The following is a 56,594-nucleotide window of genomic DNA, read 5'->3' on the forward strand; positions in this document are numbered from 1 at the left end:
TAAAATCAATGGTGATAATCCCTGAATTGGCAAATAGTTATGAGTAGTCTACATAATTCTTTTGCCAAAACAACACGAAAATAAGAGATAAGAATCTAAGAAAGCTTTTGAAAAATGGAAATTTCGGCATTTAAAAAATAGTAAATATTCGGCTCATCAATGTAACGGTTTGGCCGGTGCGCCATATTCGCTTAATTGGGACTGCGTGGCATATTATGTGAGCAAGCCAAAATAAATGATGATGGGGTGCCAGCGGAATATTTACAAAAAATGTGAGAAAAGAGAATAAATCAGCCATTGTTTCATGTCAAAGGATTTGACGCAAAATTGTCTTTTTATGGGCAATTAAGGTGCTCATATTGCTTGAGCAATGGGCAAATGATGTGTAAATCATGATGAAATCACATTGATGAAACAGTCATCTTTTTGATTCCAACACATATGAGCCCATAATTAGAATTGCTGTGAAATGTTGTTAAAAAAATTCAGAAAAAGGAAGTGTCTTGTCTGAACCCCACGGATTGTATGTCCATGTGCCCTTTTGTGTTAAAAAATGCGCCTATTGTGATTTCTATTCCACAAGTGATCTAACCCTGACAAACAGCTTTGTTGCTGCATTGTTGAAGGAGATGAAGCTGCGCTCTTTTAAGGATCGTTGCATTGACACCATCTATTTTGGTGGGGGAACTCCCTCGGTGCTCACCGCCCGGCAGATGGAGCGCATTTTATCCGGTATCCATGATTTTGCCCCTGTTTCTCCGTTGCTGGAGGTGACAATGGAGGTGAACCCCGGCACTGTGGGGGGCACATATCTTGCGGATGTGTATTCCCTGGGTGTCAATCGGCTTAACATCGGGGTGCAGTCCTTTGGGGATGAAAAACTTAAATTCCTCGGTCGAATTCATAATTCTGAAGACGCAGTCAAGGCCCTGGAAGATGCCCGCCGGGCAGGCTTTGAAAACATCGGCCTTGATCTTATGTTTGGGGTTCCCCATGAAATGCCGGAGCAATGGCGCAAAGACATGGATACGGCCTTTTCCTTTTTGCCGGAGCATCTCTCTTGCTATATGCTCACATATGAGCCTGATACCCCCCTTGATAATACCCGCAGGGCCGGTGGGGTGATACCCCTGGAAGATGAAAAAGTGGCCGATCTTTTTACGTTTACCTCCCGTTATGCAGGGCAACTTGGGTATGATCATTATGAAGTGTCCAATTTTGCAAAAAAAAAGAGCTGCCAATCCCGTCATAATAAGAAATATTGGTCTGGTGTGCCCTACACAGGGTTTGGGCCGGCAGCCCACTCCTTTGATGGGACAACACGTTTCTGGAATCACCGGGATGTCATCAAATATATCCATCACCTTGAAAAGGCCGAGCTGCCTGTCCTGGAACAGGAATTTCTCACCCGGGAACAGGTTCTCATGGAAAGGGTGATGCTGGGACTGAGAACCTTTGAAGGACTTGATATTTCGGCATTTGAACAAATTGCAGGACAACCCTTTGAGCAACAGTTCCAGGCTGTGCCTGGCCGGGTGGAAGAACTGGGATGGGGCGGGATTTCCCAGGGAAGATTTTCCCTTAATCTTGGGGGGATGGTCTATCTGGATACGGTGGTGGAGTGGTTTGTGGAAAAAATTGTATGAAACATCGGTGTGGTTAAATGGGGTCAGGCCTGCTTTATTGTCTTTTGATACAGACCTGACCCCATGAGTTAATCATACACCAGGGGGGCATTGTTTGTGAAAATGTTGCTTTGGTGTTGGACGATTAAGTTATTCAATGACGGCTTTATCTGGGTTTTCTTCCACTTTTTTCAGGATTTCCATGGATTTTTCCTGGGGCAGCCATTTAATGGTGCCTTCCCCCACATCATAGACAGCACCCACCACCGTGACCTTGCCTGCGGCAACCAGGTTCCGGGTGGCCGGGCTTTCCATGAACAACTCTTCAATGCCGGTCCAGATATTTTCTTCAATGGCCATGGGAATAATATCTTCCCCTTGGATCTCAGGATGATCAGCCATGGCTTTTTTAACCGCCGGGATAATATTGTCCACCAGGGCCGGGATATTGCGTTCCAGGGCATGACCATGACCCAGAACCGCCTGGGTAACAGCCGTCACCGCACCACATTGGGTGTGACCCAGCACCACCAGCACCGGGGTGTTCACATGGGCAAGACCATATTCAATGGAGCCCCTTTCATCCACATCACACACATTGCCTGCCACGCGGATAACAAAAATATCCATGATGCCAGCGTCAAAGATTGCCTCCACAGGCACCCGTGAGTCAGAGCAGGTAATCACCGTGGCATAGGCGTGGTCCCCCTGGTTTTCCGAGCCTGCCTGGAGGAGCCTTGCAAGGTTCATGTGGGGGTGGGCTGATTCACCATGGACAAATCGCTGATTGCCTTTTTTCAGGAGAGAGATGGCTTCATCCGGTGACGGTTTGCCTTCAAAGGGATCTTTCCCTTCATGGGCCGTATCTGCCACGGCATGTGCCTCTTGTGTTTCTATTGCTGCTGTGTCCCCGGTGGTGGCCGCATGGGAAGCATCCTTTGCAACATCTTCCTGCTCCTGGGCCGGGAGCACTTCTGTTTCATTTGCCTGGACACCTGCTTTTGCATGGTGTTTCTCTTCTGCGGCAGCCTCCACAGTGCCTTTCGAAGCTGCATGGGTTTCCATGGCAACTTCATTGTGTGTATCTGTTGCAGCAGGGGAATGTGGGGCATCATCACCGACAAAGGTGACCACAAGGATGAAGACAAACATCACGCCCAGGTAGGCCCATAGAATGATTTTGTTTTTTTTCTCGTCCATTTTTTCTCCTTAAATAGATTTGAGCTGTTTTTACCTTGTGTTACAAAAGAGTCGCCCAGCCTTGTTGCGGCAACTTCTTTTAGTTAACTTTTTTTCCGAAGTTGTCGGGTATCCCCCACGCGGATGGTGAGATTGATGGTGTCAAAGTATTCAATCAGGGGGATGATGTACTTGCGGGAAACACCTGCCATATCCTTGAACTGGGGGGTGGTGATTTCACCGGATTTTTGCAGAAATGTCACAAGTTTTGTTTCAATATCTTTGATGGCCTTTGCATCAAAGTAAAGATCATCCTTGGTTTTAACAATGCTTTTTTCATCAATGAGCATCTGAAGCACATCCCTTGCAACTTTTTGGTCCACCTCCAGATCCTGGCAGATGGTGCGGAAAAAGGGCGGGGTAAGTCCTGATTTTTGATAAATTTTCAGAATTTTTTCCCTGACCTCTTTTTCATCCACCTGCAAAGCCACCTCATGTTGAGAAAGGCGGATGGTCCCCTTGTCCTGGATCACTTTGTTTTCCTTGGTAAGCCGTGCAATGACCAGGGGAAACAGTTTGGAATCTTTGTCATTGAAGGCCCGGAATTTGGATTTCAGTTCCTGGCTGGGCATTCCCTCCTTTAAAGGGTTGTCTTTATGATATGCACCAAGGCGGTCGATGACCTCCTGGGCAATGGTGTCAAACAGGGCACCATGGACGTAGATTCGCTGCTCTTTATCGGTCTGGATAAGGCGGCGGTTGGCCAGCATTTTTTGCAGAATATTTCCCAGTTTTTTATCCGGTATACTGGTCATGATCCTTAAATCTGCAAAGGAGACACCGGAAAATTTACCCTGTTCTGCAAAGTAGGAGAGGATGGCCTCATGATCTTCTTCCATGAGGCAGGCAAGGCCTTCTATGGCCTGGGTGTCGGAAAGTTTATGCTTTCTGGCAACGGGGTTGAGGATTTGGCCGCCGCCAATGGTTTTAATGGGGGAGTAACTTCTGATGACGAATCGGTCTCCTTTCATGAGACACACCGGGGTTTCCAGGCGAATCTGCACACAGGCAGTGTCACCGGGGGTGAGCTCTGCTCGATCCAGGAGCACCATGTACCCGAACACTTCGCTGGTACCGGAATGGAACCGCACCCGGGTCCGGGGTTTGGCCGGTTTGGCATTGCTGGAAAGAAAAAGGATTTCAGCATCCACCATGTAGCTGGGGTGCAGAGTGTCCGGGGTGGAGAGAATGTCTCCCCGGTCAATGGTTTCCCTGTCCAGTCCCTGGAAGTTTATGGCGGTGCGGGAGCCTGCCGTCACTGTATCCACGCTGTTGCCATGGACCTGGATGCCCCGAACCTTGGAGGTGATGCGGGAGGGAAAAATCATTATATTGTCCCCCACATTGGTTTTTCCCGATGCCAGGGTGCCGGTGATCACTGTGCCAAAGCCCTTCATGGAAAAAACCCGGTCCACGGGAAGTCGAAAAATGGGGGACGGGGTCCGGGGGGGGATTTTGTGGCACAGCTCATTGAGGGTCTTCTTAAAATCCTCAAGTCCTTCCCCTGTGGTGGAAGACACCTGAATGATGGGGGCATCCTCCAGAAAGGTGCCCTGGGTGAACTCCAAAATATCCTCCATGGCAAGTTCCATCAAGTCTTCATCCACCAGGTCAATTTTGGTCATGGCAATGAAGCCGTGCTTGATCCCCATGAGGGTGCATATTTCCATGTGCTCCCGGGTCTGGGGCATCACTCCTTCATCGGCGGCAATGGCCATGGATACAATGTCAATGCCACTGGCCCCGGCCACCATATTTTTTACAAATTTTTCATGGCCGGGAACATCCACAATGCCCACCACTTCACCACTTTCCAGGGGAATGGAGGCAAATCCAAGCTCAATGGTGATGCCCCGTTTTTTTTCTTCCTTGAGTCGGTCGGTTTCAATGCCGGTTAACGCTCTGATGAGGCTGGTCTTGCCATGGTCAATGTGGCCTGCGGTTCCCAATATGATCTGGTCCACTGTATCATCCCCTCTATTTTTTTGAGTTTCGTTGTCGCATCAGCTGCATAAGGTATGCACCTGCCACAAGGCCCCCACCCAGGGCAATTCCCTGGAAGATGCTCCATTCCGGGCGGAAAATTCGTGTGAGTAAAATACCAAAGGCCATGCCAAGGATCAATCGTACTATAAAGATTGGGAAACCGCTCATGTCTGTTTTTTTATCCTTTATCAAGGTGAGCCGATGTTAAAAAAACATCGGAGTAGATAATATCCGAAAAATAATAAACAAACTTGAAACAAGGGTCAATATGAATTTTGGGGAGTAATTTTGGTTTTGAGCAATTGCTGTCCCCTGGGGATGACGGGGACATTTTCTGAGCTTTTCTCTGGTCCTGGTAAAATTTCAGCCGATTTTGATGAGAATGGCCCCGGCCACGATGAGTATGGAGCTCAGGATTCGGTTCAGCCCCACCTGTTCTTTAAAAAATAAAAAGCCAATGCAGATACCAAACAGGGTGCTCACCTGGCGAAGGGCAGATGCGTAGCTTGCCTGGGCCTCCTGCAGACCCATACGAAAGCTGATGAAAGACAGGAGCATGATGATGCCGCCCAGAAGAATGCTTTTGGGATTGTATTTCATCTCGGCAATCACCCGGGGTGTCTGGTGTTGCCATATCACCCGCACCACATGGAATATCAACATATAAAAAGAGAGATGAAAGGTGTAAACGAAAATATCTCCGGTCATGACCCCCAATTTGTCCGCCACTGCCCCAAAGGAGTAGAAAAATGAGGCTGCAAGCGCAGTTAAAACTGGGGCGTTGTTTTTTTGGGGGGGACGTTTAAATCGGGGTCGGATGATAAGAGTGCCCCTTTGTATGCTTATGGCACCGTAAATTATCAGGGCAATGCCTGTGGCTCCGGCCAGGGAGATGGATTCGTTGAGGAGAAGGTAACTCCAGAAGATAATGTACACCGGCCCGGTCACTGTGAGGGGATAGACCAGGGTGAGATCCCCTTTTTCCAGGGAGAGCGCCACAAAGTATTGGTAAAGAAAAAAGAAAAATCCTGCGGCAAAGGCGGTGTACATGGTGGATGAAATGAATAAAGATGCGGTGTCATGAAATTGGAAAATATAAATGCCCATTCCAGTAACTGTGACGCACATCATTAAAAAAACGGCACTGGTTTTATCTCTGCATGTTTTTAATACGCTGTTCCACAATACATGGAACAGGGCGCTGATGATGATGAATCCAAAACCTTTTAATGTCATTGGGTGCCGTTTTGCTTAGAGGGGTTATGGGTGAATGAACTTGCCTGTTTCTTTTTTCGGTTGGCCCTGGAGGCTGTTGTTTTTACCTATTCCTTTTGGCGGCGTTTGGCAATGGAAAAAAATGGGGTGGATGTTAAAAAAAAGATTGCAATTTGTGTGATGGGCTGATATAAAGTCCTGGTTTGATTGTGGTGGGTGTAGCTCAGTTGGCAGAGCGCTAGGTTGTGGTCCTGGATGTCGAGGGTTCGAGCCCCTTCACTCACCCCATTAAAAAAATATGCAATTTTGAATTGCTATTATGCGCCTGTAGCTCAGCTGGATAGAGCGTCGGACTTCGAATCCGCAGGTCGGGAGTTCGAATCTCTCCAGGCGTGCCATAAAAATCAAGGGGTTACAGCAAATCAGCTGTGACCCCTTTTTTGATTTGGGGCAAAAATTCCCATTTTATTCCCAGTTTTAAAAATGATGGTGAGTGAATTATTGTGAACAAAAACACCCATTATCCCCCACCTGACCGATTATATTTTTTTAGCATGGCCCTTGGTTGCCTCTCCTCCACCCCCCACGATTCCGAATCACAACCTTTCAGTCATTGGCCAACAATCCATACCCGTTTCCATAGACATCATTCTATCAAAGGATTCTTTGCACCTGGCGGTGATGGTTTACCAGGGAAGATAAAAGGGGTGGAAAACTATTCCGGACCTTGGATGATCCACCATCAGTGTCCAAAGTTTAACCAGGCTATGGATAAATATTTATCTGACAACAGACCGGTTAAAGGAATCATGCCCGTGTTTGAGAATGTGGGGTTTTCGTAGGTTTTTTACAGGAAGGGTTTACCGGCTCCAGGGTGGCAATGATCCAAGGTCCGTTGGCGGGCAGCTGTCCAGGGTAGGCACCCGGCAGGAGAAAGAAGACTTTAACTTGGCTGCTATCTATCCCATGGCTTACTGGGTCCGGTGTCCGGTGATGAGAGATCCATGTTCCAGGTAAAGGGGTGTCCATTTCAGATCCCCCTTGATGTGCTCCTTTGTCTGGGGGATAAGACGAACAAGTCTTTTCAGCCTGCCCGGTGCCCCACCCAATTCAAGGGGTGCGCTTTTAATGCGTACCCCTTAGTGATACCTTTGTAGGACTCAGCCATTTTGGCTGACTGCCCCGTGCCCCGTTTTGGGGCAGTCCTACATAGGTAACTGTATCCAAAGGGAATGGAGTCTTGCTCCGAACCCTTAGCCTGGCACTGGGAAAACCCGTATCAGGTATTGCTCGATGCCTGGGAAAATACGGCTATCTTTGAGTATGTGCTTTTTTTGCACAATGCTGGTAATAGCCGTTACTGGATGGAAGGTCGGCTTTAATATCGGCAAGTTAAAAAGGGGGTGCTGCCATAGCATACCCTTTGCCCAGGATTCCTTTTTTGGCCAACGGCTTTTAACCGTCCTCTCCACTGCACAAATGTAGATAGTGCTTTTGACTGCTCAACTTTGAGCGGTGGCCACGACCTAAGATTTACTGAGGTCATCACGGGGAAACCTGACACCCCGTTTTGGTGCATCAGACCTTTAGGGCCCAAAGGTCAACCAAGGTTTAAGACTCCCCGGCATTCAAATAAGATCTGCTCAAATTTGAGCAGGTGTCTACCACATCTCCCCAAATTTGGGGAGTGATTCCGGGATAAGATGCCCCGATTTTTCGTGTTATCTTTTTGACGGCTCAAAACTGAGCCACCAGTTGACCGGCTGAATTTTCAGCCCGTTGATTCAAGGGAGTAGCCACAGACGACTCCCTTTCCTTTCTTTTTTGGATTTAAAATCTGAATATTCCAGAGGTAGCCATAAGCGACACCCTTTCCCCTGGCAGGTACAAAACATCTTCGTAGGGAAAACCCCCAGGGGTTTGACTTATTGCAACGGGGATGCAAAAAATCCCCCCCAGGGAATGAAGGAATCCAGGGCGGTTAAAATATTCTTAACCCGGCTGGTGTGTGAGCCCACGGGTAATGCCCCGGGCAAGATCCCCCAGTGGTAACCGGGAAGGAAAACACCCCTCCACGGTCCCGGCAACCTGTGCCTTATAAGCCCGGACAAAGTCCCGGGTCCACCATTTCAATTCCGATTCCTGCACCCGTGATGCCCAGGCGTACCACTTCCACCTGGTACTCATCAAATGTCTGGTGACAGGATCATTAAAAGATGGATTGACCCGGGCTCCATACCGGTGAAGATGCTCCAGGACTTTCCCGGCCTCGATCTCTGCCTTATCCCCCTGGCCACCACCCATGGCGTTGATAATATCAGCAGTGGTGGGCATGGTGTTGAATCTGTGAGTCTGGATAAGCTTGACCGCTGCTCCTTCCACCTGGTCAATGGAATATTCTTTCAATGCAGTAAACCGGAGTTTCAAACCGTTGCTGGTGAAGGACGTACCGGGGTAATTATCTGCAATGGCCATCATAATTTCCGTGAATTGTTTGAGATCTTGTTTTTTCATGCCTCCACCCCCATCTCGGTCAAGAATTGTGCTGCGGCCATGTAATTTGAATCCATCCGTTTACAGCCCGTGACAGTCCCATTGGGATATCTCCCGGCAGGAATAGCACCTGCAAAGCCCCCAGGTGATAACATGGCAGTGGTGGTGGGTTGACTTTTCATGGTTTCCAGGTACCCGGCGGCCCACTGGTTTTTCAAAGTCTTATCCAGGTATGCCTTGTACTGCATCCACCCGCCTTTCACGTTGGCGGTGGCATAAGCAATGGCCTCCCGCACCTCCAGGGGGCTGTATTCCTTTGCGGATTTGTTGACAAGGGCCTTCACCATGGGTTGCTGGTGCTGTTCAGGGATGAGGTCCCAAAGAGAATTTATATCTTCTGTGGCTGGATACGACGACGGCGGCTCCACAACTTCCACCTTTGGCTCTGGATCCGGGGCAGTAGTCGTTTCTCCCTTTGGATTGTTAATACCCTTATTAGTTATTACGTCCTCGGATTCCCGTATGTGGGTTTTCCGCATGCGGTCATCATTATTGGCGTGGGTATCCCTGGTCTGGGTTTTAGCCTGGCTGCTTTTCTCCATCGGTGCCCCCAGTTTTGGGGTGGCATCCCCTTCCTGTATAATAAGTTGCCTTGAATTTGAGGCAACCTTTGATACTTCCCCGCTGCTCACATCTGAGCAGCCCCCGGAGAGGATGTCTTTGGATTTGAGATCACAGATTGTGACACCAGAATTTTTCGTGCCTTTTGTGACATCGCATTTTGCGATATCTAAAACACTCTCAGTGGCGGCAGGGTCCACCCGATGATCAAAGACAACATACCGGGTCCCGGTGATCCTGCCACATTCCCCCCTGGTCACCTCTTTGTGAAGATACCCGGCCTCCACCAGCTCGGTTAAAGAGGATCTTAAAGCGGTGTGGCCATCCTTGCCGGTCTTTACCAGATGATTGACATTGACGTTCCAGGTGTCCGGCCTCGATAACAGCCGGGCAAGTGTCCCCCGGGCTTTATCTGAGATGGTTTCATCTTGCAAAAATTCATTTGGAATCCGGGTATAATTGCCTTTCAATTCTTTTCTGATAATCATTTTAAAGCCCCCTCAATATTTTGGGCATGACTTCCTGTGGATCAAGAGCCACAAGGCCCGGCCATACTTGTTGGCGTTTTTTTGCCAGAAACATCAAATGTTCATAATCATCCTTGGCCTTGGTCAACATTTCAACCATACCCTGGTAAACCTCTGGTGACATCGCCAATTCTTTATTCAAGTCGGTTTCCTGTTTCTTCATGAAGTTGATGAGGATCTGTAATCGTAGTTGTGAGCGTTCAGGGGTTTTTATTGACATGCTTCCCCCTTATTCACGACAAGCTTGGCGTTCACCACTGCACCAGCTTTATATGGGAACTGGTGGCGTTCAATGACAGATACCTGAATTTCACCAACGCTTTTCTCAATGCAATGAATGGCTTCATCTATGGTGGAGCTGCTGTCCCGAATCATGGCCATAAATGGAGCCCCAAACTTTTCGTATTCATCATCTGACAAGATATCCAGCATAACCTTGAACCTCTCAATGGATGCCTTCATCATGAATGACAGGGATTGAGTTTTAACATTGACCTTGTGGTGTGCCCAGGGGTGACGGTATTCTGTGGTCCCATCGGGTAATATGTGTTTTTCCAGGTCAAAGCACTGTGGGGTTTTGTTCGGTACGGATAATGTGGTGGGATTTGTGGCGTGATTTTTCATGATAAGGCTCCTTTGGTAGAATTAAGCCCTTTCGGTCCTTCCAAAAACAAAAAGGGCAACATGAAGGTTGGAAGACCGGCCCAAAGAAACCGGCAGGCCCTAAGGCCTCCCCCATGCTGCCCTATAAGGACGCATGAAATAAAAAAAGCGTTCACATAAAAATGTAGACGCTTTCCGCGTCTTTGGGTTTCCGGCTTCCAAACCGTCCCCCCTGATTTTGCAGAGGGTGAATTATTCATAGCTTGGTGGTGGGTTTGTGTCAAGGGGAATTTGAATCAACTTGCCCCAATTTACAAAAATGTATGTTGAAATTTGAGGTTGTTTTTTAAGTACTTTCTAAGTACAGATACCAACTATTTAGAATTTAAATATAGGACGGGGGATATCAAGTTCATTAAAAAGCTTTTCAGCTGAATGTAAATCACCACCCATTCGATAAAAATCCATCTTTAGAGTCTCAATACCAATTTCATGAATAATTCTAACCCCTTTTGGAGTCGCTTGATACTCGGTTTGATAATTTTGCCCACATTCTTCTGCAAATTCGAATTCACATAGAGAACCTAAACAAGCGGACACTTTGTCGATCTCAATATTTATGCTTTTCGATATTCCTTCAACTTTAGACAATCCGTGACAACATAAAGAAGCAAGTACCCGCACAGCATTTATAGGTGTATGTTTATCATCTAAATTGTCTATATCATTGTAACCTTCTTTAGGAGCAACACATATTATAGCATCAATGAGGCAACCCTTCATACTCCAGTATCCATCTCTTGTCATAACTTTGCGGGCTAATTTTTTTTCTGGTGTCTCCATAATCAATCAATCCTTTTTTTGTAAAAAATTAATAACATTTTTAATAATCTCATACGCCCACCCCAAAAACATGTCAACGAATTTATCAAAATGTAACACCCCATGGAATTTACTGGGAACAGTGCCAACATGAAGCTATGTGAAGTTAAGTGAAAAAAGAAATTATTGACAATTTGGTGGGCCTCGGTCATATAATAGCTTGAATGTGCCATTGCCAAAAGTTGGCTTTGGCATTATTATTATGAACAATACAAACTTATCAAAGGAGGTTGACCATGGCACGACCAATTGCACCAACCCCTCGTTTGGATGCAAGATCATCTGATAGGTTTTTAGAAAGCGTTACCAAAAATCTTGGGAAAAAATCACGGCCTATAAGCACACCGAACATTGACGCTACAATAAAATCTATCATGGCACATGCAATCAAAAAAAAGAAACGAGCTTCATAACGACAAATTTTCGCTGATACCAGCAATGACTAAAGACGATTTCAGAAGTTGGGAAATCGTTTGTTTTGATTGTGGGAATGATGACCTTAACGAATTTTTTCAAATAGATGCATACCCGCATCATGAACAGCTATTAGCGACCACATATTATTTTCAACCCAAAGAAGCCACAGATAGTGATATTTTCTATCCTGTGGCTTTGGTGTCTTTGCTAAATGACCGAGTTGAAATAACAAGAGAAGAGCGCAAAGGCAGTAAAAAGGATTTTGGCAAATCTTTGAAAAAAGGGATTCCATACCCCAAAAGAAATTATTCTTCATTCCCTGCGGTTAAAATAGGGCGGTTAGGGGTTTCCACCAAGTTCCAAGGGCAGGAAATAGGCACATCTCTTTTAAACATGATCAAAGCCTTGTTTTTAACCAGTAATAGGACCGGTTGCAGATACATTACTGTGGATGCATATCAAGAGGCCTTGCCATTTTACTATAAAAATGAATTTGCACCTTTGTGGGATGAAGACGAAAACGAGCCCCAGAGAATTCTTTACTACGACCTGAAAAGATTTATTCCTCTCCTTTGACCCCACCCAAAGACCTTAACATTTCTTAGCACTTCATGGGGTCCGTATCTTTTTGAATCCATTCAATGCAGACTTGGCCTTTCCTTCCGGCGTTATCGGCCCGGTACTCCACCCACCATGTAGACGGCACCGGCCATTTTGATAAAGATCTTTTCTCTTGCAGGACGTCCCGGCCCTGGTCTTTGCCCCTCAGTAATCTTTTTGTTGGATCTCTTCACGGGTCTGCTTCATTTATCTGGCTCCTTTTCAAATATGGGTTTTTCTAAGGCTCTCAAGGGGTTTGTGTCCGGCAGCACCAACAATGCCCTTTTCTTCGTTTCGTTCCTTCTCTGCAATAATGCTTTCCGTCTCGGGGTCTACCTGCTCTATGGTTTTAAAGACCCGACCACAGTTACAGCAAACCCTCACCCTAAAAACTTCATTCTCCAACCATGACGCGGTGTGTACTACTTTGGATTTTGAGTTATTGCAATATGGGCAGTTCATTTGTTCCTTGATATATTAATTCGTTCAAAACAAAATCCGAGTCCGAACCCGTGACAAGAAAACCCGTGCCTCCTTTGGGTTTTTCTTAATGGCAAGGCCTAAGAAATCCCCGCAAAGGTCCCCGTGCCCCTGCCCAGATAGAGTTATATGAATAAAATGGTGACACGTTTTAAAGGAAACCCTTGACGGCCTGGAACCACTCAGCCAAGCATGGCAACCCACTGGGTCATTTCTTTTGATCAAGTCAACACAACACTGATCCAGTATCCCGATCGCTAATAAGCAAAAGGGGAGAATATGAGCCATACGGCCATGATTGTTTGCGCTCGGCATATCAGACATTAAATGAATCCCTCAAAAAGAAGCGCCCAGGATAACCCAGGCGCTCATAACCCCTATTCGGTGTCAACAACTGCCAGCTTCCCGCCTTGATTCTCCAGGACGATACCATCTACAAGTTCAAGGAGGTCCACGTCAAATCCTGATAGCGCCCCTAACGCCTTCTCCGCGAGTCTTTTCTTACGGGCTGTTTCTTCTGCTTCAATCCGGCGTTTTTCTTCTTCAATCTGCCAATCGGTTTTGAGACTTCCAGCGCAATTGGTGATTTTAATGCCGTTGATTATAACACTCTTAAAATTTTGACCAAGGCGAAAAAATATTGTTTTTGCCTGGCTTTTTGCTGCATTCTCTTCCGGTGTGTGTTTTCGATTACTCATTTTGCTTTCCTTATTTATTATGAATTTTACGGGGATACATCCCCCGCGACTGTTTGCTGTTACCCATCCAAATCGGTCCTTGCCTTTGGTAGCCCCCTAGTGGCTCCATCCACCTCATTCAGCAACCACTCAACAAACTGTTTCTGACTGCGAAAGCCCTCCCTCCTTAATTGCCGTTCCAACCCTTCCCATTGCTCTTCGGGAACGCCAAAGGTTTTAAAAATCTCGTCAAACGGCTCCTGTTCCTCGGCAGCTCCGGCCCTTGCTTCTAATTTCTTTACTCTCGTTTCCGCCTTCATCGCCCATCCTCCCCGATAATTTTTTCAAGTTGCCCAATCCTAAGTTCCAAATCTTCAATCTCAATAGCCTTTAAGCTGGATGACAAGATTTCCTTTGCGGCCGCAACCCGGGCAGAGGGTGGGGCATCCTTGTCTCGGCAAATCTCCGCCAATGCCCTTGCTGCATCACCCGTAACTTGTTGAAGCCTAAGCATGGCCCGGCCCACCATCCGTCGCTTTGCTTTGCGTAATTCATCCTCAAATACCGGCTCATTGAGGTAACGGTTCATGGTAGTTCGTCCGATACCTGCTTGTTCACAAGCATTTCCCAAAGTGTCACAAGAGATAAGTGCCTCCAGGGCTTTCAGTTTTTTACCCCTCAAAGACGTTGATTTTTCACTGTTTTTACTCATTTTTCCATTCCCTTGCCGCTACTATGCGGCTTTGATTCCCTCGTTCCGGTAAACCCCAGCCCTAATCCTGGCGGAGTTCCCCAGGACACCAACGGCAGGATCAATAAAATCATAAATCAGGGCGGTATCCTTTCCAGGTGCCGGCCTTAATATCCGGCCTATCATCTGGATGACTGAACCCTTCCATTTCACTGGATAAGCAAGATAAAGGTTCTGTAATACCGGCAGATCAAACCCTTCCTTTAAAAGGGCGGTGGTGCTTATGATGTGGGTGATATTTCCCCTGGCAATCCGATCGAATATTTGTTTACGCTCCTTTTTCGGAGTCTTGCCGGTGAGTACAACCGCTTCAATGCCGTGGTCTTCAAGCATATCCTTTAATGCCTGGCAGTGATCTACCCGTCCGCTCAATATTAAGGAAAGGCCATCAATGGCGGTGTCTGCTATGGTCTGGCAGATAAGGCGGTTTCGGGGGGTATCCGCTACCAGCTGCCCCATGACCTTGGTGTATTGCGCACTGGCATCCATCATGGTAAAAAAGTCTGTGGAAATCTGCTGATACTTCGCTTCACACAAATATCCATGATCCAACAATTCATCCTTTCCAATGGAGTACCGCACCTGGCCCAGATAAAAGGATATTGCAGCGGTCAACCCGTCATCCCGGAAAGGTGTTGCAGTGCACCCGGCAATGTATCGGGCAGGAAGCTTGCCGATGGTCTCCCGGAATGACTGAGCCCCAGCCTTGTGACATTCATCCACAACAATGAATCCGAAGAGCTCTTTGATATCATCAAGCCGTTTGGTAATCGTCTGGATGGTTCCGATGGTTAACCGGTTTTTTATTTGAAAGATCCCCCCACCAATGATTCCTATTTCTTCCGGATCCATGCCCAGGAATTGAACGGCCCGGTCCCGCCATTGGTAAACCAGCTCTTTTTTATCCACAATCACAAGGGTGGGTTGCCTGCGTCTGGTAATGAGTGACAACATGGCAACGGTCTTACCGCCCCCGGTGGGGAAGACCATAATTCCATCACTTCGGGTCAACATGGTTTGAATACCTGTCTCCTGAAATGGTCTCAATTTTCCGGTGAAATCAAATTCCACAGGTTCCAGCTCAAGGCGGTTATCAGTGATTTGGATATCCTCCCCATGTTCCTGGCAGACCCGGTAAGCTGGTTCCGCAAATCCCCGGGGGATCATCAGGCCCCCACCTGGCATTTTGGTAAAAAATCTAATTATCCGGTCAAGGTTTCCCGTCCACTTGCCCAGCTTCTCGGCTTGGTGATATGTTGGGTTCGGCAGGGTAAGCAGAGATATCAGCTTTCGTTCAGTTTCAACCTTTGCGCCCTTCAAAAATAAATTGCTTTTGAGTTTGAATTCCATTATTTTCCCCTCTGAACTTCCATGTCTTGGCCCCGGTCGAGAGTTCGCAGTTCCTGACCGGGAATATGGGTTTAATCCTCTGGATAATAATCCTTACTATTCAAAATGACTTTGGCATTTTTGGATACAAGGTCGGTGACAAAATCAATTTTCCTTTTATTCCATCCCAAGGCAAGTTTCATCCAGGGGGCAAGACCCTTTTTCCCGGTGATCTGCTTTACTTTCAAAACGTCCTTCCCAATGTCAAGTAGTGCCAACATTCCAAGACACCTAATGCCGCCGCCGGTAAAATTTAACCTCATAACCTCCCTGTCACTCAATCCTATCTTTGAATAATTGCATGGTTCAGGGCTTTCTATATCGCCAAGGGGAAAATCAAACTCAGGAAAAGATTTGATATATTTACTGTGAAGTTGATCAATACTCATACCCTTTAAATCCTCATCCCCCGCATCTTTGAATGTGGAGTAAGCATTCATGCTGCTAGTTGCGGTGGGTCCATCCAAACATGCAGCAATCGCCGCCCATTCAATAAAAACAGATTCATCATAGCTTTCATAAATATCAATAACGTCTCTGCCTGCTTCAACGATGAGTTTGCAAACCCTAAGCTCAATGGATTCTTTCAAGCAGTTGAGGTCTTTTTCATTCTGGGCCTTCACCATTTCCTTAATGGTGGTGGAAGTCACAACTTCCCCGGCCTGAATTTTTTCAATAGCTTCCTGCACAACGTCATCAGGGGTCAAATCTTTGGAAAGAGCAAAAAGGGTTTTTTGTGGGACATCCCCCAGGGCTTCTAAGTGTCCTACCGGTGGGACACTTGAAAGCTGATCATTCGATTTCTCATAGAACTTGATCAATTTATAGGCCTTGGATTTTGAACCATTAAGCTCAATCCTCAGCCATTCCCTGAACCCTCCACCCTGATGCCGGTAAATATCCCGTGCCCTGGCCATTATTTGCCCGGCTCGATATGTGATCTCGGCAGTTTTGCGGCTCAGATATCTAATTTCATCAGCGATCTGTTCAAGTTCGGTAATAGTTGAAGGTTGAAGACCTTCATAGATTGCCATTTCTTTTGTTGCGGTTGCCATTTTTCAAATTCCTTGTTACTTTAAATAAAATTGTTTTCTTGATCTACCCGGGCAGGCCCCACACCTGACCGGGTTTTCTTTATCCCAAATGCCGGATAAGCCAGTCTCCTATCCACCAAATCAAGCTTGTTCCCACCAATGCTGCTAAAAAAACAATTGTTCCCATCTTCTTTATCCTCTTTATCCTCTATATCCATCAATGCGCCATGGCCAATAAATCCCCGGGAATCCTCATATTGAGTCAGTGCGATATCTGCCAATTGGTCAACGGTGGCCTTCACCTTCAATTCATCAATGCAGGGTGGCAATGACCGAAATGTGTAAAATGCGCAATCACATCCAGAGTCATAAAAGATTGAATCCAGGAATTGACTTAAATCAAAAAGATCCAGGAGCGCGATAAAGTTTTTGAGCTCCACCTGCTCCTTGTGGACATCTTTCCGGCTGCTAACATTAAGATCCGGATTTTTGATTGATTCGATATCCATTATTCTTTTTTCGGCCATTTTATATATTCCTTTGATTGATTGATTTTCTATCCATACTCAATGAGTGAAGGCACCACCTAAAGGGTGGGTCACTCACTCTATATATAGTAATGACCCACTGACCCACCCCGTAAACACTGGCTCTAAAGGTGGGTCATTGCATACTGTGGATGACCCACCTCGCGGTTTTTATAAGCCATTGTTTTAATGTTTCTTTTTGGTGGGTCATCATAGCAGTGACCCACCCATGACCCACTTGACCCACTAAAAGGCCGTGACTCACCCTATTTAATACAATATAGTTAATTGCATATTGCGTATTCATAAGCCTGTTTCCCGTTTTTAATGGTGGATGTCATGGATATAAATGTGCTATCTGTGGCGGTCTTGATATGTCTCCTGGCGGTAGCCTTTGACACTCCTGACAGATTTATATAGGTATTGATCAAATCAATTCTGGATACAACATCATCACCCAGGTCGGTAATGGCTTGCTGGATCAATCGGCCCTGTTCCATCTGCTCCGGTGAAATAGCCTCTTCTACTGTTTGAAAATTAAGAGCCTGATCCATACGAAGGAGAAAAGGGTTGAACTTTTTCATGTTATTGGCTTTTTCATGGGTAACTCTAATACATGGGACTGATGCGGTGCGGTGGGTGACTTCACTCCCTTGGATATCGGTAATGCGATCTGAGCCTATGAACTCAGCTTTAAGGCCAATCATTGACCGGCACCAATCGAATATGGCACTTGACCCTCGGTAATCTCCATTTCTATTGTCATGATGGATAACTACAGGAGTAACACCACACTTCCGGCAAATATCATTTAAACAGTCAAGTTCATGCCGCATTTTTGCGGAGTCGTTCTCATCACCTGCTGCAAAGGATATTAAGGGATCAATCCAGACGATATCAATGGGTTGCCCCATGGCCTTGCCAGCATGTTTAATTACTGCCATAAGCCATTGTTGAAAATCTCCATCTGAAAATGGGCATCCAATAGAGAGTATGTCTTTGTGAAGGACGGGCATGGAAATATATTTCAGAGCTTCAATCATATCTGAATCATTGCCCACCATCTTTCTAATCCTGGCGTTAATGGTGGCCCCGCTGTTCTCCGTCTGGATAAACATAGACGTGATACGCCTCTTCGGTGGGAATGATCCGAACAACGGTTCGGGGCTGGCCATGGCTGCGCAAATTGCAATCCATAAGGCAAGCATGGATTTACCCAGGCCACCTTTGGCATGGAGTAGAAGCCCCTCACTCTTATTGATTAATCCATAAATCAAGGAGATAACTTGCGGGTTAAGAGCCATCAACTCATGGAGTGTCATGCTTTCCACTTTGATCTTCTCTTTTTCACCCACAACACATTGTAAAATATTCCTGACGGCTTTTGGCCCATGTAGGCAGGACAAGTCATTGAAATCAGAGTTAACGGTACAATGAGCAACACCGATACCCAATTTTTCAGAGACGGCTTGTGCTGCTAATCTGCCCGGGTTTTTCCCGGTTTTTTGTTCTGTTTCAATGTCATTATCTGCGGCGATGACAAACTTTTTATCAGGGAATTGTTCTTGAAAGTATGCAGCCACATCCATAAGGTTACTGGCGGTAAAACACACCACAACTGCTTTGTCAGTACACTCATGCACGGTGGCACCAGTGGCAAAGCCTTCCACCAGATAAGTGATATCAGAGTTCTGGACATTGCCCAGGACGTTAAAAACCTCTTTGGCCTTCCCGTCGGTGTAATATCTCTTTTGCATTACGCCATCTGCATCAAGGAATATTTTTTGAAGGGTTGCGAAATTGCCGTTGATATCCCATGCAGGGATTAAGAGGACGGTTCCGTCATCGCTAATATTGGCGTTATGGGATTGGATTTGTTTTTTATCCAGATATGGATGTGTTGTTGCAGGTAGGGTTTTGTCATACCACTCTTTGGCATCCATGGCGGCTTGGCGTTGTGCCTCTGCCCGTTCAAGGTCGGCTTGCTGGCGTACCTGCTCAAGGTGTAGCTGAATTTTTGCCTGATCTTCTGGGGACATCCCAGAGCCATTGGAGCCACCACCACTAAACCATGTTGATTTAAATCCGGTGCTCCAATCCCCGAATGATGCCCCGGCGGTGCCATTTTGATTTTGATGAAATACACACCAGTGTTTTTTCTTTGGGCCAAACCTTGTTATTTTGCCAGGGATAAGATCGCCAGGAATGTTAATACCATGGCGTTGCCCTTCTGCTTGCAAATCGCGTATAATGTCTTGAATATTTAAACAAAAGTTGCTGTTTTGATCGTACATCAGTTTCAGCCCACTCCTTGCCCGTTTGCCATACCTCGGCTTTCGGGCACCTCTTTTTATGCCACAGTCAATATTGTTCTCAGGTACTCCACCGTCCCGTCAACGGGGTAGGCAATCTGGCGACCAATTTTGAATCGCCCAGGAATCCCACGCCCTTCACAGTCTCTATTTGCCATTGTTCGACCATTAAGAAATCCATCAGTGGCATAACGGAGCTTGTTTCTAGGGATTCCGAGCTTGAATTCCTTTTCCATTTTTTCTCTAAAGTTTTCAAGAATTTCGTCAGTGGTTTTTGCTTTAAAGTTTTCAGGAATTTCGTCAGTGGTTTTTGCTTTTTCAAAGGGCTTTTTCATCGAAAGAACCTCCTGCTATATGTGTGTTTTTGCGTGAAACCTCTTAGTGCTTCCAAACATATCACTTGGGTTCATCCGTGCAATTCAATGATGGGTAAATAGCGGTATATATAAAAAAGAGATTGAGAAAGCATAAAAAAAGGCTTGACAAAAGATTTTGCCAAGCCCCGTTAAGATTGTAACCAATTGTATTTATAAAGTATTTACACCATCACTACTGCAATGTTCGTTTTATGCTTTTTTCTTAAATGGAATTACATTCTTTTCTCGGTGTTCAGTAACGGCCCGGTCAATGGCATTGGCGGCAAGTTGCAACTGGTCAGGTGCAAGGTGTGAATATCTTTCTGTGACTTGGATAGTGGAGTGTCCCAGTACCTTTTGAACCAGATACAGAGAAACACCCTGCATGACCATCCAACTTGCACACGTATGTCGGCAGGTGTGGAACACAACCCTTTGCCGTGGGTCTGTCACACCATCGTTAAAGAGTTCATTGGCAACCCGTTTAAATGTGGATGAAGTGGATGTGGACACGACTCCCCCTCTCCCCGGGTAAATAAGATCATTCGGTCTATCTTGTTTTTTTGAGTTTATAATTTCCTTAACCTTGCTGGTCATTATCACCGCCCGGCCCTTGCCGCTTTTGGTATTTTTGAGATTAAATACCCCGTGCGCCTGGTCCACCTGATCCCAGGTCAACCCTAATATCTCCCCAGACCGTAACCCACAATGAATAGAAATCAGAGTTTGCTCATATAAGGTGATACTTTTTTGTTTTAAGGCGTCAAGAAGTTGTTCAGCCTCATCATGTGAAAGATATCTGACCCTGGCATTATCGTTTTTGCTGATCCTTTTTTTCATGGTCCTGGCAACTGTCGGCATGGGGGGTGCACATCCATCCTCCTTTGCATCACGCCATATCTGTTTTAAGGTGGTCACCGCATATTCTGCTGTTCTAATAGTCTTTCCCGCATCCACAATGAAATAGAATAAATCCTCAACGTCTGCCTTGCTGACGTCTTTGAATGGCTTTTCACCAAAAGCGGGGTTAATCCAGATCCGGAATAAAGCCTCTTCTCTCTGATGGGTTTTGGCTTTTTTTTGACGTTGGATTCTCGGATAATAGGTTTCTCTAAAATATTCTTCTATGGTTACGTTCTCAAGCCGGTGGGCATCTTCTACAGCGTGCTTTTGTTTTTCCGCATCTTCCACAGCCTCTTTTTTTTCAAGAATCCTCTGGCGGTATGTCTTGGCCCCTCTGCCAGTCTTTGCATCATCAATGAGAGTCTGACGTTCTGCAATGGCTTTTTGCTGTGTCCATCTCTCCGGGTCTGTGGACCATCCCAGGCCGGATTCAATTATTTTTCCATCAAACTGATACCGTACTGAAAAATACAGGTCTGGTTTAATCCCGTTTTTTCTCGTTGGGTGCTCTTTACATCTGACTCCTGTTGAGAGGTTTTTCCATGCCATTTTGTTAAAACCTTTTTTGTGCGGATAAGTGTCCGGTTGTCTGGCTATCCCAGTTTTTTCCCAGTTTTGAGAATGATAAAGGGTGTTTTTTAGTGAATCATAGTGAAAGTATGTTATGACCCAAAGAGAATAAAGTCAAGGTTTATTAAAGGGTTAGTGATAGAGCGTGAGTGTGTGTGAAGGGTGTGTTATCGGACTTCGAATCCGCAGGTCGGGAGTTCGAATCTCTCCAGGCGTGCCATATTTTAAAAGGGTCTCAGAAAATTTTTCTGTGGCCCTTTTTTTGTTTTCCGGTCCGGTTCCGGTCATTTTGATTTTTTTCCTTATTTCAATTGGGTTTCTGCTTCATCTACAAACTTGTTGTAGTTGGACACCTTATCGGAGAATTCTGGACAGGTTATCTGATAATTTTGTTTTTTGAATTTTTCTGGTGAATAAAAAAATATTTTGCCTTGGGCACCTTCATTGCTGATCCACAAATTAAAATTTGAGTAAAAAATGGCCAGGTGGAGTGGAAACTCCCCTGGCCATTGCTGTTTATGGGATAGGGCTTAATATATTATTAAGTTGATTTTCGGTGTCGGTTTACATAATTTGCAAATCTTGGTATATCGCTTTAATATAAAACAGGTATGTGGATCTGGATAATCGCGGTGCTGACCGGCACCGTGCGCAGATCAAGCAGACGGAGTCTGGTTGATCTGTGTGCGGTGTCCGGTCCAGTACCTTGTTCAGGCGCGGAGCGCCGGAACAAGGTGCTGGACGTAGTCAGCACCGCGATTCACGGCGGCGGAGCCGCCGTGAATAAGTGTAATATACAGTTTGTATAATAAATTATGAATGATATCCAACACAACAACTTGTTCACGGCGGCTGCACCACCGTGTTAAGTTATTTAAAAGGAGGAGTTATTGAGCATTCCTGAAATCCTTACAGAAAACATACTAACTACTTTGAGCGGTGCTGGTGTACTGGTCACTGGGCTGTCTGCCTTTTTGGGTAGGGTATGGTCAAAACGTATTCTTATGAGGGAAAAGGGGGTGATTGAGGGAGAACTGCAGGAAATGCGTTCTAATCATGAAAAGTCACTTAAGCTGATTGAAGCTAATGTTCGGCTACAAATCCTGAAAAAAGATCAGTTCCACCAAATTTCCAAATCAACTTTTGAGTCTATCTTTAATAGGAAGATTGAACTCTACTCGGATCTCTTGAAAATCTCGGTACAGTTTAGAAGGTTCGCTATAGAAAGTATATATTCAGAAATTGATGATCCTACGGACGAATTCTGGAATTTTCAACGGAAGACGAGGGAGCTCATTGAAAATAATCGACTGTATGTTAGTGAAGATCTATTTGAGAAATACGTGATTTGGTATGAGAAGGCCGTCGCCTATTTCAAGGCAGCAGATATAGCTGGATATGAGGCTCATGGGCAATCATATACAGAAGAAGAAAATTTAATGAATGTGTGGGACGCTCAACATCCAGAATATGCGAAACTTGTGAAAAATACTAATGATGAGTTTGTAGCTATTCTGGATCAAATTGAAAAAGATATCGACAGACTGAGAAAGAGTATTGAGATACCACTTAACAAAGCATTGCCGTTATGAGCTATCCCAAGAATCATCATTATGTTCCAAAGTCTTATCAGCTGCTCTTCTCATTAGATGGGCAAAACCTATATTACCTTGATAAAAAAGAGTCAAAGATTTTAGGACCTGCTGGCCCGAGGAACTTCTGTTCAGAAAATTTTCTTTACTCTCTGACAGGTGAGGCAGCAAAAATGGCAGACTCTCCTACTTTGATTGAAAATCCCATGTTATCAACCATCGATGGATCCTTCGCCAAGGAAATGGAGAAGTTGATATCTGATAACTCAGATAAAACGAATGTTTGTTTGTATAATTTATCAATTTTTTTGGGTTTTTTATCTGCGAGACATCCGATTTTTATTAAAGAATTTCAGAGTGGCTTTGAAAAAAGACTGATCACAGAAATATTGAAGCATGCAAGAACTGATGAAAATGCAAAAAAAAAAGCACAAGAAATGGGTATAGACCTATATGACGAAAGTGAATTTGAGGAAATCTCATTTTCAGAATCTCGTAATGTAACGCTTGTAAAGATGATTGAAAATGCCCAAAAAAATGCCAAATTTATCCATTATTCGATGGGGTGGCTATTTCTCCATTCTTTGGAAGTAAATTTTTTGCTTTGCGATGATCCGTTTATTGTCAAAGATCGCCCTATTGAAGTTAGAGAGTTGATCAGCCATAGTGATGAGTATATCGCGTTGATTCCGTTATCCCGGCAATTATGCTTGGCTTTATCTTCAGTAAAAAAGGATATTAAACATGAATTCATCAAAGAGGATCAAGCGCGGGTAATCAATAATTTGGTAATAGGGAACGCAAAAAAATGGGTAATCGGCGCTACCAAAGAGTCGCTTGAAAATGTATGAATCTAACAAAGTGCTAATAGGGAAAAACCTACGCTGCGCTTCGATTTTCCTCAGAGCACGACGTTAATCCAAGATCAAACTTAATGCATTGTTAAGTTGAATGCGTGTGGGGGTGGAAATCAAAGCCTATTGGAGATAAAGCCTCCAGACCTTAAATCCGTACCCCCACCAAAAAAACATGTGGGCTTGGTCATAAGCTGGTGGGCCACTATAGGTGAAATAAAATTTTATTATCCGCAAAGCACTGTAATTATAGATATTAACTTTTGCAGCTAAAATTTTATCACAAGATGGCCCACGTTATGATCAACCCCAAACATGTCAATAGCTTTATCATCCTGAAATAAAACATAACAAACCAGCCCTGGAAAAAGAAGCTGGTCCATTGTCTACTTATTGTGCGACAACTAACTTGTCCGGTGCCGACAATTATTTTGGCCGGTTAATATGTGATAAAAAATGGGTGCCCTGACTCTTATCCTATGCCCAGGCAATGAAGTTCGGGTTTTGAACATGCCATTTTTTAGTGTCAAGGGATTTCTAAAAATATGCCTCCAATGGTCGGTTTAATTTTTCCATGTATGAACTATGGCATATATGGCAGATGCAACAATACTGCCCACCACGGCAATGATAACCACTGCAATTATGAGATTATTCATTCTTTGCCTGTTCCTTTTTTCTTACTCACCCTTACTCATTTGGGCGTTGATCATAAGCTGGGCCATTATACGCGATATAAAATTTTATTAACCGCAAAATTCTGTAATTACAGGCATTAATTTTTATCATTAAAATTTTATTACAAAATGGCCGACGTTATGACCAAGCCCCTCATTTGAGTCCGAGCAATGAAAAATTCCTGTTTCGTCGAGTGTGCCCGATTTAACTGCTTAGGTCTCATTTCCTCTTCACAGGCTTAAAATTCCGTTGAACCAACGGTATGATATTAGTTATGCCGCCATTAATTCAGGATACATTTCCAAATTTCTGGCGGCATTGAGATTTCTATCAATTTTGAATGAACATGCCGGGCAAATAAAAGTCCGATCCGAAAGTTTAAGTTCCGAATGTTTCTCACCACAGCAAGAACATCTTTGTATGGCTACCAGCACTCCCTTAATAATCCCCAACACCTGATCTTACCTGCCCTGATTTACATCAACCTCAACAAATCGAGAGACAAACCCCTGGCACCTGCTGCACTGCCCATCGAAAATTATTCCATTCTCAACTTGCCTTGCTGAATAGTTCTCCATGCCGGTGGGCTTCACACAGGTGGTGCACCAAACCGACTGAATTATTTTTTCAAGGTCTTCCGGTGGAATGTTTATAACCCTGCTGCAGTCCTTCGCCCCGGGTAATTTTCTGTGCAAGGTCCTCCAGGGGCAACCGAGCAGGGAAACACCCCGCCATGCCCCCGGCCACCTGTGCCTTGTAAGCCCGGATAAAATCCCGGTACAACCATTTCAAATCATCTTCCTTCACATGGGCAGCCCAGGCGTAATATCTCCACCGATGATTCATCAGATGCCGGGTGATGGGATCATCAAAAAATGGTGATCTACTTTTCCCATGGTACCGCAAATCTATCAAGATCTTCACTGGTCATGACGTCCCCTCCTTTTGGCCAGAAATTCAGCTGCAGCTTGATAATTACTGTCCATCCTGGCAGAGCCCGTAACAGTGCCATTGGGATATCTCCCGGCAGGAATACCCCCGGCAAAGCGCCCAGGAGACAAAACGGCAGGGGCAGTGGTGCTTATGGTTTCCAGGTACCCGGTGGCCCACTGGTTTTTCAAAGTCTTGTCCAGATATGCCTTGTACTGCATCCACCCGCCTTTGACATTGGCAGTGGCATATGTGAAGGCCTCCCGCACCTCCAGGGCGGTGTATTCCTTCACAGCTTTGTTGACAAGGGAAAGTACCATGGGTTGTCGGTGCTGCTCCGGTACAAGATCCAAGAGAGAATTTAGATCCTCTGTGGCGGGGTACGACTGCGGCGAATGTTCTTCCACCTTTGGCTCTGGTTCTGGGGCTGGGGTAGTAGTCGTTTCCCTTAGTGTTTGTTGTATATTAGTATTTATTACTGGGGCTGTTCCGGTGCCTTATCTTCCATGGAAGGGGTGTCCGATTTGTCCACTCCTTTTGTCAGTGCAGGGGATTCATAAACATGATATTCCGTCCCGGTGATCTGCCCGGCTTTATTCCTGACCACCTTCCGGTGGATGTACCCGGCTTTTTTGAATTCGGCAATGGAAGATCTTATGGCGGTCCTGCCCGGTATGCTTCAAGCCTATATCCGGTAAGTTCGGCCAGCTCCTCAATCACCTTGATGGCGTCTTTTGCTACACTGGAAAGGGCGGCGATGCTGTGGGTATCTTAAAATTCAAAAGGCTCATGATCGGTTACGCATGACTCAACATGAAGGATATCGGCCACCAGCTTGAGCTTGCCCAGGGAAAGGGTGCAAAGCCCCAATAGGTTTAGTTCTTGCTCCAGCTCTTCTTGTGTGAAATCCCCCCTCAATACTTTGGGCATGACTTCCTGTGGCTCAAGTGCCACCTCTCCTGGCCATATTTGCTGGCGTTTTTTTGCCAGTACCATGAAATATTCATAATCATCCTTGGTGCCCTTGTAACCCGTCTATCAATTTTATTTAATTCAGACGGCCCCTCCGCCGATTTTGCCAAACTTGATTCCAAAAAAAGTTGGATTGGTAGGCTGAAGGATTGGTGGAAGAATGGATGGGGGGAAACCGGGACTTGAACTCATGAGCCCAGCAAAAAAAACATGAAACCGCCAATTACAGATTTTCACAGGATCTGTGATTTCGTGGAGTTTGGATGAACCGAGCTGGGGGTATGTGCAAGGTTTTTTTTCTTGATTTGTATGTCAATTTGACATACAAATAAACCATGAACCAGGTGATAACAAATAAAAAAGCCCAAAAGCAAATCAAAAGACTCCCCATCCATGTTGCAAGAAAATTGCAAAGATGGTCTGAACAGGTAGAAACCCTGGGAATTGAAGCAATCCGGAAACAACCCGGGTACCACGACGAGCCATTGAAAGGGGACAGGACCGGACAACGGTCGATCCGGCTATCAAAGGCGTACAGGGCTTTTTATGTTGAACACAATGACATGATTATCATTGAAGTTATTGAGGTGAACAAACATGACTACTGAAAATTACGGAACAAAAGAGATGGAAAGAGACTTTGGCCCGGTTACCTTTGGAAACGCCCTGGAATCTCACAGAAAGTGTGAAGAGTTGACCATGAAGGCCTTTGCCGGACAACTGGGGATCTCCCCGCAAAGCCTATGTGATATTGAAAAAGGTCGTAGGATACCGTCTCCCAGACGGGCAGCCAAGATTGCCAGGTTAATTGGTGAACCTGAAAGCTATTGGATCAAGCTTTCTTTTCAAGACATGTTGAGACAGGAGGATCTTGATTACACCGTCTCTGTTGCTTGAACAGCTCATCCGCATCCACATGGTGCCGAGTGGATGCGCTTTCAAGCATCCCCGAACGTTAACATTTGTTAACACCTCATGGGCTCCGTGTCCATAACCTCAAGGAGCACCCTTTGTGGTCATTTGATGCAGGACCACCACCTCATCCACCCCGGGGAATCTTGTCCACAGTGCGGACTAAATTATTGTTTGGATAGGTTTGTACTGCGAACCAGTTCCAAAAAACAAGGTGTCTCCGCCGATCGTCAGCATAACCCGCGCAACCTGCGAACCTTTATTGGCGGGCTTTCTATGGGTTCGCAACCTTGCGCAAATAAGACCATGGCCTATCTATCCCCCAGCCCGAATAAGCCTCCAGGCTCGGCTTAAACATCCATACCCATCATGCGGCCCATTTCCACCCATCCTTGGTGCTCCAGTTCTTGAATCTCCCACCTGATCCTGTCCCAGGTCTTTTGGTGCATCCCTTTGGGTTTAAAAATAGGCAATCGGTTCAATGATCCCTGCTTGGCCCCTATTTTGCGGCGGACTTCTCCCGCCTTCCTGAACTTTCGGTCCCTGGATGTCTCACAGGTAGAAGCATAAACCTGACCTTGGCAAACCCGGCAAAAAAAGTATTTCCCGGCACTGTAGACCATGGCACACCGACAGCCACAATGAGGACACCGCCACCACACCCGTTTTCCACCATAGTTGCATGGAGTCCAGTCAAAGGGGATCTTCTGCTCCACTGGCTCCTTCCGGTGGGTGTAATTCAGAACCACATGCTGTTCATGAACTCTTATCCCAATACTGGAATGGACGTCACCGCTTGTTACCCACTCCCAGAAAAAATTTTTCCCAGGGACGAGACAATCCTTGCGTTTAATTTTTCTGATATCCAAGGGAAGAGATGATTAACATTTCCTCTTCCCGGATTTCCAACTTGATCCTGATCCCTCCGGTGCCCTTGGAGTGGCTGCTGTATTAAGTAGAAAAATAACTCCTGGAAAGAAAACGGGGATTATTTTAAGCGGTGGAAATATTGACGCAAAGATAATGAAGTTAATTCTTGATTCTTAGGCAGGTAAAAGTCAATGAAATGATAGTTTTCAAATCAGTATGAGGCTTTATCTCCAGTTTGATTTCGAGCCGAGCCCATTTTCATTTTCATAATAATGCTTAAATTCTAAAAAGGGCTCAAAAACAATGTCAAGCTCGGGTTTGTTCCATTGCGGGTTTCATGTTTTTGCCTCATATCTTTTCGGAATAAAAAGGGAGGTGTTCCCTATGAGCTATCGAATTGGAACCGTCAAGGAAACTGGACCTGGTGGATATGCCCAGGTGGTGACAGATCGAAAAACTGTTTGCGGAGAGTGTTATCATAATAAAATTGTGTGTTATGGCTGCCTGTTAAGCCCAAAAGTAGTAGGCAGGGTGGCCAATCCTATTGGAGCCCAAGTCGGTGATATTGTTAAAGTTCACATATCTGCTGGGAAATTGTATACAGCGGCAGGGATGTTTTATCTGCTGCCAGTTTTTACTTTATTATTGGGTGCATTTACAGGAATATATGTCTCAGAAACATTCGGAGTACCTGAAAATATCTCGACTATAGGATGTACTTTTGTTGGACTATTTGTCGGGATAGCTTTTGTGACTGTTTTGGGCCGGATGAATAGAATCAGCAAAATATTTGAGCCGGTCATTACTTCAATTGTCAGGTAGATAGGGGCCGGTTGAGGTTGTAGTGTGTTTGTGACACCTGGCTTTTTTGTCCGCAAGGTGCTATCTCATTGTTCAGGTTGGCTGGACAGCGATATTCCCATAAGCTTAAGCCAGGGATGCTTTTACCTCAACCTGTTTCCTCATTTTTTCCAGCATGGCAACGGTACGCGATGAGTCAATGGGCAAGGATTGTGAAAATATTTTCCCCGAATTCAAATATCATTTTATAAAAACTGACTTCAAAATATTTATGATTTTTTTTGTCAAAAGGATAATTTTCAATATTTGGCTCCAAATCGTTCATAATCAGTTCGATGTTTTTCCGTTAAAATGAAACAAATAGAACTTCATGCAATTCGCTTGGGTAAATGGGAGTTTTCAATATTGAGAATTTTTGTTATTTGAACTTCTTTGCTGTAAATTTATTCTAAAGGAGTTAAATAATGATTGAGTCTGGTAGTTCGCTGTTGTAAGAGCTTGCAAAGAGAAATGGCCCTTGACTGGAGAGACAGAAACGACACCTGTTGATAGACATATTTGAAATTACACTATGCGTTGTTATTTGCGGGGCAAATAAATGGAATGAAATTGCACAATATGGCGAATCCAAATATGACTGGTTAAAAACATTTTTGAAGCTACCCAATGGAATACCATCGCTTTGCTAAAAGGATACGAGACCACTGGGGTATGTCCCCCCACAATAATTTTGTTTTTTAAATTTTCCAGGTTAATAAACAATTGAAAAGAGGTTCTGATGTTTGAATTAATTACATTGATTACGATTGGTGCAACGTTTTTAATAGCTGGTAGTGTGAAAGGTGTGATTGGGCTCGGACTTCCAACAGTAAGTTTGGGCTTGCTAACCGCTACCTTAGATTTGACCACCGCAATGGCGCTATTGTTGATCCCCTCTTTTGTTACTAATGTTTGGCAAGCAGTTATTGGTGGAAATGGCAAATTTATACTTAAACGAATTTGGCCTTTTCTGTGCATAGCAACAGTAACAATTGGTATTGGTGCAACCGCCTTGAATACAATCAATCCGCTATACCTTTCAATTTTACTCGGCGTATTGCTGATTGCCTATTCTTCCCTCAATGTTTTTGGGTTTCGTCTTACAATATCGCCACAACATGAGAAATGGAGTGGCCCAATTCTGGGAACAATAAACGGAATTCTCACCGGTATGACCGGATCTTTCGTCGTGCCAGGTGTATTGTTCTTACAGGCAATTGGTCTCCCGCGTGACATGCTTGTTCAAGCAATGGGTATGTTGTTTTCCCTGTCAACAATCGGGCTTGCGTTTGCGCTTCAAAAAAGCAGTCTATTAAATCCAGAGCTTGCGACTATTTCATCATTTGCAGTTGTGCCTGCAATTATTGGAATGATACTTGGACAGAAGATAAGGAAATCCCTTTCAGAAACAAAATTTAGAAAAATTTTTTTTATTTCAATATTTGTTTTGGGAATATTCATTATTATCAAAGCAGGATTATCTCTAACATAGCAAGGAAAAAAATTCATACACACTAATCAACCGAACGAAAAATACGTTTGCGATAAGTTGAATAGAGACTCGTTATTCGCTATAATAAAAGGATTTAGAACTCTAAATTCAGGATTCCGATTAAGTTATATTATCCAGAAACCGGATGAATCTAAAATAGACGGTCTGTCACATATCTAAAACGATTATGGTAGTTTATGGGGAAAAACAATGAAACCGTTCAGATCAATGCTTTCCGTTCCAGGACATATTGAGGCAATGCATGGCAAGGCTGCCCATAGCGATGCAGATGTTGTGATGCTCGATCTCGAAGACAGCGTTCCACCGGACAAAAAAGTCAAAGCCCGTACAACGGTGATCAAATCCCTTGCCGATATGGACTGGGGCAGAAAGACGGTGGCGGTCCGGGTAAACGCATGCGATACCCGGTTTGCCTACAAGGATGTGATTCATGTGGTTGAAGCAGCCGGACAGCGCATAGATGTCCTTGTGATTCCAAAAGTCAACTGTCTGAAAGAGATCCACTTTTTTTCCTGTCTGCTGGACGGTATCCAAATGGAAAAAAACATGACTCAAGATATCCGCATCCAAGCTTCCATTGAAACGGCCCAGGGCCTTGAGGCCGTATCATCCATAGCTGGTGGAGGCCGACGACTTCACAGTCTTGTTTTTGGTATTGCCGATTATTCAGCTTCAATCGGCGTAGGGCTGACGTCTGTTTCAGGACACGGCGAAAGCGACGATGAACACTATCCCGGGCACCGGTGGCATTATCCCATCAGCAAAATGGTTGCTGCGGCAAAGGCCAACAACCTTCTGGCAATTGACGCCACCTATGGGGATTTTAAAAATCTGGAAGGTCTCCGGCAGTCCGCTGCCATGGCCCATGCCATGGGGTGTGACGGCAAGTGGGTTATCCATCCGGCCCAGATTGATACGGTAAACCAGGTATTTACCCCTTCAGAACAGGAAATCGCCAGGGCAAGGGCAATCATTGAGGCGGTGGACATCGCAGAAATTTCTGGAAGGGGAGCCATTGCCATTGAGGGTAAAATGGTTGACCAGGCAACCGTGAGGCTGGCAAGGCTGCTATGGGAGCAGGCATCCCATCTTGGGCTCGTCTAAAGCGTTTTTCATTTAACACCTCCATGTGGGTTATTAACGTTCGTAGCCCTCTCTTAGGAAAGTGTTCACAAATACCCTATTACTTCAGTTATACTGCCATGGGGCTTTCCAGACAGCAGGGTCATGAATTAAAAAATTGTCCCGGGGTACAGCCTAACGATTTTCGGAACATATAAATAAAGGCGCTTACACTTTCATACCCCACATCAAAAGCCACTTCCTTAACCGCCATCCCCTGGGCCAGCAGACTCAAAGCTTCAATGAGTTTTGCCTGCTGGCGCCATTGCCGAAAAGTCATTCCTGTTTCTTTTACGAAAAGCCGGGCCAGCGTTCTTTCCGATGCTCCCACCACCTTTCCCCAGCTTGCGAGAGTACGGTTATCAGAAGGATTTTCAGCAAAACTATTTGTAATTTTCAGCAAGCGGTTATCCCAGGGAGCGGGAAGTAATAATGGCGTCGTATCCAATGTTTTAAGGTTATCCACAATGACGTCCATTACCCGGGCTTCAGGGCTGTTTTCAACATAATCGGGAGTTATTTCCGTGGCATGCTTAATAAGTTCCTTTAGCAGGGGGGTGACGGTGACAACGCAACATTGATCAGGAAATTTAGAAAAATGATTGGGTTTAAAATATATATTGCGCATTGCCAGAACGCCGGTTGCTTCAATTTTATGGAAGATGTTGGACGGAATCCAAACGGCTCGATTGTTCGGAACCACCCAGATGCCAGCCTCTGTGGTAACTTTCACCACACCCTGTGAAGCGTATAAAAACTGTATGGGAATGTGGTGATGAAATGGATAATTTAAGCCATTGGGATAATAAAATGCTTTGGCGAGCATTTTTTGCGGCTTTTCCATAAATCGTTCAAGAAAATCATCTGGCTCAAAAATTGTCTTTTCCTCGATATCATTGGTCTTCATTGCGATAACAAGATATACAAAAAAACTGCTATAGTAAATGTGTTTTACTAATAATTGATGAGAGGTATCACACATGAACCATCGCATGCTGAGTTTGTTATCATTGGGTCACCTGGCCAACGATATGAACCAGGGAGCCCTTCCCGCACTTTTACCGTTTTTGATTGCCAAACACAATTTGACGTATAGTGCCGCTGCGGGAATCATGTTTGCCTTCACCATCTCTTCAACTATTATTCAACCCCTGATGGGGCACCTGGCAGATCGTTTTAATAAAAGCTGGTTAATTCCCGCCGGGATGCTCATGGCCGGTGGCGGCTTGGCATTTACCGGGCTTGCTCCAGGATATATCATGATTGTTTTTGCCGTTATCATGAGTGGTATGGGCAGTGCCGCGTTTCATCCGGAAGCCGCTCGGCATGTTGACTTATACTGCGGTAATAAAAAGGCAACAGCCATGAGTGTTTTTGGTGTGGGCGGAAATATGGGTTTTTCTCTGGGGCCTTTGCTAATGACCGCCGCTGTTCTTTATTGGGGTTTGAAAGGAACAATGATAATGATCGTTCCGGTTGTTATTGTCGCGTTTGTTTCCCTTACGCAACTCAGGCAATCAATAACTCCTGAAACATCACCAAAAACGGTACAAACCATGGCAGAGCATGAAGACGATTGGGGGGCCTTCAGCAGGCTGACATTAACCATCGTCGGCAAATCAATTATTTTTTATGCTTTACTTACCTTTGTTCCTCTTTACTGGACAACGGTTCTACAACAAACCAAACTTGCCGGGGGGATGGCACTGACCTTGTTTTCTGTGGCCGGGATTTTTGGAAATCTTCTTGGAGGGAGATTGGCAGACCGTTTTGGGTATAAAACTATTGTTATTGTGGGCTGTACACTATTGGTCCCCACGCTTCCGGCGTTCGTTCTGACAGATAATGTGTATTTTGCCACCGTATTGTTGGCGTTGGCCGGAGCATTACTTTTACTCACCTATGGGCCAACCGTCGTCATGGGACAAAAATATATCCCCAACCATGTCGGGTTATCATCAGGGATGACCCTTGGGGTCGCCTTTTCTGTGGGAGGCGTTGTAACACCTCTGCTCGGCTCCCTGGCTGATGCCCATGGCGTGGGGATGGCATTGTCCGCCATTACCATTATCCCGGTCTTTATAACGCTTCTGTCATTCACCCTAAAGCCTCTTAAATTGCACGCCATTGTATAAAACCAGATCCCCGGTGTTTATGCTTCTATGACGTTTGTGAATTTTTTTGTTTTTCATGGGTGCTGAATGCCACAATAGGTGACAGATTCCATCTGTCCTACTGCATCGTCAAATCTTAATTTTAGGATTGCCGGTTTTCAAATATCCTATGGTTGCAATTTACCGGCGCATGGTCATCGGTGTCTCACTTACATTGGCACAGAGGGGCATAAAAAAAGCCGACTCCAGAAAAAAGGAGCCGGCCTGATTCTTTAACTATCCTGTGGCGGGAATTTTTATTTGTCTATAACGTTCATTTCCTGCCATAAAATCAAGTCCAATAAGTAAAGTTCATATTGTCCAAAGGTGTTCTCAATCCAATCCTTCAGTACTTTTAAATCTCCGTCATGCAAGGCATTGCCAAACATATCAATTCTGGTGTCATCATCAATGGTATAACCCAGTTTCTCAATGCTTTTGTCAATGACATTGGCAGCAAGTTCCCCTGGCTCAAATTTTTTAATCCATATATTTTTTGCCAGCAATTTTAAATCATCCAAAAGTCTGGAATCTATTTTTGTTATGTCCACCAGGTGTTTTTCAGTGCTTTGCGTTGTCTGTGAAATGAGTTCAGTTGTTTTCATTTTCTCTCCTTGGTGTTTTAGTTGTTTATTCGTTTTGGTCGATTTTACAGGAACGGGCCTGCTTATGTTTTCGGAGATATCCGAAAATAGTCGCTACGATATATAAACTCCATGGATAATGCACATACAGCTCTGATTTTTCTTTGGTTTTCTAACAGCATAAACTAATGAGCATAGGGTATTAACAGTATGACCTGTCAGTCAGTAGCAAAAGAAGGAGAGGGGGTCAATGATTTTTAGCGTATTTTTACTATTATATAATCTCCATCAAACGCTTAATATTATTCATAAAATCATTATGCTTTTGCCGGTGGGTCCATTGTGTTTTTATGAATGCCTTTTGTTGTTGTTTTTTTTATATGAAATACTCCGAAAATTTAAGGCGTATTTCAAGCTTCGTTGTGGGCAGAACGAGATCAAAATAAGATCTGCCCGTGGCAGTTTATATGAAATACTCCGCAAACCGGGGATGCATTTCAAGTTTTGTTGTGGGCAGAGCCGGATCAGAATACGGTCCGCCCGTGGCGGTTATATAGTTTTTTACCGGTATTTTAAAATTGAAGTTATTAAGACACTTGAAATCATCGGTCTTATGCTTTAGTTTTCTGTGGTTCATTGAAAGTCTCCTTTTCTGTGATCTTTGAGCGATTCACGGTTGGGGAGGCTTTTTTATATTTTGTAAATGTCAAATTGGGGAGGCTTTCCGGCAAAACCCGGGACTGCCTCTTTGTTTTTTTATTAGAAAATAAAACTTCCGGGTAACCTCAGAAGAGCCCCCCCCCGAGGGGTAATAGGAACCGGCCAATCGAGCTGTCTACAGTTCCGGGCCGGGACCATTACCCCTCGGGGGGGCGGCATGACACCATTTTCAATGGCGGCATGACACCATTTTCAATATTTGTTGTGTCCGTGAGGACATGCTCGTTATATGAAGTATTCCGCAAATCAGGGGCGTATTTCAAGCTTTGTTGTGGGCAGAACCGGATTAGAATACGATCTGCCCATGGCAGTTAATTAAAAATATAAAAGCAGGAGAGTTTATATCATGTCTAAACCCGTAGTACTCATCACCTCTGCAACAGGGCGCATCGGCAGAGAACTGGTGGCCCGCCTGGCCAAGAGCAATAAATTTACCATACGTGTCTGCTATTTCACCGAAGGAAAAGCTGAATCTCTTGGGAAACTCGGTGCTGATGAGTTTGTGCAATTTGATTTAAATAACCCCGATACATGGCAGGCAGCTCTTGAGGGTGTCACAGCTGTCTATTCCGCATCCCTTGATCCCATGCTGGAAGGTCACCTTGCCTTTTGTAAAGAACTTGGTAAGCATAAGGATCATATCACCCATGTTGTTAGAATCAGTTGCATGGGGGCGGACACAAATACGGCATCTTATGATCCTGAAAAACATGCATCACGCAAAGGCGCTTCCATTCCGCTCATGCTGCAGCATTATTGGTGGGGGGAAAAGGCGCTGATAGATGAAGGGCTCAACGTTACGGTATTGCGAAATAATTTTTTCATGAACCATTTGCTCAAGACAGATTGTGAAAATATCGAAAAAGAGGGTTGGTTTACAAATCCCTTGGGTGATGCCCGAAATTCATTTGTATCCACAAGGGATATTGCAGAAGCTGCTGCCGTAGTATTAATTGAAGGACCTGAAAAACACGCAGATAAATTTTATGATATTACTGGACCGGAACCCCAGTCCATGGCGGAAATTGCAGCGGATCTGGGTCGTGCCATGGAAAAGGACATTGAATACCGTGCCCAATCCATGTCCGATTTTGAACGTGATTTTGGCAGTACGCGGGCTGAATTTTTCGAATACCTTTCAAATGGATTTTATTGCCGCTGCAGTCCTGATTTTTATAATATCACCGGTCACAAACCCACTTCTTATTACGATTATCTCATGACAAAGGGTATGTGTGACGAAACAGGCCTTGAAGAGTTATGGCAGGGAAACCTTTGGAAAAAAGGCGAAGATGCCATGAAAAATGCCGCGGCATTACAAGATAAATAATAATCGCACAGAATTTTTTGTGTGGCATAAGGTTGAGTCCTTTTAAGTTGTATTACCAATGAGCACGCCGCCCCTGAGGGGCAATGGTCCCGGCCCGGAACTGTAGACAGCTCAATTGTCCGGTTCCTATTGCCCGTCGGGGGGGCGGCTTTGCTGAGGTTGCCTTGGAAGCTGCCTTTTCATATAACTGCCATGGGCAGATCATATTGGGATTTGACCTGCCCACAACGAAATTTGAAACTCTAATCATTGCAATGCTTTGGGTGGAGTTTCATATAAACTGCCATGGGCAGACCTTGTTTTGATCCGGCCCTGCCCACAACAAAGCTTGAAACACACCCTTGATTTTGGGAGTATTTCATATAAAAAACAGCATATAATGATCATATCCTGTTGACTCGTGTTTTGAAATGGTATGTAATCATCCAGATGATTATTAAAGAAATTGGAGAAATTGGTAATGGATTTTACGCGGTGGGGTCTGCAGGGGTACCGGTTTACCTTTTAGACGGGCCTGTGCCTGTTCTGTTTGATGCTGGATTGACTGCCGGGGCGTTCTTATATGAAGCTGGGATAAAACAGATCTTGGGAGAACGCGTGCCTGAATATCTGTTTTTAACCCATTCCCACTTTGATCATGTGGGGGCGGCGAGTCATTTTAAGGATGTCTGGCAGGATCTTAAAATCAGTGGGGCTGTGCATTGTTCTGAAATTTTGCAAAAGACCAAAGCGGTTCAATTGATGCGAAATTTGAACTTTGAAGGCGCAAGGCTTATTAAAGAATCAGGTTTGGAGCCCATTAACGATAATGGCTTTGAATCGTTTAATCTGGATATCCTGCTTCAACCGGACCAGACCATTGAGCTTGGACCGGGACTAAGTGTGGTGGCCCTGAATACGCCTGGGCATACATGGGATTTTATGAGTTACTGGATTCCTGAAAAAAAGATCCTGGTTGCCTCGGAAGCCGTTGCCATGTATGAGGCCAATGGAGATCTTCAGTCTGAATTTCTTGTTGATTTTGATGCGTATATTGACTCTTTGAAGGTGCTTAAAAAACTGGGTGCTGAAATTTTGTGCCTGGGCCATCATGTGGTGTGCACCGGTGAAGATGCCGTGGCGCACATCGAAAATTCTTTTCAGGCGTCAATGGATTATCTGATCATGACGGAAAAATTTCTTGCCCAGGAAAAAGGGGCGGTTGACAAAGTTGTTGAATTGGTGAAAAAAGCGGAATGGGATACTCGGCCATGGCCTAAACAACCAGAGTCTGCGTATTTGTTAAATACATGGCAGCGGGTGAATACCATCTGGAATCGGATGAATCGAAATTAGGTAAATATTGGGTCAATACCCCATTTCTATCTGTTTTGGCCTGCTTTTTTTATAAGAAAGTAATTTTAAATATCATAATTTCAGATATATACAGAACGGTAGAACCATTCGGATATTTTTATAATAGACTTTCATTATTTGTTGTGATGCAGCGCATCATGGCCGTTATATGAAAAAGCAGGTACTGGGTATTAGGTGCTGGGTGTTCGCAGCAACTACTTTTTCATTGTTCGTTGTGGCTGGTGGTTACAGCCATGTCTGTTATATGAAAAGGCAGCTTCCAAGGCAACCTCAGCAGAGCCGCCCCCCCGACGGGCAATAGGAACCGGACAATTGAGCTGTCTACAGTTCCGGTCCGGGACCATTGCCCGTCGGGGGGCGGCGGTATAATTATTTTTTTTCGTGTTTATAAAAATCAGATGTCCCGGGGGCAGCCAGGGCATTACCCAGAATAAGATCCGCTGCCTTTTCTGCGATCATCACCACCGGGGCATAGATATTGCCGTTTGTCACATAGGGCATCACCGATGCATCCACCACCCGAAGGCCTTCCACGCCATGTACTTTTAAGCTGTCCGGGGCCACAACCGCCATGTTATCAGTGCCCATTTTACAGGTGCAGGAGGGATGCAGGGCCGTTTCACTGTCTTTTTTAACCCAGTCCAGAATTTCCTGATCTGTCTCCACTCCGGGACCTGGAGATGTTTCTCCGGCGTTGAATTCAGCCATGGCAGGCTGGTTCAATATATTACGGGCGCATCTGATGGCTTCCACCCATTCCCGACGATCCTGTTCCGTGGAAAGATAATTAAACTGAAGTTTTGGATGAACTCCGGGATCGGTGGACTGGATTTTTACAGAGCCCCTTGCATCGGAGTTCATGGGACCCACATGAACCTGATATCCATGTTCCTGGCTGGGCTGACTGCCATCATACCGAATGGCCAGGGGAAGAAAATGAAACTGCAGGTTGGGGTACTCAACCTCATCATTGCTCCTTATAAATCCACCGGCTTCAAAATGATTGGTGGCCGCAGCTCCCTTTCTCTGGAACAGCCACTGGAATCCGATAAACGGCTTTTTCCACAGGGCCAGGGCAGGGTTCATGCTCACCGGTTTTTTGCATGCATATTGAACATAGACCTCCAGGTGATCCTGGAGATTTTCTCCCACGCCGGGTAGATCATGTACCACATCAAGTCCAAGTGCTTGTAATTCAGCGGCATTTCCAACCCCGGATAACTGAAGAGTCTGGGGGGAATTAATGGCGCCGCCGCAACAGATCACCTCCCCTGCAAAGGCTTTTTTCACGGTGTTGGATTTTCCTTTTGTGTATTCAACCCCCCCCGCTCTTTTTCCCTGGAAAATAATTTTTGTGGTAAAGGCCCGGCAGATTACGTCAAGGTTTGGACGCTTTTTTAACACCGGATGGAGATAGGCCCTGGCAGCACTCAAACGCCTGGCCCGGAAAATGTTGCGGTCAAATCTGCCAAATCCTTCCTGTTGATATCCGTTGACATCATCGGTGAGGGGGTATCCTGCTTCCTTGGCTGCGGCCATGAATCCCCCAAAAAGGGGATTGGTACAGGGACCGGTTTCCAAAAGAAGGGGACCGTTCACCCCATGGTACTCATCAGCCCCCATGAGACGATTTTCAGCCCGTTTAAAATAGGGAAGACAATTGGCATAATCCCAGTTTTCCATGCCGGGATCTTTGCTCCACTTTTCATAGTCCATGGCATTGCCCCGGATGTAGATCATGCCGTTGATGCTGGAAGACCCCCCCAGAACCTTGCCCCGGCCGTGGAAGACACGACGGTTTTCCATGTTGGGTTCGGGTTCTGATTCGTAGCACCAGTCATAAAATTTATTACCCAGGGGAAACGTAAGGCCGGCGGGCATGTGAATAAAAACATCCCATATATAGTCCGGTCGACCTGCCTCAAGAACCAGAACCCTGTTTGACGGATTGGCGCTGAGCCTGTTTGCAAGTACACACCCGGCTGATCCACCCCCGATGATAATAAAATCATAATTTTTTTTCATCACACCCACTCCTTGAGTCACTGCCACGGACAGATCTGTTTTGTAGAATCCGGCCATAACAAAAGTAGAAAATTCCTGGTTTATAAATATGTTGGAAGGAGTTGCTGCGATTTCCTTCCAACCAAAAGTTGCAACAGGCACGTTTTGCATGCTGATAAGGGAGTCAGCAGTTTTCAATTTACCGTTTATCTAATATGCTACCCATAAAATATGGCGGTCTGAGTTTTGTAAATGGTAAATCAATAAGATCTGACTCCCTAAACTTCCGGTTAATCTAAAGCTTTTTAATCTTGCAATAATACCTATTTTCCGGTGCACCATATATTGTATTTGAATGAAGCACCGGCCCACAATAGGTGGCGCTGATTTTGACAAGTGATCTTGTGGGGTTAAGATGTTTAAACATGTTTTTAATGGGCATTATTCTCCGGGTTTTGCCAGGGCATTCATGCTGAGAAATCCCTGTACCAGCTCTTCAATACTCATCTCTCCTTCCCGCAGCAACGCCTGCACTGCCACACCCTGGAGTCCGGCGATGAATCCAATGGCAATGGCCCGGTTTATTTTTTCCTGGGAAAATTTGTTTAATGCCGCTTCAAAGGCGTCCACAAACCGATCATAAACCGCCTGAACCTTTAGAATTACCGGTCCTCTGATGCTGCTGAACTCAGCTGCCAGGGAGGTCATGCTGATGATGATATCAGGATCTGTATGAAATCGTTTGACAAATATATCAGCCATTCCTGTGATCATGGTCCGGCGATCCCGGTGATCCCGGGCCAGAAATTCAATATATTCTTCAAAATTGTGATCCAGGTTTTCCACCACCGCATCCAGAATATCTTTTTTAGATCCAAAGTGATGAAATACGGCTCCGGTGGTCATGCCGATGTGCTGGGCAATATCTTGTATGGTGGTCTTATGAAAACCCAATGTGGCAAAAAGATGGGTTGCCGCATCTATTATTTTTCCCCGGGTGGCAATTCTTCTGGCTTCTTTTTTATTCAATATATGGTTCATTGTGCTCTACTCCCAAACGTTTTAAGGTTGATTCCATTGGAATCCCCTTTTTACTCCATCCACGTTGTGAATAATAGTCCTGCTTCATATAATCCATATCTTCCCGGGAAATCCGATGGCCTTTGTGGGGACCGTCGGGTAACGCTTCTGCCACAAATCTTCTGGGTAACCGGTCCTGGCCGGGGTCAAGCCCCTCCCTTAAATTAAAAAGCCGGGTGAGGTTCCAGATTTTTTCTCCGGTTTCGTCAAACAAGGTCTTTTTCACCCGTTGACCTGTTGCTGCTTCAAGGAGTAACCCATAGGTCTCTTTTGAGATACCAAAGCTGCCAAAATCGCATTTTACAAGGGTGTCCAGCCCTGCTGAATAATTTTGCAGGGAATAAACCAATTCTGCTTTTCCCACAATGTCCAGGGGACCCATCTGTTTTTTCTTCCATTCCACTCCCCCCACCTCATAGGCGATGGGAAAGGCCCGCTGGTGGCATGCCCCCCGATCGGCGGTCATGATGGCAAGCCCCATTCCGGAAGCCCCCCTGGGACCCCATGCCGGCGCTTCCATGCCCTTGACGTGAACGGCGATGTCTTTGGAATCCTTGCCAATGATTGCAGCCGCTTTTTTAACACCCAGCGACAGGGTCTTTCCCAGATCGCTGTCTTGATTTGCAATGGTTTTAATGAGATATTCTGCAGCCTGGATATTGCCAAATTTAAGTTCCACTCCCTCTGGGGAATTTAACACGCCTTTTTCGCCAAGTTCCATGGCAAAGCCAATGACAGCCCCTGTGGACATGCTGTCAATGCCCAGAAGATCACACAATTTCACCAGATGGGCCACGGCCCTTACATCACTGATATCCAGATTGGCCCCCATGAGGGCTGCAGATTCATATTCCAGCATATCCGTGATAATGCCCTTGTATTTTCCGGTTCTCACAGCCCCCATTTTACTGCACCGGATGGGGCACCCCATGCAGGCGGAACTGCCCAGCCACAGATGCCGGGCCTGGCCGATGTCAGACAGCTTATTGCTTTTTTCAAAGGTTCCCCCCATGTAATTTTTATGGGGAAGTAAACCGGTTTCATTGGCATAGTCAACGGCACCGGCGGTGCCTCCGGCTTTCATGGCATCAATGTCAGCACTGGCATCCAGTTCTGTTTGGGCCTTAGCACACGCTTTAATAAAGGCGGCAGGGTTGTTAAGGCCCACAATTTGCGACCCCCGCACCGCAATGGCCTTAAGATTTTTAGACCCCATCACCGCCCCGGCACCGCCCCTTCCGGCCTGGCGATTATATTCGCAACCGATGAGGGCGTAGTTCACAAGATTTTCACCGGCCGGACCAATGGATGCCACCCGCACGGAAGTGTCTCCCAGCTCTTTTTTGATGGAATGGTTAACCGTCAGGGTATCTTTGCCCCGGAGATGAAGGGCATCCCGTATTTCAACGGTGTCATCATCAATCCAGAGATAAACCGGTTTGTCTGATTTTCCTTGAATGATAATACCGTCATAACCGGCATATTTAATTTCCGGGGCAAAATGTCCCCCAAAGTAACTGTCCAGAAAGGTGTGGGTCAACGGTGATTTTGTTACAATGCACCCCCGCATGGCAGGGGCCATGGTACCGGTGAGGGGGCCGGTCATGACCATGAGTACATTGTCTGGACCCAATGGATCGGTCCCCGGTGCAAGGAGATCATAAAGAAGTCTGGCTCCAAATCCCTTTCCTCCGATATATTGTTGTTTCATTTTGGGGGATAAAGGAATTTGCCGGGATGTTAATGTTGTCAGATCCACAAGGAGAAACTTATTCATATAACTGCCACGGGCAGGGCCTGTATCGCACCCGGATTTATCAGCCGTAAAGCTTGAAAATTTTTCAGTTTTACCGGGATTTTCACATAAAGCTTTATTCTTGTTTTTGTCTTTATTGATCCATTCAAGGGCACCGGTGGGACAGGCAGATACGCACAGAGGGTCCCCCATGCAGGTGTCGCATTTCACCGCTTTTTTTGTTTCCGGGTCCAGTTTTACCATGCCTTCGGGGCAAAACTGCACACACAATCCACACCCCACACAGCGATTTTCATCAATGAGAACCACCCCTTCATCGTTCCTTGAATAGGCGTTGGCCGGACAGACATTCATGCAATACGCATTGGCGCACTGGTTGCATATCACAGGCTTGTGGTAAAGATTTTCCTTTTTATTTTCAATCCGCAACCGGGATCGTCGGGTATTGTACCCCCCATGCCACCGCATGGAACAAGCCAGCTGACAGATATTGCAACCTGTGCAGAGATCAAAATTGGTTCTAATAAATGAATTAATGGGCCGCCTCCTTTGACTGCAATGGGTTAAAGCGGTGCTGTCTTTTAAGGGGTCTGGTCGCAACATCGTCCATCCATGGTCATCTGTGGACCGGCAGATGTTATGGCTTCTTATGGTAACAGCTTGAAATAGTAAAAATTGTTGGGGAAGTTGACTGCAAAGCAACGTCTGTACCGGGCCACAATGTTCTGATGTTGGGATCAAGCTCTTTTTCAGCGTCGAATGAATTTTGTATATCACATACTATGTAATATGCAAGTCTTTTCTCCACAATTTTATCTTGCTTTTCAAAAACCACTGTGATAGGGCTTTGGGCTATAAATCGCATATTACATACTACGTGATAGAAAACTGTATTCAACTTCAACACGAAGGAAGGAACAGTCATCATGCTTAAACTGACGAACGTCACCAAAAAATTTGGTGAACTGACCGCCGTCAATTCGCTGAGCTTTACCGTTTCCAAGGGGCAAGTGTTCGGGATTGCCGGTCCCAATGGGGCTGGAAAATCCACCCTGTATAACCTCATTTCCGGTCTCTATCCCTTTGAGGGGGCTATCTCCTTTAATGGAAAAGAAATTGCTGGATTGTCTCCCCATCAAATCGCGAAACTGGGCATTTCGCGAACGTTCCAGATTCCCCAGATATTTCCCAGCCTGAGCGTGGAAAAAAGCATTGGTGTGGGAAATCATTTTGGCAGCCGAGAGGGCTTTGAACAAGATTATGTGGACAAGGTTCTGGAATTCGTCAACCTCCATGACAAGCGACATGCCATGGTGGGGCAGCTGAATCTTCTGGATAAAAAAATGATTATGATCGGCGCGGCCCTGGCCACCAAACCGGAAGTGTTGATGCTGGATGAACCCATGGCTGGCTCCAATGCCAAGGAGATCATTCAACTGATGGAACTGATTCAACGCATCAACCGGGATCTTGGTGTCACCATTATCATTATTGAACATTTCATGAAGGTTTTGACGGAGCTGACAGAAAAGCTTTTGATCATTGAAACAGGTACGGAAATATGCTGCGGAGACCCGGTGGAGGTCACCGGTGATCCACGGGTCATTGAATGTTATCTGGGGGATGGGACATGATTAAAATTCATGATTTAAATGCATATTATGACGATTTTCATGTGCTGAAAAATGTTTCGCTGGAAGTGGGGAAGGGCGAGGTGGCGGTGATGCTTGGCCCCAACGGTCATGGTAAAAGCACTGTTTTAAAATCCATCTGCGGTCTGGTGGAAAAAGTGACAGGAAACATTACCTGGAGCGGCGAAGAGATCATCGGTCTGGGTGCAGAAAAACTCGTAAACAAAGGCATCACCTATATTGCAGAAAATCGTGAACTTTTTCCCGAGATGACGGTGATGGAAAATCTTAAACTGGGAGCCTATTCCCAGTCTGCCAGACCCCATGAAAAAGAGAATCTGGAAAAGGTGTTCTCACTGTTTCCACGCCTGGCAGATCGCCGGAAACAGCTGGCCTCCACCATGAGCGGCGGTGAAGCAAGGATGCTGGCCATTGCCAGGGGACTGATGTCCAATGCCGATTTTCTGGCCATTGACGAGCCCTCCCTGGGACTTCAACCCAACCTCAGGGATGAGGTGGCACGCATCATTAAGGAGATCAACACCCAGGGCATGACCGTCCTGGTGGTGGAGCAGAATATTCCCCAGATCACAGAGCTTGCCGATAAGCTTTACGTGCTGGAAGAGGGTAAAATTTCCTTTGAGGGCAGCAGGGAAGAGGCCCTTGGCGATGATCATTTAAAAGAAATTTTTCTTGGCATGTAACAGGAGTGACAAAGATGTTCATTGAAATAATAGACGTCATCATCAGCGGCCTGATCAACGGGTCTGTGTATGCCCTCATGGCCGTGGGCCTCACCTTGATTTACGGGGTGTCCAAGGCGTTTAATTTTGCCTATGGCTCTTTTTACAGCATGGGCGGCTATATTGCCTTTTTGCTTTTTGGCATCTCCTTTTTTAACAATTATCTCATTGTGTTCTGCCTGGCAGCTCCGGTGCTCCTGATATTTGGTTTTTTCATTGAAAAACTTTTGGTGGCTCCGCTGAGAAAAAGGGATGATTGGGAAGTAAAGGTGATGATGATCACATTGGGCTTGGCTTTGTTTCTGGATAACTCCTACCAGGTGGTTTTTGGTGCCCGGATGAAATCATTGCCTTCCATACTGGAAGGAAGCTTTGAGATGGGGGAATTTATCCTCTCCTACCAGGATGTGGTGATTTTTATCTTCTCCCTTGGCGGTATCCTTATTTTCAGATGGTTTCTTAACAATACCCGCACCGGCATGTCCGTCAGGGCCGTGGCCCAGAATCCTGCCGGTGCCCAGATTGTGGGAATCCCCAAGGAATTTGTATTTGCCGCCACCTTTGCCATCTCCACGGTGATGGTGGGCATGGGGGGTATTTTGCTGGCCCAGAAATATTTTATTACCCCCGCAGGGGGATGGGATATTTTGGTCAAAGCGTGGGTAATTACAGCTTTTGGCGGCATGGGCAGCATAAAAGGGGGGCTTTACGCCGCCTTTATCGTGGGCATGCTCGAAGCCTTTGTGGGGTGGTATTTTGGAATGACATGGACGCTCATTGCACTGTTTGCAGTCCTGTTGACAACCCTGGCCGTAAGGCCCCAGGGACTTATGGGGAAATGGGGATAAAATTATAATGGAACATAAACGTATCACCGTATTTTTGGCAATTATCTGGGGAGTGGTGGCAATCCTTCCATTGTTTTTCGGGTCCACCAATTTTATTATGCATATTCTGATCATGTGTCTCATATGGTCTGTGGTGGCCTCGTGCTGGGATCTTATCATGGGATTTGCCGGTATTTTTTCCTTTGGCCAGGTGGCTTTTTTTGTCATCGGTTCCTATTCTTCAGCCATTATTTCGGCCCGGCTGGGTGTGCCGCCTGTTTTTTCTGTGTTCATCGCAGGTATTTTCACCGCAGGTCTGGGGGTTCTGGTGGGACTTCCCTGCCTCAAGCTAAAAGGGGCATACATTGCCCTTGTCACCTTTGCCGTGCATATGATTTTAGAGCCGGTTTTGAAAGGGGATATCGGACGGGCACTTGGAACCGGGGGGGCCCGGGGGATCTTGACCATTGCCCCCATGAATATATTTGGATATACATTTACAAGCTCTGATCCCATTCCCTATTTCTATTTGTTATTTCTGGTGGCGGTTGTCTGTTCTGTTATTATACTCATGGTCATTAAATCCCATTGGGGAACCGCTTTTCTGGCATTGAAAGATGCCGAGGAATTTGCATCCTGCCTGGGGGTCAGCGCTTTTAAATATAAGCTCATGGTCTTTGCGTTGACCTCATTCTTAACAGGCATGATCGGTGGATTTTACGCCCATTATGTGGGAATGCTATCCACAAGGATGCTGGGCATTGATCTGTTTGTCACCCTCATGATTATCCTGGTCATCGGCGGTGTGGGAAAATTTCCCGGCGCAGTGATCGGGGCCTTTATCACCATTGCCGTCAACGAAATGCTCTCACCCCTGGGATCCTATCGCCCCATTATACTTGGCGGGCTGGTGGTGGTTCTGGTTCTTGCTTTGCCTGACGGTATCACTGGATTGTTTGAAAAAATGTTTTCTGAAAAAAAGCAGGGATTAAGTCATTAGGGACTCAGAGCTTATTAATTTACCATTTAATAAGCTCTGGTTATTATTTTTCGCAAATGAGACTTCGAATCAACGGTAAATTGAAAATTACTGACTCCCTTAGATTCGCTGCCTTAAAAAATATCAGTACGCTCCAGTCAACTTTTAACAATTACTTAAGGAGGTAAGATGAAAAAAACGTTAGCAGCCATGTTGATTATCATGTGCGCATTTCTTATAAATGGAAATGCCTTTGGCAGTGACACCATTAAGGTTGGCGTTCCCCTTTCCATGACAGGCCCCTACACTGACACCGGGGACAACTATTGGAAGGGTATTAAAATGGCCATTGATGAAATTAATGAAGGCGGTGGGCTCCTGGGTAAAAAAATAGAACCGGTGCGGTTTGATGCCCAGGAATTTGCCCCGGAAAGGGTGATGCAGGGCGCAGATTACCTATGCGGTAAACTCAAGGTGGACTCTGTCCATGCCGGGTGGGCCGGATGGGGACAGGATGTCCGGGCCTATGGTAAATATACGGCTCCCTTTTTTGCGGATGACGGTTCCCAGACAGCTGTGGATGTCTACAAACAAGATAAAAAACAATACAATAATATCTTTCAGCTCACAGATACCGGTATTAATCAGGGGCAGAGCATGTTTAATGTGTTGATGGCGCTGCCCTATGAGTACCCCAACAAAAAAGCCGTTATTATTACAGCGGATGATGCCTGGGGAACCGAAGTGGGGGATACCCTTAAAAAGAATTTTAAAGAAAAAGGGTGGAAGGTTGCCATGCATGAGCTGGTTCCCTATGGCACCAATCAATGGGGACCTTTACTCACAAAAATTCGTAAAATAAAACCGGCCATCATCCATGTGGAGATTGTGTCTGCCCAGGAAGTGATCACTTTTTTCCGTCAGTTCATGAAAAAACCCACCAATTCTATTCTCAGTTATGGGTATTCTCTGGTTCCAAGGGAAGTTGTGGACACCATGGGTAAAGAGGCTGACGGTCTCATTGGTGAAGTTCCCACTGCCATGCCCACCCCGGAGGCCCCCACCCCGGAAGCCCAGGCGTGGCTGGATAAATTTAAAGGCATCTGGACCCATCTGCCCCAGGCTGGATCCTGGGCCGCTTACAGCGGGGTTAAAGCTTGGGTCACTGCGGTTGAGGCGGTGGGTGATGAGAAAAAACATGAAGAGGTCTGTAATTACATTGCCACCAAGGGCTATAAAGGAGAAACCGGATGGTGGAAATGGGATGAAGACCATGTCATGAGAGCCGGCGGAGATGTCCCCATCGCCCATTACCAGGTTCAAAACGGTGAAATGATTGCCATCTTCACCGATCCACCGGCAAAGCCCTATAAGAATTATAAGTTCCAGGTTCCCAGGTGGATAAAAAAATAGCGGCCGGCCCAGAGCTCAACCTGGTTGATTTAGATTCTAATTTTTGATCTTTGTATTTTTTTTATATGAAATACTCCGCAACCCCGGGGAGTATTTCTAACTTTGTTGTGGGCGGAACCGAATCAAAATACGGTCCGCCCGTGGCGGTTATATACAATGCAGCCTCCAAGGCAACCTCAGCCGCCCCCCCGATGGGTAATAGGAACCGGCCAATTGAGCTGTCTACAGTTCCGACCGGGACCATTGCCCATCGGGGGGGGCAAATGATACCATTTGGCTCGGCGTCTACGACCCTATATTTGTTGTGTCCGCCGGGAGATGCCCGTTATGGAAAACCGGCAAGAAGGCACCTGGGCTTTAGCCCAGGGGTTGTTGACCATACTCTTCTCTTAATCCTTTTTTCAGACTGAAAAGCATTGCAAGCAGTATGACGGTGAGGGGCAGGCCGGCAACCAGTGTGGCGGACTGAAGGCATTCCAGGCCTCCGTGCAGCATCAGAGCGATGGCCACCAATCCCTGGATGGATGCCCAGAAAATACGCTGAGCATTGGGTGGATTGGTTTTGCCCCCTGCCGTCATGATACTCAGGACCAGGGTTGCCGAGTTGGACGAAGTTATGAAAAATAGAGCTGCCAGGATAATTCCGGTAATGGAAGTGATGCCGGAAAGGCGAAGATTTTGAAAAAATGTAAAAATAACGGTGGAGATTTCCTTGTCCATCACCCGGGACAGTCCTGCATCCAGGAACATTTCCATGTAGAGTGCAGATGTGCCGAAAACCGTAAACCACAAAAATGCCAGTAGCGTGGGGGCGAGGAGCACACCAAAAATGAATTCTTTGATGGTTCTTCCTTTGGAGATCCTTGCAATGAACATTCCGGCAAAGGGCGCCCAGGTGATCCACCAGGCCCAGTAGAAGATGGTCCAGGAATTTTGCCAATGGCTCCCGGCAAAGGTCTCGGTAAATAGAGATATTTCCCAGAATCGGTTGAAATAGTTGCCCAGATTCTGGGGGATGGCGTTGAGAATGAATGCAGTGGGTCCTGTAATAAAGACGAATGCCATTAGAAAAAATGCCAGGACAATGGTGATGATGCTCAGTCGTTTTATCCCGGAATATACGCCTCCGATGACAGAGATGATGACACAGGCGGTGATGATGATGACCAGTGCGATCTGCACGGTGGGGGTGATGGGGGTTCCCAGAATATAATTTACCCCCCCATTGATCTGGGATACAGCCATGGCAAGGGAGGTTGCCAGGCCGAATAAAGTGGCCACGCATGCAAAAATATCAATGGCTTTTCCCATGGGACCGTAAATTTTTTTACCGATAATGGGATAAAAAACACTGCTGACGGTCAGGGGCAGTTTTTTGCTGAATGCAAAAAAACCCAGTCCCAGTCCCACAAGGCAATACAGGGCCCATCCATGTAAACCCCAGTGAAAAAAGGTAAGTGCCATGGCAAGGTTTGCCGCTTCAACTGACTTGGCGGTGACGCCCATGGGTGGTGGGTTGATGTAATGAAAAAGGGGTTCTGCCGTGCCGAAAAATACAAGACCAATACCAATACCGGCACAGAAAATCATGGAAAACCATTCAAAAAAGTTGAACTCCGGCTTACTTTCTCTGCCGCCGAGTTTTAATTTGCCGTATCTGGAAAAAAAGAGATAAATTATATAAAAGAGAATCACATTGACCACAAGGACAAAAAACCAGCCGGTGTATTCACATACCCATAATCGAAGGTATGAAAATACATGGGCGATTGTTTGATCGCAGACTATTTCAATGATCATAGATCCTATGATAATAATTGAAGATATCCAGAAAATCGGTGGATTTATTTTAAGACCTAATGGATGTTTTTTTGTTAGCTTGCCAGATCCGTTTTTGACCATATCATCCTCTTTGGGTAATTAATTAATGACCCTGTTTTTACTATAACTGCTACGGGCAGATCTTGTTCTGCTCACAACGAAGCTTGAAATACGCCCCTGATTCACGGAGTATTTCGGGGTTGATCATAAGCTGGGCTACTATACATGAGATAATATTTTATTAGCTACAAGGGATTGTAATTACAAATATTAATTTTTACCGCCAAAATTTTATCACAAAATGGCCGACGTTATGACCAAGCCCAGTATTTCATATAAATGGGCATCTCCTGGCGGACACAACAAATATAGAGTCGTAGACGCGGAGCCAAATAGTATTATACCGCCGCCCCCCGACGGGCAATGGTCCCGGACCGGAACTGTAGACAGCTCAATTGTCCGGTTCCTATTGCCCGTCGGGGGGGGGCTCTGCCTTAGCTTGCCTTGGAGGCTGCCTTTTTATATAAAAAAAATTGCGCATCCCGGTATATTCTTACACGCCAATAACCTAATATTTTTCACAATACCTGTTTCTATAAGGCTCTTGAACAATTGTGCGTTGCAGTTGGTTTTCCCATTCTGCATGCTGGTGAATTTTCAGGATATCTTCCAGCCGGTTTTGCTTTTTAAGGCGTTCATAGATATCACACCATGCACAGGTAATATCGTAGGGAGCGTAGCTGTCAAGTTCACACTTACCGTTGCTCACGCCGCCGCAGGGTCCGTTAAAAAGACTTTTGGCGCATCGGGTCACGGGACAGATCCCACCGGTATAACCGAGAACGCAATTTCCACAGGCCCGGCATTTCTCTTCATACACGCCGATATCCCTGTCTATTCCGATGGCTATGGTGTTCACCGCCGGGAAAATGGGGATGTTAGAAAATTTTTCCGCAAGGAGCTGTATTCCGGCTCCGCATGCCATGGAGATGATACAGTCATAGTCGGCTGCAGTCTCTTCAAGTTCAACAAGATATCTTAAGTTGCATGCCCTTTCAACGGTATAGCCGTCCATACGGGTCCGCAATCCCTCGGCCTTAAAGGTTTCATTGAGCTCAATGTTCAGGGCGTTGACCTCTTTTTGACCGCCTCCCAGGCAGACGGAGGCGCACCCTCCGCATCCGATGTTCAAAACCTTGTTATAATTTTTTATAAAGGATTTGATTTCTTCAAAGGGTTTTCTTTCTATCTTAACCAACTATACCTCCTGAACAATCATTTATTTTTTTTTATATGAAATACTCCTCAAATCAGGAGCGTATTTCAAGCTTTGTTGTGGGCGGAACGGGATCAAAATACGGTCCGCCCGTGGTGGTTATATGAAATACTCCGCATAGTTATGGAGCATTTCTATTTTTGTTGTGGGCAGAACGAGATCAGAACAAGGTCTGCCCGTGGCAGTTTTATATATAATGCAGCCCCCAGGTCTACCTCAGCAGAGCCGCCCCCCCGATGGGCAATAGGAACCGGACAATTGAGCTGTCTACAGTTCCGGTCCGGGCCCATTGCCCATCGGGGGGGCGGCGGTATAATACCTGTCCCACAGGACATGCCCGTTTTATATGAAATGGAACAGTGCCCATTTTTTGTTTTTGCATGATATGGAACCGGAAAGCCGTGTTTTGATGTGTGGATCATTCCGGGGAAGTCGATTTCGGCAGTATGTGGCACTCGCCACAGAGGGTGGGGAGCAGCTGATCACTGGGCGTTAAAAAGGCTTTCCATTGAATTCCCTTACGGGGAATCCAGAATTTTTTACTGTTCTCATTGTGACACGGGATGCATGAATTGTGAAATGCATCTTCAAGGTTGATTTTTGTGGTAGAATTGTGGCAGGAGCAACAGTTTGTGTTGGGATCACCCTCTTCCAGGTCTGATTCATCTAAAACATTTTCCCCATTTTCATAGAGATGATGGCAATCCAGACACTCCAGTACATCCATGTGGGCCTCATGGGGAAATATCACCGGTGAGCGCTCTTTTGTGCCGCCGGTCTTACCTTGAAAACAGGAAAAATCATGATTGAGCAATATGTTTTCCATTTGGGCAAAGGCCGGTGGGGAATATACAAACGCACAAACTATGGTCAAAGCCGTCCAGAAATTTATTTTATAACTGCCACAGGCAGACCTTGTTTTGATCCGGTCTTGCCCACAACAAAGTTTGAAATACGCCTCTGATTTGCGGAGTATTTCATATAAGTTTTGAAAATGTTTTTTCATCTGCATTTTCTCCCCTCTCTGTTCCAAGGTTACGCACAATGGAAAAGAGGCAGCTTATTCTTCATCAAATTGAGGCAGCACACCCTGATCACGGCATATGCCCCTGGTAAGCGCTATCATCCCGGGAATATCAATGCCCATGGGGCAGTAACAACGTGTGCAGAGTACGCACCTGTCCCAGACGACCTCCCTTATTTCTTCCAGTCCTTTTCTGTCGATGTTCCCTTTTTTTTTATACAGCCTGCCCAGGGAATTTATAAATTTATGGGAAGGCATATAAACGGGATCTTTTTCCCGGTGCATATAAAGGAAGCAGCTTTCTGCACACAGAGTACAATGAACGCATAGTTTAAGGGATAAACTGATTTGCGCTTTGTTTTTATTGAGGGTTGTTCGGATTTTTCCGGTATCAACCGTGTCTGTTGTTTCTTTCACTATTCAGACCTCTTAAAATATCACCAATTATCAATGTCAAATTTCTTTTTTCCAAAATACCATCTTTTAAAACTGAATTTGGGACCCCCGAAATACCATGTTCTGGTTCCGCGGCCGAAACTGTTTTCATGGGGGATGAGAAATCTGTTAATAAAAAAGAATAGCATGTGGACCAGTTTTGTGAAAGGCAGCAGAATAAGCATTATTTCACCGGAAAGCATGTGCAGAATAATCATCGGTTTATAGGCAGTGGTCTGGTGAAAGGCAAGAAAACCGGTGATAAAAGGCATGGCCGTCAACAGGAGAATAAGGTAATCGGAAAGGGTTGTGATGGATCTCACCCTTGGACTAAATATGCGCCGGAAGAGAAAAAACAGGGAGCATCCAATAACCATTACTGTCATGATATCCGTGATGCCTTCGGGTAAACTGAAAAAACTTATTCCCCATGATTCATCAATGAGATTGTTATGCCCAAGAAGAAAGAGGGGGGCAGCAATAAGACAGGTATGAAATAGGGAGGTTATCACGGTCATTACCGGATGAACGCCGGCAATGGTGCCCTTGAAAAAAGATATGCGCCGGGCCGTGGATTTCACGGGTGGTGCGCACACAGCTGTTGTGGGGGAGAGGCGAAAGGGATTGTGTGTCGTTTTTTTTATTTTTTGACTGAGATAAAAAAAACGTAATACCTGGTATGCCGTTCCTGTAAAAAAGATAAGAAAGGCTGATAGGGCCAGGGGGCCCCGAACAAAATCATGAAACAGATCTAAGGAAATCATTTTTCTCACTTACCAATGTTTGCTGCGGCAAACTTGAATTTTTGATCATATATTCAAAACGGTTGATGTTAGTAACAGCTTTCCTGCTGTATGTCAAAATTTTTTTCCCACAAAAAGGCCGTGATAAATATTCATAACTCCATCCCAGTGAAAAAGTATTCAGAGGAAATCATGGGGTTTGTTCCTGGAGAACCCAAATAAAAGGTTGACAACTACCATTCTTTCGAATATACTTGTGAAATTGAATCATTGAAAAGGGTGTCTGGCTTTTTTCCAGATGCCCATTTTTTTTGCTTTTGACCGTCTGCCTTGAAGGTTAAAAATTATTCTTATAATTTATTTGATCAGGCAGTTGGCTCATAATATAATATATTCGGGTTTTTTTATCTCCCCTATTTATTATTTTTTTAAAATTAGGCAGGCTTTAATGTTAAAATCTGCCTGTTTCGTACTTAGGGGAAAGAAGCATTTGTCAAATACGCACATCCGTGTGGCAACTACCTCAAAGTTTGAAACACTTAAACTTTATTTTTTTAGGAGATTGTCACAATGGCTACAGGTACAGTGAAATGGTTTAACGATTCTAAGGGTTTTGGTTTCATCGAGCAGGAAAACGGAGAGGATCTTTTCGTTCATCACTCAAGCATCAATGCAACCGGTTTTAAATCCCTTAATGAAGGGGACCGCGTGTCCTTTGATATTGAGCAGGGCCAGAAAGGTCCTGCAGCAGGAAATGTAACTGTAATTTAGTTACAGCATATATTGTTTTGAATTTGTTAAGTGCCCCCTTTGGAGGGATATGAATTTAAGGCGGTATATATAAGCAAGACTTTCTTGGATTTTATCCAGGGAAGGTTTCAGATCAGAGCAGTCTTATGTCAAGGCTTGTTCAGTTTCGCACTTAGAGGAAAAATAATTTGTCGGAAAAGCACATGTGTGTGACATCTACCTCAGGTTTGGAACATTTAAACTTTATTTTTCAGGAGATTGTCACATGGCTACAGGTACAGTAAAATGGTTTAACGATTCTAAGGGTTTTGGTTTCATCGAGCAGGAAAACGGAGAGGATCTTTTCGTTCATCACTCAAGCATCAATGCAACCGGTTTTAAATCCCTTAATGAAGGGGACCGCGTGTCCTTTGATATTGAGCAGGGCCAGAAAGGTCCCGCAGCAGGAAATGTAACTGTAATTTAGTTATATCTGCATATACCGCTTTGATCTGTTTTGATCTTTATGATTGATTCATATTCAGGCTGGATATAGTTTTAAAAAAGCCCCTTTGACTTATGTCATTGGGGCTTTTTTTGTTTGTTAAGGCTTTTTTTTGATGTTCCCTCCTGTCTGGGCAGGATCCATCATCTTTTGCTTTTTGTGCACCGGGATTGGTGCACGTTCATACCGTAATAAAAATGTTGATTCACGCCTTGAAATATAAGATAGTACCTTGCAAATTATCTTCAGGATCGCAGATGAAATAAAAAAGGTGCTGCCCGGCCCCATTTTTCCTTTGATGCAATGCAGTGGATGGGGCAAATGTAAGTTATTTTGCTCAAGTTATTTTTATCTTCTCTTCTTAACACACAGGAATTATTTACATGTCAGATTACGCCATTGAAAAATATCAATTTGAGACCGGTGTTTATCGTCCCCCCAGTGAAGGTGGAAGTGCTTCTTTACTCCTTCGATTCACCCGTAACTGCCCGTGGAACCACTGTGCGTTTTGCAGCATGTATAAAGGTGAAAAATTTCAACTCAGATCCCTTGACGAACTCAAAGGGGATATGGATGCCATGGCCGCCCTGGCCGATGATTTAAGAAAAATTTCCATGGATTTGGGACAAGGGGGGGAGATCACCCGGGATGCGGCCATGGGTCTCATGGACAAGGTACCGGAACTGAACCGCCACAATGGGTTTGCCATGTTTTTTCACTGGTTGTGTGCCGGGGGCAGGACTGCCTTTATCCAGGATGGCAACAGCATCATCATGAAACCCGAAAACCTCATGGCAGCCTTAAAGTATTTGAGGAATCGATTCCCCTCCATTGAGCGGGTAACCACCTATGCCCGGTCCAGAACCCTTGCCCAAAGATCCCTGGAAGATTTGACTGCCATTCGCAGGGCCGGTCTGGATCGGCTGCACCTGGGCCTTGAAACCGGAGATGACGAGCTGTTAGCAAAAATCAAAAAAGGGGTAACAGCCCAGGGGCATATAGACGGGGGTAAGAAAGCCATGGCAGCCGGGTTCCAGGTTTCGGAATATTGGATGCCCGGACTTGGCGGCAGGGAATTGACCACAGGCCATGCCTTGAATACGGCCCGGGTGCTTTCTGCCATTAATCCCGATTACATTCGATCCCGTCCTTTCCGGGCCATTCCGGGAACGGCCATGCACACCTGGATCAAAAAAGGGCAGATGCATATCTTAACGCCCCATGAGCAGCTCCGGGAACTCAAAGAGATGATCACGGCTTTGGATGTGACATCCCGGGTCTGTTTTGACCATGCCGGAAATAATTGGCTCAATGCTTCGGGGCGCCTTCTGTTGTCCCATGGATACGAAGGATATCAATTCCCCGATGAAAAAGCAAAACTGCTGGGGTTGATTGATGAGGGGTTGAAGAGCCATCATGTGGCCCCGGACATCACGTATTTATAGGTTGCCGGAAAAATGGAGAGAACCGTTGAAAAACTGGCAGGTTTACCTGGTAAGATGTTCCGATCACTCCCTGTATTGCGGTATCACCAATGATGTTGATGCACGAATTAATGTGCACAATGCCGGAAAAGGGGCAAAATACACCCGGGGAAGACGGCCCGTTGAACTGCTGGGGACCACAGAAAAAATGACAAAAAGTGATGCCCTTAAATTTGAAATCCGCATTAAAAAATGCCCTGCCGGAAAAAAGCTATCCACACTGAAAAAAGGAATTAAAACAGATGGCAGCCGTTAAAGTGCCCCATGATCAATTAAGCCCCCGGGCCTTAAGGGGGGTTGTTGAGGAGTTTCTCACCCGGGACGGGACCGATTACGGAGAGGTTGAAGTGCCCCTGGAAACAAGGGTTGCCCAGGTGTTTGCCCACCTGAAATCGGGAAAAGTGGTGATTGTATTTGATCCGGACTCCCAGACCTGTACCCTTTTTGACAGGGATGATCCCCGATTAAAACAGCTTGACAGTGATGCGCCGTCGGTGTGGGATTGATAAAA

The 56,594-nt window shown here is 45.5% G+C and carries 60 protein-coding genes, 2 tRNA genes and 1 pseudogene; 26 read left to right on the plus strand and 37 right to left on the minus strand.

Annotated features, from left to right (window positions below):
* The first annotated feature begins 503 nt into the window (after positions 1-503).
* The gene (gene hemW, locus B9A32_RS09435) at positions 504-1,646 is read left to right on the plus strand and encodes a radical SAM family heme chaperone HemW (protein WP_084068741.1); all 1,143 of its coding nucleotides are present in this window, start codon (positions 504-506) and stop codon (positions 1,644-1,646) included.
* 129 nt (positions 1,647-1,775) lie between these two features.
* On the opposite strand, the gene B9A32_RS09440 is transcribed toward hemW, so the two are convergent.
* From B9A32_RS09440 to B9A32_RS09450, 4 genes are all read right to left on the minus strand, one after another.
* Positions 1,776-2,825, minus strand: a complete 1,050-nt coding sequence (locus B9A32_RS09440; RefSeq protein WP_232367110.1) for a carbonic anhydrase — start codon at positions 2,823-2,825, stop codon at positions 1,776-1,778.
* A gap of 83 nt (positions 2,826-2,908) precedes the next feature.
* On the minus strand, positions 2,909-4,828 hold the full coding sequence (selB, locus tag B9A32_RS09445; protein ID WP_084068744.1) for a selenocysteine-specific translation elongation factor: 1,920 nt from the start codon (positions 4,826-4,828) through the stop codon (positions 2,909-2,911).
* 13 nt (positions 4,829-4,841) lie between these two features.
* Positions 4,842-5,018: a hypothetical protein gene (locus tag B9A32_RS21345; protein ID WP_170923777.1), complete on the minus strand. Its 177-nt coding sequence runs from the start codon at positions 5,016-5,018 to the stop codon at positions 4,842-4,844.
* Between the two features lie 195 nt (positions 5,019-5,213).
* The gene (locus B9A32_RS09450; protein ID WP_084068745.1) at positions 5,214-6,086 is read right to left on the minus strand and encodes a DMT family transporter; all 873 of its coding nucleotides are present in this window, start codon (positions 6,084-6,086) and stop codon (positions 5,214-5,216) included.
* A 191-nt stretch (positions 6,087-6,277) separates the two neighbouring features.
* Between B9A32_RS09450 and B9A32_RS09455 the strand changes: the two genes are divergently transcribed.
* Both B9A32_RS09455 and B9A32_RS09460 read left to right on the plus strand, forming a co-directional pair.
* Positions 6,278-6,353: transfer RNA gene (locus B9A32_RS09455), tRNA-His, on the plus strand.
* Between the two features lie 33 nt (positions 6,354-6,386).
* Positions 6,387-6,463: transfer RNA gene (locus tag B9A32_RS09460), tRNA-Arg, on the plus strand.
* 573 nt (positions 6,464-7,036) lie between these two features.
* Here the strand turns inward: B9A32_RS09460 and B9A32_RS21670 are convergent.
* The 6 genes from B9A32_RS21670 to B9A32_RS09485 form a co-directional block, all read right to left on the minus strand.
* Entirely contained in the window at positions 7,037-7,174 is a 138-nt protein-coding gene (locus B9A32_RS21670) for a hypothetical protein (protein WP_212637881.1), read from the minus strand.
* 883 nt (positions 7,175-8,057) lie between these two features.
* The gene (locus B9A32_RS09465; protein WP_084068748.1) at positions 8,058-8,579 is read right to left on the minus strand and encodes a hypothetical protein; all 522 of its coding nucleotides are present in this window, start codon (positions 8,577-8,579) and stop codon (positions 8,058-8,060) included.
* Positions 8,576-9,667 carry a hypothetical protein gene (locus B9A32_RS09470; RefSeq protein WP_084068751.1) on the minus strand — a complete coding sequence of 364 codons (1,092 nt, stop codon included), beginning with the start codon at positions 9,665-9,667 and terminating at the stop codon, positions 8,576-8,578. The genes B9A32_RS09465 and B9A32_RS09470 overlap by 4 nt, the downstream gene beginning before the upstream one ends.
* 1 nt (position 9,668) lies before the next feature.
* Entirely contained in the window at positions 9,669-9,926 is a 258-nt protein-coding gene (locus B9A32_RS09475) for a hypothetical protein (protein ID WP_084068754.1), read from the minus strand.
* Positions 9,917-10,330: a hypothetical protein gene (locus tag B9A32_RS09480; RefSeq protein WP_084068756.1), complete on the minus strand. Its 414-nt coding sequence runs from the start codon at positions 10,328-10,330 to the stop codon at positions 9,917-9,919. Before B9A32_RS09480 ends, B9A32_RS09475 begins: the two co-directional genes overlap by 10 nt.
* 357 nt (positions 10,331-10,687) lie before the next feature.
* Complete coding sequence (locus B9A32_RS09485) at positions 10,688-11,152, minus strand: hypothetical protein (RefSeq protein WP_084068759.1); 465 nt, start codon at positions 11,150-11,152, stop codon at positions 10,688-10,690.
* Between the two features lie 275 nt (positions 11,153-11,427).
* Here B9A32_RS09485 and B9A32_RS21350 point away from each other — a divergent pair, with 275 nt between their 5' ends.
* The gene (locus B9A32_RS21350) at positions 11,428-11,604 is read left to right on the plus strand and encodes a hypothetical protein (protein ID WP_170923778.1); all 177 of its coding nucleotides are present in this window, start codon (positions 11,428-11,430) and stop codon (positions 11,602-11,604) included.
* Positions 11,573-12,184 (plus strand): GNAT family N-acetyltransferase, encoded by a 612-nt coding sequence (locus B9A32_RS09490; protein WP_084068762.1) that lies wholly within the window; start codon positions 11,573-11,575, stop codon positions 12,182-12,184. Before B9A32_RS21350 ends, B9A32_RS09490 begins: the two co-directional genes overlap by 32 nt.
* 33 nt (positions 12,185-12,217) lie before the next feature.
* Here the strand turns inward: B9A32_RS09490 and B9A32_RS22520 are convergent.
* From B9A32_RS22520 to B9A32_RS09545, 11 genes and pseudogenes are all read right to left on the minus strand, one after another.
* Positions 12,218-12,361 (minus strand): annotated as a pseudogene (locus B9A32_RS22520) (HGGxSTG domain-containing protein); the annotation flags it as partial.
* A 69-nt stretch (positions 12,362-12,430) separates the two neighbouring features.
* Positions 12,431-12,670 carry an NrdR family transcriptional regulator gene (locus tag B9A32_RS22590; RefSeq protein ID WP_084068764.1) on the minus strand — a complete coding sequence of 80 codons (240 nt, stop codon included), beginning with the start codon at positions 12,668-12,670 and terminating at the stop codon, positions 12,431-12,433.
* Positions 12,671-13,065: 395 nt separating this feature from the next.
* The gene (locus tag B9A32_RS09505; RefSeq protein WP_084068766.1) at positions 13,066-13,386 is read right to left on the minus strand and encodes a hypothetical protein; all 321 of its coding nucleotides are present in this window, start codon (positions 13,384-13,386) and stop codon (positions 13,066-13,068) included.
* A 59-nt stretch (positions 13,387-13,445) separates the two neighbouring features.
* On the minus strand, positions 13,446-13,685 hold the full coding sequence (locus tag B9A32_RS09510; protein WP_084068769.1) for a hypothetical protein: 240 nt from the start codon (positions 13,683-13,685) through the stop codon (positions 13,446-13,448).
* Entirely contained in the window at positions 13,682-14,077 is a 396-nt protein-coding gene (locus tag B9A32_RS09515) for a hypothetical protein (protein WP_084068771.1), read from the minus strand. The genes B9A32_RS09510 and B9A32_RS09515 overlap by 4 nt, the downstream gene beginning before the upstream one ends.
* Positions 14,078-14,098: 21 nt before the next feature.
* The gene (locus B9A32_RS09520; protein WP_170923780.1) at positions 14,099-15,283 is read right to left on the minus strand and encodes a DEAD/DEAH box helicase; all 1,185 of its coding nucleotides are present in this window, start codon (positions 15,281-15,283) and stop codon (positions 14,099-14,101) included.
* 254 nt (positions 15,284-15,537) lie between these two features.
* Complete coding sequence (locus tag B9A32_RS09525; protein ID WP_084068775.1) at positions 15,538-16,560, minus strand: hypothetical protein; 1,023 nt, start codon at positions 16,558-16,560, stop codon at positions 15,538-15,540.
* A gap of 20 nt (positions 16,561-16,580) precedes the next feature.
* The gene (locus B9A32_RS09530; RefSeq protein ID WP_212637882.1) at positions 16,581-17,048 is read right to left on the minus strand and encodes a hypothetical protein; all 468 of its coding nucleotides are present in this window, start codon (positions 17,046-17,048) and stop codon (positions 16,581-16,583) included.
* 302 nt (positions 17,049-17,350) lie between these two features.
* A complete protein-coding gene (locus B9A32_RS09535) occupies positions 17,351-19,360 on the minus strand; it encodes an AAA family ATPase (protein ID WP_084068783.1) in 2,010 nt (669 codons plus the stop codon).
* A 56-nt stretch (positions 19,361-19,416) separates the two neighbouring features.
* The gene (locus B9A32_RS09540) at positions 19,417-19,713 is read right to left on the minus strand and encodes a hypothetical protein (RefSeq protein ID WP_084068785.1); all 297 of its coding nucleotides are present in this window, start codon (positions 19,711-19,713) and stop codon (positions 19,417-19,419) included.
* A 231-nt stretch (positions 19,714-19,944) separates the two neighbouring features.
* Positions 19,945-21,186 carry a tyrosine-type recombinase/integrase gene (locus tag B9A32_RS09545; RefSeq protein WP_084068787.1) on the minus strand — a complete coding sequence of 414 codons (1,242 nt, stop codon included), beginning with the start codon at positions 21,184-21,186 and terminating at the stop codon, positions 19,945-19,947.
* A gap of 911 nt (positions 21,187-22,097) precedes the next feature.
* Between B9A32_RS09545 and B9A32_RS09555 the strand changes: the two genes are divergently transcribed.
* Positions 22,098-22,799, plus strand: coding sequence for a hypothetical protein (locus B9A32_RS09555; RefSeq protein WP_084068789.1), 702 nt, complete (start codon positions 22,098-22,100; stop codon positions 22,797-22,799).
* Complete coding sequence (locus tag B9A32_RS09560) at positions 22,796-23,650, plus strand: DUF4238 domain-containing protein (protein ID WP_084068791.1); 855 nt, start codon at positions 22,796-22,798, stop codon at positions 23,648-23,650. The genes B9A32_RS09555 and B9A32_RS09560 overlap by 4 nt, the downstream gene beginning before the upstream one ends.
* 953 nt (positions 23,651-24,603) lie before the next feature.
* Here the strand turns inward: B9A32_RS09560 and B9A32_RS22525 are convergent.
* The 5 genes from B9A32_RS22525 to B9A32_RS09585 form a co-directional block, all read right to left on the minus strand.
* Complete coding sequence (locus tag B9A32_RS22525; protein ID WP_084068793.1) at positions 24,604-24,786, minus strand: zinc ribbon domain-containing protein; 183 nt, start codon at positions 24,784-24,786, stop codon at positions 24,604-24,606.
* A gap of 172 nt (positions 24,787-24,958) precedes the next feature.
* Complete coding sequence (locus B9A32_RS09570) at positions 24,959-25,255, minus strand: hypothetical protein (RefSeq protein WP_084068795.1); 297 nt, start codon at positions 25,253-25,255, stop codon at positions 24,959-24,961.
* Positions 25,252-25,614 carry a hypothetical protein gene (locus B9A32_RS09575; RefSeq protein WP_139795778.1) on the minus strand — a complete coding sequence of 121 codons (363 nt, stop codon included), beginning with the start codon at positions 25,612-25,614 and terminating at the stop codon, positions 25,252-25,254. Before B9A32_RS09575 ends, B9A32_RS09570 begins: the two co-directional genes overlap by 4 nt.
* 122 nt (positions 25,615-25,736) lie before the next feature.
* Positions 25,737-25,868: a hypothetical protein gene (locus B9A32_RS22345; protein WP_269749013.1), complete on the minus strand. Its 132-nt coding sequence runs from the start codon at positions 25,866-25,868 to the stop codon at positions 25,737-25,739.
* 164 nt (positions 25,869-26,032) lie between these two features.
* A complete protein-coding gene (locus B9A32_RS09585) occupies positions 26,033-26,257 on the minus strand; it encodes a hypothetical protein (RefSeq protein WP_084068803.1) in 225 nt (74 codons plus the stop codon).
* A gap of 311 nt (positions 26,258-26,568) precedes the next feature.
* On the opposite strand from B9A32_RS09585, the gene B9A32_RS09590 reads away from it, so the two are divergent.
* Together B9A32_RS09590 and B9A32_RS09595 are read left to right on the plus strand one after the other, a co-directional pair.
* Positions 26,569-26,841: a type II toxin-antitoxin system RelE family toxin gene (locus tag B9A32_RS09590; RefSeq protein WP_084068805.1), complete on the plus strand. Its 273-nt coding sequence runs from the start codon at positions 26,569-26,571 to the stop codon at positions 26,839-26,841.
* On the plus strand, positions 26,831-27,130 hold the full coding sequence (locus B9A32_RS09595; RefSeq protein WP_084068807.1) for a helix-turn-helix transcriptional regulator: 300 nt from the start codon (positions 26,831-26,833) through the stop codon (positions 27,128-27,130). The genes B9A32_RS09590 and B9A32_RS09595 overlap by 11 nt, the downstream gene beginning before the upstream one ends.
* Positions 27,131-27,495: 365 nt before the next feature.
* On the opposite strand, the gene B9A32_RS21675 is transcribed toward B9A32_RS09595, so the two are convergent.
* Complete coding sequence (locus tag B9A32_RS21675) at positions 27,496-28,014, minus strand: hypothetical protein (protein WP_084068809.1); 519 nt, start codon at positions 28,012-28,014, stop codon at positions 27,496-27,498.
* Between the two features lie 385 nt (positions 28,015-28,399).
* Here B9A32_RS21675 and B9A32_RS09605 point away from each other — a divergent pair, with 385 nt between their 5' ends.
* From B9A32_RS09605 to B9A32_RS09620, 4 genes are all read left to right on the plus strand, one after another.
* Positions 28,400-28,837: a SoxR reducing system RseC family protein gene (locus B9A32_RS09605; RefSeq protein ID WP_170923781.1), complete on the plus strand. Its 438-nt coding sequence runs from the start codon at positions 28,400-28,402 to the stop codon at positions 28,835-28,837.
* A gap of 500 nt (positions 28,838-29,337) precedes the next feature.
* Positions 29,338-29,505, plus strand: coding sequence for a transposase family protein (locus B9A32_RS09610; RefSeq protein WP_084068815.1), 168 nt, complete (start codon positions 29,338-29,340; stop codon positions 29,503-29,505).
* Between the two features lie 89 nt (positions 29,506-29,594).
* The gene (locus B9A32_RS09615) at positions 29,595-30,347 is read left to right on the plus strand and encodes a sulfite exporter TauE/SafE family protein (RefSeq protein WP_084068817.1); all 753 of its coding nucleotides are present in this window, start codon (positions 29,595-29,597) and stop codon (positions 30,345-30,347) included.
* 210 nt (positions 30,348-30,557) lie between these two features.
* Entirely contained in the window at positions 30,558-31,472 is a 915-nt protein-coding gene (locus B9A32_RS09620) for an HpcH/HpaI aldolase/citrate lyase family protein (RefSeq protein WP_084068819.1), read from the plus strand.
* Positions 31,473-31,593: 121 nt separating this feature from the next.
* Here the strand turns inward: B9A32_RS09620 and B9A32_RS09625 are convergent, their stop codons facing one another.
* On the minus strand, positions 31,594-32,316 hold the full coding sequence (locus B9A32_RS09625; protein WP_170923782.1) for an AraC family transcriptional regulator: 723 nt from the start codon (positions 32,314-32,316) through the stop codon (positions 31,594-31,596).
* 154 nt (positions 32,317-32,470) lie between these two features.
* On the opposite strand from B9A32_RS09625, the gene B9A32_RS09630 reads away from it, so the two are divergent.
* Positions 32,471-33,625 carry an MFS transporter gene (locus B9A32_RS09630; RefSeq protein WP_084068823.1) on the plus strand — a complete coding sequence of 385 codons (1,155 nt, stop codon included), beginning with the start codon at positions 32,471-32,473 and terminating at the stop codon, positions 33,623-33,625.
* Between the two features lie 275 nt (positions 33,626-33,900).
* On the opposite strand, the gene B9A32_RS09635 is transcribed toward B9A32_RS09630, so the two are convergent.
* Positions 33,901-34,248 (minus strand): hypothetical protein, encoded by a 348-nt coding sequence (locus B9A32_RS09635; RefSeq protein WP_084068825.1) that lies wholly within the window; start codon positions 34,246-34,248, stop codon positions 33,901-33,903.
* A 1,045-nt stretch (positions 34,249-35,293) separates the two neighbouring features.
* Here B9A32_RS09635 and B9A32_RS09640 point away from each other — a divergent pair.
* Both B9A32_RS09640 and B9A32_RS09650 read left to right on the plus strand, forming a co-directional pair.
* Positions 35,294-36,277, plus strand: a complete 984-nt coding sequence (locus B9A32_RS09640; RefSeq protein ID WP_084068827.1) for an NAD(P)H-binding protein — start codon at positions 35,294-35,296, stop codon at positions 36,275-36,277.
* Positions 36,278-36,682: 405 nt separating this feature from the next.
* Positions 36,683-37,612 (plus strand): MBL fold metallo-hydrolase, encoded by a 930-nt coding sequence (locus tag B9A32_RS09650; protein ID WP_212637884.1) that lies wholly within the window; start codon positions 36,683-36,685, stop codon positions 37,610-37,612.
* A gap of 390 nt (positions 37,613-38,002) precedes the next feature.
* On the opposite strand, the gene betA is transcribed toward B9A32_RS09650, so the two are convergent.
* From betA to B9A32_RS09665, 3 genes are all read right to left on the minus strand, one after another.
* Positions 38,003-39,658 (minus strand): choline dehydrogenase, encoded by a 1,656-nt coding sequence (gene betA / locus B9A32_RS09655; protein WP_084069117.1) that lies wholly within the window; start codon positions 39,656-39,658, stop codon positions 38,003-38,005.
* Positions 39,659-40,078: 420 nt separating this feature from the next.
* Positions 40,079-40,678, minus strand: coding sequence for a TetR/AcrR family transcriptional regulator (locus B9A32_RS09660; protein ID WP_084068834.1), 600 nt, complete (start codon positions 40,676-40,678; stop codon positions 40,079-40,081).
* Positions 40,659-43,076: an aldehyde ferredoxin oxidoreductase C-terminal domain-containing protein gene (locus B9A32_RS09665; RefSeq protein WP_084068836.1), complete on the minus strand. Its 2,418-nt coding sequence runs from the start codon at positions 43,074-43,076 to the stop codon at positions 40,659-40,661. Before B9A32_RS09665 ends, B9A32_RS09660 begins: the two co-directional genes overlap by 20 nt.
* Positions 43,077-43,399: 323 nt before the next feature.
* Here B9A32_RS09665 and B9A32_RS09670 point away from each other — a divergent pair, with 323 nt between their 5' ends.
* The 5 genes from B9A32_RS09670 (at position 43,400) to B9A32_RS09690 (ending at position 48,066) form a co-directional block, all read left to right on the plus strand.
* The gene (locus tag B9A32_RS09670) at positions 43,400-44,107 is read left to right on the plus strand and encodes an ABC transporter ATP-binding protein (RefSeq protein WP_084068838.1); all 708 of its coding nucleotides are present in this window, start codon (positions 43,400-43,402) and stop codon (positions 44,105-44,107) included.
* Positions 44,104-44,808 carry an ABC transporter ATP-binding protein gene (locus B9A32_RS09675; RefSeq protein WP_084068840.1) on the plus strand — a complete coding sequence of 235 codons (705 nt, stop codon included), beginning with the start codon at positions 44,104-44,106 and terminating at the stop codon, positions 44,806-44,808. The genes B9A32_RS09670 and B9A32_RS09675 overlap by 4 nt, the downstream gene beginning before the upstream one ends.
* Before the next feature lie 14 nt (positions 44,809-44,822).
* Positions 44,823-45,695 carry a branched-chain amino acid ABC transporter permease gene (locus B9A32_RS09680; protein ID WP_084068841.1) on the plus strand — a complete coding sequence of 291 codons (873 nt, stop codon included), beginning with the start codon at positions 44,823-44,825 and terminating at the stop codon, positions 45,693-45,695.
* 7 nt (positions 45,696-45,702) lie between these two features.
* A complete protein-coding gene (locus tag B9A32_RS09685; protein ID WP_084068842.1) occupies positions 45,703-46,674 on the plus strand; it encodes a branched-chain amino acid ABC transporter permease in 972 nt (323 codons plus the stop codon).
* Positions 46,675-46,842: 168 nt separating this feature from the next.
* Positions 46,843-48,066: an ABC transporter substrate-binding protein gene (locus tag B9A32_RS09690; RefSeq protein ID WP_084068843.1), complete on the plus strand. Its 1,224-nt coding sequence runs from the start codon at positions 46,843-46,845 to the stop codon at positions 48,064-48,066.
* Between the two features lie 357 nt (positions 48,067-48,423).
* Here B9A32_RS09690 and B9A32_RS09695 read toward each other — a convergent pair whose 3' ends face one another.
* From B9A32_RS09695 to B9A32_RS09720, 5 genes are all read right to left on the minus strand, one after another.
* A complete protein-coding gene (locus tag B9A32_RS09695) occupies positions 48,424-49,968 on the minus strand; it encodes a BCCT family transporter (RefSeq protein WP_084068844.1) in 1,545 nt (514 codons plus the stop codon).
* Positions 49,969-50,455: 487 nt separating this feature from the next.
* Positions 50,456-51,145: a methylenetetrahydrofolate reductase C-terminal domain-containing protein gene (locus tag B9A32_RS09700; protein ID WP_084068845.1), complete on the minus strand. Its 690-nt coding sequence runs from the start codon at positions 51,143-51,145 to the stop codon at positions 50,456-50,458.
* 436 nt (positions 51,146-51,581) lie between these two features.
* Positions 51,582-51,977: a cytochrome c3 family protein gene (locus B9A32_RS09710; protein WP_232367111.1), complete on the minus strand. Its 396-nt coding sequence runs from the start codon at positions 51,975-51,977 to the stop codon at positions 51,582-51,584.
* Between the two features lie 246 nt (positions 51,978-52,223).
* Complete coding sequence (locus B9A32_RS09715; protein WP_084068847.1) at positions 52,224-52,604, minus strand: 4Fe-4S dicluster domain-containing protein; 381 nt, start codon at positions 52,602-52,604, stop codon at positions 52,224-52,226.
* Positions 52,605-52,624: 20 nt separating this feature from the next.
* Positions 52,625-53,386 carry a hypothetical protein gene (locus B9A32_RS09720; protein ID WP_084068848.1) on the minus strand — a complete coding sequence of 254 codons (762 nt, stop codon included), beginning with the start codon at positions 53,384-53,386 and terminating at the stop codon, positions 52,625-52,627.
* A gap of 549 nt (positions 53,387-53,935) precedes the next feature.
* On the opposite strand from B9A32_RS09720, the gene B9A32_RS09725 reads away from it, so the two are divergent.
* The 5 genes from B9A32_RS09725 to B9A32_RS09750 all read left to right on the plus strand — a co-directional run bounded on the left by B9A32_RS09725 (position 53,936) and on the right by B9A32_RS09750 (position 56,589).
* Complete coding sequence (locus tag B9A32_RS09725; protein WP_084068850.1) at positions 53,936-54,136, plus strand: cold-shock protein; 201 nt, start codon at positions 53,936-53,938, stop codon at positions 54,134-54,136.
* A 244-nt stretch (positions 54,137-54,380) separates the two neighbouring features.
* A complete protein-coding gene (locus tag B9A32_RS09730) occupies positions 54,381-54,581 on the plus strand; it encodes a cold-shock protein (RefSeq protein ID WP_084068850.1) in 201 nt (66 codons plus the stop codon).
* Between the two features lie 401 nt (positions 54,582-54,982).
* Positions 54,983-56,044: a radical SAM protein gene (locus tag B9A32_RS09740; protein WP_084068854.1), complete on the plus strand. Its 1,062-nt coding sequence runs from the start codon at positions 54,983-54,985 to the stop codon at positions 56,042-56,044.
* Positions 56,045-56,069: 25 nt separating this feature from the next.
* Entirely contained in the window at positions 56,070-56,339 is a 270-nt protein-coding gene (locus B9A32_RS09745) for a GIY-YIG nuclease family protein (RefSeq protein ID WP_084068855.1), read from the plus strand.
* Positions 56,326-56,589 carry a YheU family protein gene (locus tag B9A32_RS09750; protein WP_084068857.1) on the plus strand — a complete coding sequence of 88 codons (264 nt, stop codon included), beginning with the start codon at positions 56,326-56,328 and terminating at the stop codon, positions 56,587-56,589. Before B9A32_RS09745 ends, B9A32_RS09750 begins: the two co-directional genes overlap by 14 nt.
* Positions 56,590-56,594: the final 5 nt, after the last annotated feature.

Source organism: Desulfocicer vacuolatum DSM 3385, from assembly GCF_900176365.1.
GTDB lineage: Bacteria > Desulfobacterota > Desulfobacteria > Desulfobacterales > Desulfobacteraceae > Desulfocicer > Desulfocicer vacuolatum.

Excerpts from the sequence above, each read along its gene's own strand:
- B9A32_RS09630 (WP_084068823.1), top strand. The coding sequence starts at position 32,471 with ATGAACCATCGCATGCTGAGTTTGTTATCATTGGGTCACCTGGCCAAC.
- B9A32_RS09485 (WP_084068759.1), bottom strand. The coding sequence starts at position 11,152 with ATGGAGACACCAGAAAAAAAATTAGCCCGCAAAGTTATGACAAGAGAT.
- B9A32_RS09480 (WP_084068756.1), bottom strand. The coding sequence starts at position 10,330 with ATGAAAAATCACGCCACAAATCCCACCACATTATCCGTACCGAACAAA.
- B9A32_RS09635 (WP_084068825.1), bottom strand. The coding sequence starts at position 34,248 with ATGAAAACAACTGAACTCATTTCACAGACAACGCAAAGCACTGAAAAA.
- B9A32_RS09665 (WP_084068836.1), bottom strand. The coding sequence starts at position 43,076 with ATGTTGCGACCAGACCCCTTAAAAGACAGCACCGCTTTAACCCATTGC.
- B9A32_RS09660 (WP_084068834.1), bottom strand. The coding sequence starts at position 40,678 with ATGAACCATATATTGAATAAAAAAGAAGCCAGAAGAATTGCCACCCGG.
- B9A32_RS09720 (WP_084068848.1), bottom strand. The coding sequence starts at position 53,386 with ATGATTTCCTTAGATCTGTTTCATGATTTTGTTCGGGGCCCCCTGGCC.
- B9A32_RS21350 (WP_170923778.1), top strand. The coding sequence starts at position 11,428 with ATGGCACGACCAATTGCACCAACCCCTCGTTTGGATGCAAGATCATCT.
- B9A32_RS09590 (WP_084068805.1), top strand. The coding sequence starts at position 26,569 with ATGAACCAGGTGATAACAAATAAAAAAGCCCAAAAGCAAATCAAAAGA.
- B9A32_RS09625 (WP_170923782.1), bottom strand. The coding sequence starts at position 32,316 with ATGCTCGCCAAAGCATTTTATTATCCCAATGGCTTAAATTATCCATTT.
- B9A32_RS09690 (WP_084068843.1), top strand. The coding sequence starts at position 46,843 with ATGAAAAAAACGTTAGCAGCCATGTTGATTATCATGTGCGCATTTCTT.
- B9A32_RS09640 (WP_084068827.1), top strand. The coding sequence starts at position 35,294 with ATGTCTAAACCCGTAGTACTCATCACCTCTGCAACAGGGCGCATCGGC.
- B9A32_RS09530 (WP_212637882.1), bottom strand. The coding sequence starts at position 17,048 with ATGGATATCGAATCAATCAAAAATCCGGATCTTAATGTTAGCAGCCGG.
- betA (WP_084069117.1), bottom strand. The coding sequence starts at position 39,658 with ATGAAAAAAAATTATGATTTTATTATCATCGGGGGTGGATCAGCCGGG.
- B9A32_RS09465 (WP_084068748.1), bottom strand. The coding sequence starts at position 8,579 with ATGAAAAAACAAGATCTCAAACAATTCACGGAAATTATGATGGCCATT.
- B9A32_RS09510 (WP_084068769.1), bottom strand. The coding sequence starts at position 13,685 with ATGAAGGCGGAAACGAGAGTAAAGAAATTAGAAGCAAGGGCCGGAGCT.
- B9A32_RS09730 (WP_084068850.1), top strand. The coding sequence starts at position 54,381 with ATGGCTACAGGTACAGTAAAATGGTTTAACGATTCTAAGGGTTTTGGT.
- B9A32_RS09560 (WP_084068791.1), top strand. The coding sequence starts at position 22,796 with ATGAGCTATCCCAAGAATCATCATTATGTTCCAAAGTCTTATCAGCTG.
- B9A32_RS09450 (WP_084068745.1), bottom strand. The coding sequence starts at position 6,086 with ATGACATTAAAAGGTTTTGGATTCATCATCATCAGCGCCCTGTTCCAT.
- B9A32_RS22590 (WP_084068764.1), bottom strand. The coding sequence starts at position 12,670 with ATGAACTGCCCATATTGCAATAACTCAAAATCCAAAGTAGTACACACC.
- B9A32_RS09525 (WP_084068775.1), bottom strand. The coding sequence starts at position 16,560 with ATGGCAACCGCAACAAAAGAAATGGCAATCTATGAAGGTCTTCAACCT.
- B9A32_RS09750 (WP_084068857.1), top strand. The coding sequence starts at position 56,326 with ATGGCAGCCGTTAAAGTGCCCCATGATCAATTAAGCCCCCGGGCCTTA.
- B9A32_RS09440 (WP_232367110.1), bottom strand. The coding sequence starts at position 2,825 with ATGGACGAGAAAAAAAACAAAATCATTCTATGGGCCTACCTGGGCGTG.
- B9A32_RS09585 (WP_084068803.1), bottom strand. The coding sequence starts at position 26,257 with ATGGTACTGGCAAAAAAACGCCAGCAAATATGGCCAGGAGAGGTGGCA.
- B9A32_RS09725 (WP_084068850.1), top strand. The coding sequence starts at position 53,936 with ATGGCTACAGGTACAGTGAAATGGTTTAACGATTCTAAGGGTTTTGGT.
- B9A32_RS09520 (WP_170923780.1), bottom strand. The coding sequence starts at position 15,283 with ATGATCCCCCGGGGATTTGCGGAACCAGCTTACCGGGTCTGCCAGGAA.
- B9A32_RS09605 (WP_170923781.1), top strand. The coding sequence starts at position 28,400 with ATGAGCTATCGAATTGGAACCGTCAAGGAAACTGGACCTGGTGGATAT.
- B9A32_RS09685 (WP_084068842.1), top strand. The coding sequence starts at position 45,703 with ATGGAACATAAACGTATCACCGTATTTTTGGCAATTATCTGGGGAGTG.
- B9A32_RS09475 (WP_084068754.1), bottom strand. The coding sequence starts at position 9,926 with ATGTCAATAAAAACCCCTGAACGCTCACAACTACGATTACAGATCCTC.
- B9A32_RS09515 (WP_084068771.1), bottom strand. The coding sequence starts at position 14,077 with ATGAGTAAAAACAGTGAAAAATCAACGTCTTTGAGGGGTAAAAAACTG.
- B9A32_RS09740 (WP_084068854.1), top strand. The coding sequence starts at position 54,983 with ATGTCAGATTACGCCATTGAAAAATATCAATTTGAGACCGGTGTTTAT.
- B9A32_RS09620 (WP_084068819.1), top strand. The coding sequence starts at position 30,558 with ATGAAACCGTTCAGATCAATGCTTTCCGTTCCAGGACATATTGAGGCA.
- B9A32_RS09535 (WP_084068783.1), bottom strand. The coding sequence starts at position 19,360 with ATGTACGATCAAAACAGCAACTTTTGTTTAAATATTCAAGACATTATA.
- B9A32_RS21345 (WP_170923777.1), bottom strand. The coding sequence starts at position 5,018 with ATGAGCGGTTTCCCAATCTTTATAGTACGATTGATCCTTGGCATGGCC.
- B9A32_RS09670 (WP_084068838.1), top strand. The coding sequence starts at position 43,400 with ATGCTTAAACTGACGAACGTCACCAAAAAATTTGGTGAACTGACCGCC.
- B9A32_RS09540 (WP_084068785.1), bottom strand. The coding sequence starts at position 19,713 with ATGAAAAAGCCCTTTGAAAAAGCAAAAACCACTGACGAAATTCCTGAA.
- B9A32_RS09595 (WP_084068807.1), top strand. The coding sequence starts at position 26,831 with ATGACTACTGAAAATTACGGAACAAAAGAGATGGAAAGAGACTTTGGC.
- B9A32_RS09490 (WP_084068762.1), top strand. The coding sequence starts at position 11,573 with ATGCAATCAAAAAAAAGAAACGAGCTTCATAACGACAAATTTTCGCTG.
- B9A32_RS09675 (WP_084068840.1), top strand. The coding sequence starts at position 44,104 with ATGATTAAAATTCATGATTTAAATGCATATTATGACGATTTTCATGTG.
- B9A32_RS09680 (WP_084068841.1), top strand. The coding sequence starts at position 44,823 with ATGTTCATTGAAATAATAGACGTCATCATCAGCGGCCTGATCAACGGG.
- B9A32_RS09505 (WP_084068766.1), bottom strand. The coding sequence starts at position 13,386 with ATGAGTAATCGAAAACACACACCGGAAGAGAATGCAGCAAAAAGCCAG.
- B9A32_RS09695 (WP_084068844.1), bottom strand. The coding sequence starts at position 49,968 with ATGGTCAAAAACGGATCTGGCAAGCTAACAAAAAAACATCCATTAGGT.
- B9A32_RS09470 (WP_084068751.1), bottom strand. The coding sequence starts at position 9,667 with ATGATTATCAGAAAAGAATTGAAAGGCAATTATACCCGGATTCCAAAT.
- B9A32_RS09615 (WP_084068817.1), top strand. The coding sequence starts at position 29,595 with ATGTTTGAATTAATTACATTGATTACGATTGGTGCAACGTTTTTAATA.
- B9A32_RS09545 (WP_084068787.1), bottom strand. The coding sequence starts at position 21,186 with ATGGCATGGAAAAACCTCTCAACAGGAGTCAGATGTAAAGAGCACCCA.